Source organism: Arthrobacter sp. 135MFCol5.1 (assembly GCF_000374865.1).
Lineage (GTDB): Bacteria > Actinomycetota > Actinomycetes > Actinomycetales > Micrococcaceae > Arthrobacter.
On record NZ_KB895453.1, the window covers coordinates 493499 to 550518 of the forward strand.

The 57020-nt window shown below is 67.5% G+C and carries 52 protein-coding genes, 7 tRNA genes and 1 riboswitch (1 of these 60 cut by a window edge); of the genes, 38 read left to right on the forward strand and 21 right to left on the reverse strand.

Annotated features, from left to right (window positions below; translation table 11 throughout):
- The 7 genes from C563_RS0105870 to C563_RS0105900 all read left to right on the forward strand — a co-directional run.
- Nucleotides 1–258: the end of a DUF402 domain-containing protein gene (locus C563_RS0105870; RefSeq protein WP_018761114.1), read on the forward strand. 360 nt of this gene lie to the left of the window's left edge; the window shows 258 of its 618 coding nt (coding positions 361–618); its start codon lies off the left edge, out of view; it ends in the stop codon at nt 256–258.
- On the forward strand, nt 255–815 hold the full coding sequence (locus tag C563_RS0105875) for a hypothetical protein (protein ID WP_018761115.1): 561 nt from the start codon (nt 255–257) through the stop codon (nt 813–815). Before C563_RS0105870 ends, C563_RS0105875 begins: the two co-directional genes overlap by 4 nt.
- Before the next feature lie 9 nt (nt 816–824).
- Nucleotides 825–1802 carry an aldo/keto reductase gene (locus C563_RS0105880; protein WP_018761116.1) on the forward strand — a complete coding sequence of 326 codons (978 nt, stop codon included), beginning with the start codon at nt 825–827 and terminating at the stop codon, nt 1800–1802.
- 34 nt (nt 1803–1836) lie between these two features.
- Entirely contained in the window at nt 1837–2874 is a 1038-nt protein-coding gene (locus C563_RS0105885; RefSeq protein ID WP_018761117.1) for a nucleoside hydrolase, read from the forward strand.
- 194 nt (nt 2875–3068) lie between these two features.
- The gene (locus C563_RS0105890; RefSeq protein WP_018761118.1) at nt 3069–3920 is read left to right on the forward strand and encodes a hypothetical protein; all 852 of its coding nucleotides are present in this window, start codon (nt 3069–3071) and stop codon (nt 3918–3920) included.
- A 10-nt stretch (nt 3921–3930) separates the two neighbouring features.
- The gene (locus C563_RS0105895) at nt 3931–4719 is read left to right on the forward strand and encodes an energy-coupling factor transporter transmembrane component T (RefSeq protein WP_018761119.1); all 789 of its coding nucleotides are present in this window, start codon (nt 3931–3933) and stop codon (nt 4717–4719) included.
- Nucleotides 4712–6283 carry an ABC transporter ATP-binding protein gene (locus C563_RS0105900; protein WP_018761120.1) on the forward strand — a complete coding sequence of 524 codons (1572 nt, stop codon included), beginning with the start codon at nt 4712–4714 and terminating at the stop codon, nt 6281–6283. Before C563_RS0105895 ends, C563_RS0105900 begins: the two co-directional genes overlap by 8 nt.
- Before the next feature lie 51 nt (nt 6284–6334).
- Here C563_RS0105900 and C563_RS0105905 read toward each other — a convergent pair whose 3' ends face one another.
- From C563_RS0105905 to C563_RS0105945, 9 genes are all read right to left on the reverse strand, one after another.
- Nucleotides 6335–8494: a 3-hydroxyacyl-CoA dehydrogenase NAD-binding domain-containing protein gene (locus C563_RS0105905; protein ID WP_018761121.1), complete on the reverse strand. Its 2160-nt coding sequence runs from the start codon at nt 8492–8494 to the stop codon at nt 6335–6337.
- Complete coding sequence (locus C563_RS0105910) at nt 8491–9771, reverse strand: thiolase family protein (RefSeq protein ID WP_018761122.1); 1281 nt, start codon at nt 9769–9771, stop codon at nt 8491–8493. Before C563_RS0105910 ends, C563_RS0105905 begins: the two co-directional genes overlap by 4 nt.
- Before the next feature lie 118 nt (nt 9772–9889).
- The gene (locus C563_RS0105915; protein ID WP_018761123.1) at nt 9890–11224 is read right to left on the reverse strand and encodes an HRDC domain-containing protein; all 1335 of its coding nucleotides are present in this window, start codon (nt 11222–11224) and stop codon (nt 9890–9892) included.
- Between the two features lie 39 nt (nt 11225–11263).
- On the reverse strand, nt 11264–11920 hold the full coding sequence (locus C563_RS0105920) for a DUF3000 domain-containing protein (RefSeq protein WP_018761124.1): 657 nt from the start codon (nt 11918–11920) through the stop codon (nt 11264–11266).
- Nucleotides 11921–11986: 66 nt separating this feature from the next.
- Nucleotides 11987–13084 carry a threonine aldolase family protein gene (locus C563_RS0105925; protein ID WP_018761125.1) on the reverse strand — a complete coding sequence of 366 codons (1098 nt, stop codon included), beginning with the start codon at nt 13082–13084 and terminating at the stop codon, nt 11987–11989.
- Between the two features lie 40 nt (nt 13085–13124).
- Nucleotides 13125–13853, reverse strand: coding sequence for an SDR family NAD(P)-dependent oxidoreductase (locus C563_RS0105930; RefSeq protein ID WP_018761126.1), 729 nt, complete (start codon nt 13851–13853; stop codon nt 13125–13127).
- Nucleotides 13850–15217: a DUF6421 family protein gene (locus C563_RS0105935; RefSeq protein ID WP_018761127.1), complete on the reverse strand. Its 1368-nt coding sequence runs from the start codon at nt 15215–15217 to the stop codon at nt 13850–13852. Before C563_RS0105935 ends, C563_RS0105930 begins: the two co-directional genes overlap by 4 nt.
- A gap of 165 nt (nt 15218–15382) precedes the next feature.
- On the reverse strand, nt 15383–15856 hold the full coding sequence (gene msrB, locus C563_RS0105940; RefSeq protein ID WP_018761128.1) for a peptide-methionine (R)-S-oxide reductase MsrB: 474 nt from the start codon (nt 15854–15856) through the stop codon (nt 15383–15385).
- A 59-nt stretch (nt 15857–15915) separates the two neighbouring features.
- A complete protein-coding gene (locus tag C563_RS0105945; protein WP_026264401.1) occupies nt 15916–16407 on the reverse strand; it encodes a hypothetical protein in 492 nt (163 codons plus the stop codon).
- Between the two features lie 157 nt (nt 16408–16564).
- Between C563_RS0105945 and C563_RS0105950 the strand changes: the two genes are divergently transcribed.
- The 4 genes from C563_RS0105950 to C563_RS0105970 are packed head-to-tail and all read left to right on the forward strand — an operon-like array spanning nt 16565 to nt 22147.
- Entirely contained in the window at nt 16565–17818 is a 1254-nt protein-coding gene (locus C563_RS0105950) for an alpha/beta hydrolase family protein (RefSeq protein WP_018761130.1), read from the forward strand.
- A gap of 1 nt (nt 17819) precedes the next feature.
- Entirely contained in the window at nt 17820–19391 is a 1572-nt protein-coding gene (locus C563_RS0105955; protein WP_018761131.1) for a succinic semialdehyde dehydrogenase, read from the forward strand.
- A 38-nt stretch (nt 19392–19429) separates the two neighbouring features.
- The gene (locus C563_RS20910) at nt 19430–20308 is read left to right on the forward strand and encodes an SDR family NAD(P)-dependent oxidoreductase (protein WP_018761132.1); all 879 of its coding nucleotides are present in this window, start codon (nt 19430–19432) and stop codon (nt 20306–20308) included.
- 60 nt (nt 20309–20368) lie between these two features.
- On the forward strand, nt 20369–22147 hold the full coding sequence (locus C563_RS0105970; RefSeq protein WP_018761133.1) for a multicopper oxidase family protein: 1779 nt from the start codon (nt 20369–20371) through the stop codon (nt 22145–22147).
- A 25-nt stretch (nt 22148–22172) separates the two neighbouring features.
- Here the strand turns inward: C563_RS0105970 and ybaK are convergent, their stop codons facing one another.
- Genes ybaK through C563_RS0105985 form a run of 3 tightly spaced genes read right to left on the reverse strand, consistent with a single transcriptional unit; the run spans nt 22173 to nt 24114 of the window.
- On the reverse strand, nt 22173–22685 hold the full coding sequence (gene ybaK, locus C563_RS0105975) for a Cys-tRNA(Pro) deacylase (RefSeq protein ID WP_018761134.1): 513 nt from the start codon (nt 22683–22685) through the stop codon (nt 22173–22175).
- A gap of 13 nt (nt 22686–22698) precedes the next feature.
- Entirely contained in the window at nt 22699–23160 is a 462-nt protein-coding gene (locus C563_RS0105980) for a SufE family protein (RefSeq protein WP_043423786.1), read from the reverse strand.
- A gap of 30 nt (nt 23161–23190) precedes the next feature.
- Nucleotides 23191–24114, reverse strand: a complete 924-nt coding sequence (locus C563_RS0105985) for a sulfurtransferase (RefSeq protein ID WP_018761136.1) — start codon at nt 24112–24114, stop codon at nt 23191–23193.
- A 215-nt stretch (nt 24115–24329) separates the two neighbouring features.
- Here C563_RS0105985 and zapE point away from each other — a divergent pair, with 215 nt between their 5' ends.
- Nucleotides 24330–25367, forward strand: a complete 1038-nt coding sequence (gene zapE, locus C563_RS0105990) for a cell division protein ZapE (RefSeq protein ID WP_018761137.1) — start codon at nt 24330–24332, stop codon at nt 25365–25367.
- Here the strand turns inward: zapE and C563_RS0105995 are convergent.
- From C563_RS0105995 to C563_RS0106025, 7 genes are all read right to left on the reverse strand, one after another.
- Nucleotides 25364–26596, reverse strand: a complete 1233-nt coding sequence (locus C563_RS0105995; protein ID WP_043423789.1) for a benzoate/H(+) symporter BenE family transporter — start codon at nt 26594–26596, stop codon at nt 25364–25366. The genes zapE and C563_RS0105995 overlap by 4 nt on opposite strands.
- A gap of 161 nt (nt 26597–26757) precedes the next feature.
- Entirely contained in the window at nt 26758–27021 is a 264-nt protein-coding gene (locus tag C563_RS0106000) for an antitoxin (protein WP_026264404.1), read from the reverse strand.
- A 147-nt stretch (nt 27022–27168) separates the two neighbouring features.
- Nucleotides 27169–27240: transfer RNA gene (locus C563_RS0106005), tRNA-Val, on the reverse strand.
- Nucleotides 27241–27271: 31 nt separating this feature from the next.
- Nucleotides 27272–27344: transfer RNA gene (locus C563_RS0106010), tRNA-Gly, on the reverse strand.
- 57 nt (nt 27345–27401) lie between these two features.
- Nucleotides 27402–27473 (reverse strand) — tRNA-Val (locus C563_RS0106015).
- 38 nt (nt 27474–27511) lie between these two features.
- Nucleotides 27512–27582, reverse strand: a tRNA-Cys gene (locus C563_RS0106020).
- Between the two features lie 47 nt (nt 27583–27629).
- A tRNA-Gly gene (locus C563_RS0106025) sits at nt 27630–27702 on the reverse strand.
- 395 nt (nt 27703–28097) lie between these two features.
- Here C563_RS0106025 and C563_RS0106030 point away from each other — a divergent pair.
- The 14 genes from C563_RS0106030 (at nt 28098) to hisF (ending at nt 39364) form a co-directional block, all read left to right on the forward strand.
- Nucleotides 28098–28169: transfer RNA gene (locus tag C563_RS0106030), tRNA-Val, on the forward strand.
- Nucleotides 28170–28273: 104 nt separating this feature from the next.
- Nucleotides 28274–29137: a hypothetical protein gene (locus tag C563_RS0106035; protein ID WP_026264406.1), complete on the forward strand. Its 864-nt coding sequence runs from the start codon at nt 28274–28276 to the stop codon at nt 29135–29137.
- Nucleotides 29138–29214: 77 nt separating this feature from the next.
- Entirely contained in the window at nt 29215–29805 is a 591-nt protein-coding gene (def, locus tag C563_RS0106040; protein ID WP_018761141.1) for a peptide deformylase, read from the forward strand.
- Nucleotides 29802–30722 carry a methionyl-tRNA formyltransferase gene (gene fmt / locus C563_RS0106045; protein WP_018761142.1) on the forward strand — a complete coding sequence of 307 codons (921 nt, stop codon included), beginning with the start codon at nt 29802–29804 and terminating at the stop codon, nt 30720–30722. The genes def and fmt overlap by 4 nt, the downstream gene beginning before the upstream one ends.
- Nucleotides 30719–32344, forward strand: a complete 1626-nt coding sequence (locus tag C563_RS0106050) for an RsmB/NOP family class I SAM-dependent RNA methyltransferase (RefSeq protein ID WP_018761143.1) — start codon at nt 30719–30721, stop codon at nt 32342–32344. The genes fmt and C563_RS0106050 overlap by 4 nt, the downstream gene beginning before the upstream one ends.
- A gap of 70 nt (nt 32345–32414) precedes the next feature.
- On the forward strand, nt 32415–33092 hold the full coding sequence (gene rpe / locus C563_RS0106055; protein ID WP_018761144.1) for a ribulose-phosphate 3-epimerase: 678 nt from the start codon (nt 32415–32417) through the stop codon (nt 33090–33092).
- A 39-nt stretch (nt 33093–33131) separates the two neighbouring features.
- Nucleotides 33132–33280, forward strand: a riboswitch (FMN riboswitch).
- A gap of 170 nt (nt 33281–33450) precedes the next feature.
- Nucleotides 33451–34590 carry a bifunctional diaminohydroxyphosphoribosylaminopyrimidine deaminase/5-amino-6-(5-phosphoribosylamino)uracil reductase RibD gene (ribD, locus tag C563_RS0106060; RefSeq protein WP_043423858.1) on the forward strand — a complete coding sequence of 380 codons (1140 nt, stop codon included), beginning with the start codon at nt 33451–33453 and terminating at the stop codon, nt 34588–34590.
- Nucleotides 34590–35252 carry a riboflavin synthase gene (locus C563_RS0106065; protein WP_018761146.1) on the forward strand — a complete coding sequence of 221 codons (663 nt, stop codon included), beginning with the start codon at nt 34590–34592 and terminating at the stop codon, nt 35250–35252. The genes ribD and C563_RS0106065 overlap by 1 nt, the downstream gene beginning before the upstream one ends.
- On the forward strand, nt 35249–35995 hold the full coding sequence (gene ribB / locus C563_RS20915; protein ID WP_018761147.1) for a 3,4-dihydroxy-2-butanone-4-phosphate synthase: 747 nt from the start codon (nt 35249–35251) through the stop codon (nt 35993–35995). The genes C563_RS0106065 and ribB overlap by 4 nt, the downstream gene beginning before the upstream one ends.
- Nucleotides 35992–36726: a GTP cyclohydrolase II gene (gene ribA / locus C563_RS0106075; RefSeq protein ID WP_018761148.1), complete on the forward strand. Its 735-nt coding sequence runs from the start codon at nt 35992–35994 to the stop codon at nt 36724–36726. Before ribB ends, ribA begins: the two co-directional genes overlap by 4 nt.
- A gap of 18 nt (nt 36727–36744) precedes the next feature.
- The gene (gene ribH, locus C563_RS0106080) at nt 36745–37230 is read left to right on the forward strand and encodes a 6,7-dimethyl-8-ribityllumazine synthase (protein ID WP_018761149.1); all 486 of its coding nucleotides are present in this window, start codon (nt 36745–36747) and stop codon (nt 37228–37230) included.
- A gap of 105 nt (nt 37231–37335) precedes the next feature.
- Entirely contained in the window at nt 37336–37599 is a 264-nt protein-coding gene (locus C563_RS0106085; protein ID WP_009358176.1) for a phosphoribosyl-ATP diphosphatase, read from the forward strand.
- Nucleotides 37600–37684: 85 nt separating this feature from the next.
- Entirely contained in the window at nt 37685–38545 is an 861-nt protein-coding gene (gene hisG / locus C563_RS0106090; protein WP_018761150.1) for an ATP phosphoribosyltransferase, read from the forward strand.
- A 42-nt stretch (nt 38546–38587) separates the two neighbouring features.
- Nucleotides 38588–39364 (forward strand): imidazole glycerol phosphate synthase subunit HisF, encoded by a 777-nt coding sequence (gene hisF, locus C563_RS0106095; protein ID WP_018761151.1) that lies wholly within the window; start codon nt 38588–38590, stop codon nt 39362–39364.
- 67 nt (nt 39365–39431) lie between these two features.
- Here hisF and C563_RS0106100 read toward each other — a convergent pair whose 3' ends face one another.
- Complete coding sequence (locus tag C563_RS0106100) at nt 39432–40076, reverse strand: TIGR03085 family metal-binding protein (protein ID WP_026264411.1); 645 nt, start codon at nt 40074–40076, stop codon at nt 39432–39434.
- A gap of 111 nt (nt 40077–40187) precedes the next feature.
- On the opposite strand from C563_RS0106100, the gene hisI reads away from it, so the two are divergent.
- From hisI to pyk, 11 genes are all read left to right on the forward strand, one after another.
- On the forward strand, nt 40188–40640 hold the full coding sequence (gene hisI / locus C563_RS0106105; RefSeq protein WP_018761153.1) for a phosphoribosyl-AMP cyclohydrolase: 453 nt from the start codon (nt 40188–40190) through the stop codon (nt 40638–40640).
- Nucleotides 40641–40754: 114 nt separating this feature from the next.
- Nucleotides 40755–42317 carry an anthranilate synthase component I gene (locus C563_RS0106110; protein ID WP_018761154.1) on the forward strand — a complete coding sequence of 521 codons (1563 nt, stop codon included), beginning with the start codon at nt 40755–40757 and terminating at the stop codon, nt 42315–42317.
- Nucleotides 42317–42988 carry a Trp biosynthesis-associated membrane protein gene (locus tag C563_RS0106115; RefSeq protein ID WP_018761155.1) on the forward strand — a complete coding sequence of 224 codons (672 nt, stop codon included), beginning with the start codon at nt 42317–42319 and terminating at the stop codon, nt 42986–42988. Before C563_RS0106110 ends, C563_RS0106115 begins: the two co-directional genes overlap by 1 nt.
- Nucleotides 42989–43116: 128 nt before the next feature.
- Nucleotides 43117–43404, forward strand: a complete 288-nt coding sequence (locus C563_RS0106120) for an HGxxPAAW family protein (protein ID WP_018761156.1) — start codon at nt 43117–43119, stop codon at nt 43402–43404.
- Nucleotides 43404–44222 carry an indole-3-glycerol phosphate synthase TrpC gene (gene trpC / locus C563_RS0106125; RefSeq protein ID WP_018761157.1) on the forward strand — a complete coding sequence of 273 codons (819 nt, stop codon included), beginning with the start codon at nt 43404–43406 and terminating at the stop codon, nt 44220–44222. Before C563_RS0106120 ends, trpC begins: the two co-directional genes overlap by 1 nt.
- Before the next feature lie 127 nt (nt 44223–44349).
- A complete protein-coding gene (gene trpB, locus C563_RS0106130) occupies nt 44350–45669 on the forward strand; it encodes a tryptophan synthase subunit beta (RefSeq protein WP_018761158.1) in 1320 nt (439 codons plus the stop codon).
- A gap of 11 nt (nt 45670–45680) precedes the next feature.
- Nucleotides 45681–46493 (forward strand): tryptophan synthase subunit alpha, encoded by an 813-nt coding sequence (trpA, locus tag C563_RS0106135; RefSeq protein WP_043423861.1) that lies wholly within the window; start codon nt 45681–45683, stop codon nt 46491–46493.
- A 3-nt stretch (nt 46494–46496) separates the two neighbouring features.
- Entirely contained in the window at nt 46497–47678 is a 1182-nt protein-coding gene (gene lgt / locus C563_RS0106140) for a prolipoprotein diacylglyceryl transferase (RefSeq protein ID WP_018761160.1), read from the forward strand.
- 260 nt (nt 47679–47938) lie between these two features.
- Nucleotides 47939–52552, forward strand: a complete 4614-nt coding sequence (gene gltB, locus C563_RS0106145) for a glutamate synthase large subunit (RefSeq protein ID WP_018761161.1) — start codon at nt 47939–47941, stop codon at nt 52550–52552.
- Nucleotides 52545–54002, forward strand: coding sequence for a glutamate synthase subunit beta (locus C563_RS0106150; protein ID WP_018761162.1), 1458 nt, complete (start codon nt 52545–52547; stop codon nt 54000–54002). Before gltB ends, C563_RS0106150 begins: the two co-directional genes overlap by 8 nt.
- A gap of 64 nt (nt 54003–54066) precedes the next feature.
- Nucleotides 54067–55557 (forward strand): pyruvate kinase, encoded by a 1491-nt coding sequence (pyk, locus tag C563_RS0106155; RefSeq protein ID WP_043423794.1) that lies wholly within the window; start codon nt 54067–54069, stop codon nt 55555–55557.
- A gap of 132 nt (nt 55558–55689) precedes the next feature.
- Here pyk and C563_RS0106160 read toward each other — a convergent pair whose 3' ends face one another.
- Nucleotides 55690–56295 (reverse strand): ANTAR domain-containing response regulator, encoded by a 606-nt coding sequence (locus C563_RS0106160; protein WP_009358190.1) that lies wholly within the window; start codon nt 56293–56295, stop codon nt 55690–55692.
- A gap of 203 nt (nt 56296–56498) precedes the next feature.
- On the opposite strand from C563_RS0106160, the gene C563_RS0106165 reads away from it, so the two are divergent.
- Nucleotides 56499–56580 (forward strand) — tRNA-Leu (locus C563_RS0106165).
- Nucleotides 56581–57020: the final 440 nt, after the last annotated feature.

A 57020-nucleotide genomic window follows, 5' to 3' on the forward strand; every position in this document is an offset into this window, starting at 1 on the left:
GAATGGACGGACATCCGGCCCGCCGTCACGGAGTTCCATGTGATCGACATGGACCTGGACGTGATCCGCACCGAATCTCGCGGCGTCTTCATCGACGACCAGGACGAATTCGCCGAGCACAGCGTGTCCATGCGCTACCCCCAACGGCTGGTCGAGGACATCCAGGCGGCCGCGGATGAGCTTTTCCATGCCGTGAAGGCGCAGCAGGCGCCTTTCGACGGTACCGACGTTGAATGGTTTACAAAGGGACGCATATGAGCGGCATAGTCAGGGTCTACAAGCGCGACGACGAGGGCACCCTCCACTTCCGGGAAGCCTGGTTCGATGAGGAGTACTCCCAGTTCGTCATGAATTTCGGCGTCGTGGGGCACCAGAGCAAGACCGAGGAAACCGACGTCAGCGACGCCGAGGGTGCCGAGAGCCTGCTGGATGCCTTCGCAGCCCAGTGCCAGGAGGACGGCTACGCCGAAATCCCCAACGAGGAGCAGTCCTGGGTGGTGGCCCAGTTCGCCCTCAAGACCAGGGAGGGCACGGAGCGGGACCGCTACCTGGAGCAGAAGGCCAAAGATGCCCTCATCAGCCACCTTGCCTGGCGGGGCCTTGGAACGGTGGAACGGTCTGAGTTCACGGATTACAAACTCAACATTTTCTGCCTCTGCCCGGAGGTGAACAAGGCCGTGAATGCCATCAAGGTGTGCGCCCGCGGCGAGGACCTTGACTTCACCAAGCTCAGCATTGGTGCCGCCCCCTATACCGAACCCGGGCAGTTCAAACTCAAGCACTCAGCCAAGCCCGCCAACAGCTTCAGCCTCTAGGAGTCGTCCGTGACCAGTTACCGCCGCGTTGGAAAATCAGGCCTCACCGTCTCCACGGTGGGCCTCGGATGCAACAACCTGGGCCGCGCCAACACCGCCACTGAGTCGCAGGAAGGCACGGACGCCGTCGTCTCCGCAGCCCTGGAGACCGGGATCACGCTGTTCGACGTCGCGGACAACTACGGCCGGGAACCGGGACTGAGCGAGACCATGCTGGGAAAGGCGCTGGGAAACCGGCGGGACCAGGCTGTGGTGGCCACCAAGTTCGGGATGGACGCCAAGGGCGCGAACGGCCCCGACTTCGGTGACCGGGGCTCGCGCCGCTACATCATCCAGTCCGTCGAAGCGTCACTGCGGCGGCTCGGCACCGACTGGATCGACCTCTACCAGTTCCATACCCCGGACCCGCTGACGCCCATCGACGAGACCCTCGCCGCTCTCGACGACCTCGTCCGCAGCGGCAAGGTACGGTACATCGGCCACTCCAACCGGGCCGGATGGCAGATCGCCCAGGCCGAGTACGTGGCCCGGGAACTCGGCGGCGCACGCTTCGTTTCCACCCAGAACCACTACAACCTCCTGGACCGCCGGGCAGAGCAGGAAGTCACCCCCGCCGCCGAAGCCCTTGGCCTGGGCGTCCTGCCCTATTTCCCGCTGGCCAACGGCCTGCTCACGGGCAAGTACGCGCCCGGCCACGCGCCCGACGGTTCCCGCCTCAGCCACACGCGCACCAACATGGTGGAGGACGCCGACTGGGACCAGCTGGGCCGGTTCAGCCTGTTTGCCAAGGAACGCGGCCTGACCGAGGTGGAGGTGGCCTTCTCCTGGCTGGCTGCACAGCCGTCCGTGGCCAGCGTGATCGCGGGTGCCACCAAACCGGAGCAGGTCCGCCAGAACGCCTCGGCCGCCGACTGGCAGCCCACGGCCGAAGACCTCGCAGAGCTGGATGCGATTTTCCCCACCGTTCCCAAGGTTGCCCTCTTCTAGGACACAGGAGACCCACACGCCCCGTACCGCGACTGTGACCTCATATCTGCTCGACGTCGATACCGGCATCGACGACGCCCTCGCCCTGGCCTACCTCGCCGCGCTGCCGGAGACGGAATTCGTATCCGTCACTGCGACACCGGGAAACGTGGACGCCGACCAGGTGGCCCGGAATACTCTCGCACTGCTGGAGCTGTGCGGCAGGCCGGGCGTCGAGGTGGCCATCGGGGCGCGCGGGCCGCTGTCCATTCCGCTGACCACCACCCCCGAAACGCATGGGCCGCAGGGGATCGGATACGCGGTGCTGCCCGAGCCCGCCGGACAGGTCTCGGCGCGGAACGCCGTCGACCTGTGGATCGAACACGCCCGCGCCAGGCCGGGGGAGCTCACCGCCCTGATCACGGCGCCGCTGACCAACTTCGCCTTGGCACTCCGCCGGGAGCCCGGCCTGCCGGACCTCCTGGCCGGCGTGGTGATCATGGGCGGGAGCTTCTACCACCAGGGGAACACCACCCCGACGGCCGAGTGGAACACGCATGTGGACCCGCACGCGGCCAAGGAGGTGTTCGCGGCGTACCGCGGCAAGCCGCTGGCCAAGTTGCCGATCGTCTGTTCGCTGGACACCACCGAGCGGATGGAGCTGCGCCCGGAACACGTCCGGCAACTCGCCGAGTCCGCCGGTGCAGCCGTGCCGGAACTGGTCCTGCCGGACCAGCCTGAGGGCCTGCGCAGCACATCCGGCAACACCCTCATCCGCCATCTGTCCGACGCACTGCGGTTCTACTTCGAGTTCCACCGGCTGTACGACCAGGGCTATGTGGCACACGTCCATGATTTCTTCGCCGCCGGAGTTGCCGCCGGCACGCTCGAGTACGACGTCCGCCCGGCCACGGTGGACGTCGAAACCAGGTCGCCGTTGCTGATGGGAACCACGGTGGCCGATTTCCGCGGACTATGGGGCGCTCCGCCGAACGCCAGGATTGTTTCCGGCAACAACCCGGAGCAGGCCTTCCGCGAGCTGGTGTCCGCCGTCGGCGGCCTGGCCCGGCGGCTGGGACTGCCGCTGGCCTGACTGCCGGCCTGACTGCCCACCAGGCGGCGAAGGATTACCGGACCGCGGCCGGCTTCCACCCCCGAAATGCCCGGTAGAATGGGCCACGGACCGGCCCGGCGCAGTTGCCGCCGGCTGCTGCCGAGGTGACATAGGCAGCCCCACCCCAGCCCGGTTCTGCCGGGCCACTGCCCGCACCCGAAGGAACATTTCCCATGTCATCGCCCTCCCTGACGCTTCCGTCCCAGGAACGCCCGGCGGCCCGCCGCCGCCGGCTGCTGGAGATCCTCGGCGCCCTGGCCATCGCCGCAACCTACGTCTACCTGGTCCTGAACCAGCCCGCGGACATCACCGGAGGCCCCGGCAGTGCCTCGGCCCTGATCGCACTCTCCGGCTTCCTGGCCGGGGCGGTCCTGCTCATCGCGGCCGTCCTGCCCACGCTTCCCGCATCCACCTTGGTGCTGATCCCGGTGGCGTTGGTCCTGAACATCGTGCTGGGCCAGTTCGTCGGCAGCACCCTGGTGCCCTTCTACCTTGACGCCATCGGTACCGTGCTGATCGCCGTCCTGGCCGGTCCCGCCGCGGGCGCTGCCACGGGCGCCCTCAGCAGCATCGTCTGGTCGTTCTTCAACCCCACCGTGCTGCCTTTCGCGGCAGGCGCCGCACTCATCGGCTGCCTGGCCGGGCTCGCCGCCCGCTACGGCCTCTTCCGCCGTTTCTACCTCGCCCCGGTGGCCGGCTTCGTCACCGGCATCATCGCCGGTGTGGTGTCTGCCCCCGTGGCCGCGTTTGTCTTCGGCGGAACCTCGGGCGTGGCCACCGGCGCGATCGTGAGCGCCTTCCGTGCCATGGGTGACACCCTCCTGGCGGCCATCACCAAGCAGGCACTGATCTCCGACCCCATGGACAAGGCGATCGTGTTCACCATCGTGGCCATCCTCGTCTATGCTTTGCCGCGCAGGGCCCGGCAGCAGTTCCCGTTCCTGCGCCGCCACCGTGTCCTGGCAGGCAAGGCCCCGGCCGGGACCACCGAGGCGCCGGCACAGGGCGCTGCCCGGGACCACTGACCGCACCGCCGTGACCGCATCCCCTGAACGCAGTGCCGCCGGGCCGGCCAGGCCGGTGCGCCTGAATCCGCTGACCTTGCTGGCTGCTGCCGGGAGTACAGCGGTCATCACGACGGCGGCCGGCAGTTGGCCGCTGTCGCTCACCGTGATTGGCGCCTCCCTGGGTCTTTCGGCGGCAGGCGGGACCGCCCGCCGCGTCCTGGCTGCCGCCGCGGCAATCCTGGTTCCCCTGGGCCTGTCACTGTTGATGCTGCACGGGCTGTTCTTCCCCGAGGGGACCACCGTCCTGGCCGCATGGGGGCCTGCCCGGGTCACGGTGGAAGGACTCGGGTTCGCCGGCCAGCGGATCCTCCAGCTGGGCGCCGTGGTCCTGGCATTGCTGGTCTTCTCCTTCAACGTCAGCCTCCCGGACCTCGTGGCGGCTTTGTCCGCCCGCGGCGTGCAGGGCCGGTTTGCGTTCGTCCTGGCCTCCACCCTGACCCTGCTGCCGGCCATCAGCGCCCGGGAGCGGCGGATCCGCCAGGCCCAGGAGTCGCGGGGGCTGGTAGTGACACGGAACCTCCTGTCCAGGCTTGCCGCGTTCCGGCTCCAGGCTGTCCCCTTGGTCCTGTCCCTGGTGGAGGATGCCGGCACCCGGTCCGCGGCCCTGGAAGCACGGGGACTCAGCAACACCGGACCCCGCACCAGCTACCGGGAAGTGCCCGACTCGCGGCTGCAGCGCACGGCACGGGCCGTCCTGGTGCTGGCGGCCGCGGCGGCGCTGGTGCTGCGGCTGGTACAGGCAGGTGCCAGTGCCTGAGCGCCTGAGGGACGCCGACACCGCCGTTCACGGCAACCTCCCGGTCCTGGCGGCCGGCATCCGGTCCTTCACATTCCACGACGACGAAACAGCGGCCCTGCGCGACGTCACGGTTTCCTTCACGGCAGGTTCCTTCACGGCGATCCTGGGTGCCTCCGGCAGCGGCAAGTCAACCTTGGGCCGCCTGCTCGCTGCGTGGCTGCCGCCGGGTGGCCACGGAGCGCTGGCCGGCTTCCTGGAGCTGTCCGGTTCCCGGCTCGAGTTCGACGGCGGCCCCGACGACCCTCGGATCGATCCCGCCCAGTGGGGCCGGCACGTGGGTTTCGTTCCACAGGATGCAGCCACGGTCCTGTCCACCGTCCGGTCCACCGTGGCCGAGGAACTCGCGTTCGGCCTGGAGAACTCCGGGATGGAACGTACCGCCATGCAAGCCGCGGTGGGGCGCACCGCAGCGTTGTTGGGCCTGCACGATCAATTGGAACAGGACCCGGCCCGGCTCTCGGGCGGCCAGCTCCGCCGGCTGGCAATCGGCTGCGCCATCATTACCGGGCCGCCGGTGCTGGTCATGGACGAGCCGTTCGCCTCCCTTGACGCGGCCGGCGCCGACGGGCTCGCCGCTGTGGTGCGGGACCTCCTGGCCCGGGGGACCGCCGTCGTCATCCTTAGCCAGTCCATCGATCCGTTGCTCCTGGAGGCCGGGACGTGGGTGGTGCTGTCCGGGGGGACCGTCACCGCGAGCGGTCCGCCCGCCGCCATGGGGGCCTGCTCCGGGGTGGTGCCGCCGGCCATCCGCCGCCCCGCCGCCGCGGCGGCAGCGGTTGCCGGACCCCGTCCCGTGGTGCCGCAGACGGGTACCCCCGCGTTGGAGCTGCGGGGTGTCGACTTCGCGTACCCGGGCGGGCCGGGGGCCGGCAGGTGGCGGCGAAGAATTGTTCAAGCGGGGCATCCGAATGGCGTTGCACCCGTGCTGCGGGGAGTCGAGCTTGCCGTCCATCCGGGGGAGATCGTCGCGGTGACCGGACCCAACGGGGCGGGAAAATCCACCCTCCTGCGGCATTTCAACGGACTGCTTCGCCCCAGCGCGGGGTCGGTGCAGGTGCGGGGTGCCAACATCTCCGGCGCACCCGTGGGGCGGACGGCGGCCTCGGTGGGCTTGCTGTTCCAGCAGCCCCGCGACCAACTGTTCGAACGGTCCGCCGTGCGGGAGGTCGGTTTTGGCCTTGACCGCCTGGTGGGTCCGGCCCAGGCAGCCCGCCGTGCTGCGGCGGCGCTGGAGTCAGTCGGGCTGGCAGGCGCTGCGCGCGAACACCCCGCCGAACTGCCGGCGTCAGCCCAGCGCCTCCTGGCCCTGGCCACCGTCCTGGCGCGCAAGCCGGCCGTCCTGGCACTGGATGAACCCACTGTGGCGCTGGACGGCGACGGGCTGGCCCTGCTGGATGCAGCCGTCCGCCGGGCAGCCGCGGAAGGCGCCGCCGTCGTGCTGGTTACCCATGACCTGGGCTACGCACGTTCGGCGGCCCACCGCCTTCTGGCGCTCGACGGCGGCCGCCTGGTTCCTGCCTGACCATCCCCGCCCGCAGCGCCTGGTGGGGATGGCCAGGTTGGACCGAAGCGCCTAGGCGGGGCGGGACGCCACGCCGGGGGCCAGGAAACGCCGTCCGTTCACACGCTCCGACGCTCCCACCCGGTCCAGGTAAGGCGTGATGCCACCGAGGAACAGGGGCCAGCCGGCGCCAAGGATCATGCACAGGTCCACGTCCTCAGGTCCTGCCACGACGCCCTCGTCCACCATCAGGCCAATCTCCTCGGCCAGTGCATCCTGGACGCGCCGCAGCACCTGCTCCCCGGTGGAGGGGCTGGAGCCGAAGGACAGCAGTTCAAGGGTGGAGGCGGGGATAGCCCGGGTGCCGTCAGGTGCAGTTTCCCAGAGCGCCTTGACGTTGTTGTCGATGAGCGCAGCCAGGTTGGCGGAGACCGGGAAGCGGTCGCCGAATGCTGCGTGCAGTGACTCCTGGACGTGCTGTGCCACGGGGAGGCCCACCATGGCCAGGAGCGTGAAGGGGGTCATGGGAAGTCCCATGGGCCGCAAGGCGTTGTCGGCCACCTCGGCCGGGGTTCCCTCATCGAATACCGCGGTGACCTCTCCCATCAGCCGCAGGAGGATGCGGTTGACCACGAACGCGGCCGCATCCTTGACCAGCACGGCGCTCTTCTTCAAGGCCTTCGCCAGTTCAAATGCAGTGGCCAGCACGGCGTCGTCTGTCCGCGGGGCGCGGACAACCTCCAGCAGCGGCATCACGGCCACGGGGTTGAAGAAGTGGAACCCCACCAGGCGTTCCGGGTGCTCCAGGTCCTCGGCCATCGCCGTCACGGACAGGGATGACGTGTTGGTGGCCAGGATGCATTCCGGCGAGACAATCGCCTCAACCTCCTTGAACACCTGCTTCTTGACGCTGAGTTCTTCGAAGACCGCCTCGATCACGAAGTCCGCATCCGCAAAGGCGTCCTTGGATACCGAGCCGGTCACCAGCGCCTTGGTGCGGTTGGCAGCGTCCTGGCTGAGGCGTTTCTTGCCCAGCAGCTTGTCCACTTCTGCATGGACGTAGGCCACGCCCTTGTCAACGCGGGCCTGGTCGATGTCCGTCAGCACAACGGGCACCTTGAGCTGGCGTGCGAAGAGCAGCGCCAGTTGGCCGGCCATGAGTCCGGCGCCCACCACGCCCACCTTGGTGACGGGGCGGGCCAGTTTGCGGTCGGGCGCCCCGGCGGGCCGCTTGGCGCGCTTCTGCACCAGGTCCAGGAACGCGTACACGGTGCAGCGGAACTCATCGGTCTGCATCAACTCGGCCAGCGTCTCGCACTCAACGGCGGCGGATTCCGCCGCCGTCATGGTGCGGTTGGCCTCGAGGAGGTCAAGGACCTTGCCCGGCGCCGGCGACGCGCCCGACGTCTTGGCCTCCACGAACTTGCGGCCGGCCGCAACTGCGGCCTGCCAGCGGGCTTCCACCCCGGTGGCGGAAGGGTCGACGGCGTTGGCGCGTTCCGGAACGACGTCGCCGGAGATGACGTCCGCGGCCCATGCCAGCGACTGTTCCAGGAAATCCGCGGGTTCGAAGAGGGCGTCGGCGATGCCCAGCGCGAACGCCTGCGGGCCGGACAGAGTCCGGTTGTTGCTGAGCGGGTTTTCGATCATGACCTTGACGGCGTTCTCCGGGCCCACCAGGCGGGGGAGGATGTAGACGCCGCCCCACCCGGGAACGAGCCCAAGGAATGCCTCCGGCAGGGCCAGGGCCCCGGCACCGGTGGACACGGTGCGGTACGTGGACTGCAGGGCGATTTCCAGGCCACCGCCCAGCGCTGCCCCGTTGATGAAGGCAAAGCTGGGGACGCCAAGGTTGGCCAGGGTGGCGTAGACGTCGTGGCCCAACTGTGCCATCCACAGGCCGTGCTCACGCTTTTCCAGCGATTTCACCGCGGAGAGGTCCGCACCGGCCACCAGGTAGTGCGGTTTTCCGGTGACGCCGACGCCCACGATCTCGCCGCGAACAGCACGTTCGCGCAGGCCCTCCAGGGCCGTACCGAGTTCCACCAGCGTGTTGGGGCCCAGGGTGGTGGGTTTGGTGTGGTCGAGATCGTTATCGAGGGTGATGAGGGCGAATGTGCCAGGTCCCGGCTTGCCGTCCGTGCCCGGAAGGACGATGTCCTGCACGTAGGAGTGGGTGACAGTTTCGTTGGGGAAAAGATCCGCCAACTTGCGGTAATCTGCGGCGCTCATGCGGTGGCTCCTTCGGAAACGGTGGTGGCGGCGGTCTGCCCCGAGGGGGCTCCGCTGTAGTCGGGGTGGTGCGGGTTCTCCCAAATCACTGTGCCACCCATTCCCAGTCCCACGCACATGGTGGTGATGCCGTAGCGCACCGAGGGGTCCTCCTCGAACTGTCGGGCCAGCTGGATCATCAGCCGGACTCCTGATGATGCCAGCGGATGGCCCACGGCGATCGCCCCGCCGTAGCGGTTGACCCGGGGGTCGTCGTCGGCAATGCCGTAGTGGTCCAGGAAGCTTAGGACCTGCACGGCGAAAGCTTCATTGATCTCGAACAGGCCGATGTCGTCGATGGTCAGGCCGGCGTTCTTGAGGGCCTTCTCGGTGGCCGGTACCGGTCCGATGCCCATGACCTCGGGTTCCACGCCGGCGTACGCGTAGCTGACCAGCCGCATCTTTACGGGCAGCCCCAGTTCGGCGGCGGCCTCGGAGGACGCCAGGACAGCGGCTGTCGCGCCGTCGTTCAGCCCGGCGGCGTTTCCGGCGGTGACCCTGCCGTGCGCGCGGAAGGGCGTGCGAAGGGATTCGAGGTCCGCCATCGTGGTGCCGGGGCGGGGTGGTTCATCTTTGCTGTGGACGGTCCAGCCCTGGCCCGGCTTCCGGGCGGCCACCGGAACCAGGTCCGGCTGGATCCTGCCTTCCTGGTAGGCGGCGGCAAGCTTGTCCTGAGAGGCCACCGCGTAGGCATCGGTACGCTGCTTGGTGATCGCCGGGAACCGGTCGTGCAGGTTTTCGGCGGTGTTGCCCATGTTCAGGGCCGCCGGGTCCACCAGGCGCTCGGACATGAACCGCGGGTTGGGGTCTGCGCCGGAGCCCATGGGATGGTGGCCCATGTGCTCCACTCCGCCGGCGATCACCACGTCGTAGGCGCCAAAACCGATGCTGCCTGCCGTCGTGGTCACGGCGGTCATGGCGCCGGCGCACATCCGGTCGATGGCAAAGCCCGGGACTGTGCGCGGAAGCCCCGCCAGCAGCGCGGCGGTCCGGCCGAGGGTGAGCCCCTGGTCCCCGGTCTGGGTGGTGGCGGCGACAGCTACTTCATCGATCCGCTCCGCCGGAAGGGACGGATTGCGGCGCAGCAGGCCGCGGATGCATTTGACGATCAGGTCATCGGCCCGGGTCCCGGCGTAGATTCCTTTCTCGCCGGCCCTGCCGAAGGGTGTGCGGATGCCGTCCACAAAGACGACGTCGCGGACAGTGCGCGGGGATGCGCCGCTTCCGTGCTGGCTCACGTGTAACTCCTCATCGAGACGTAGCGCCGGATGCATGCCGGAGGACGGCAGCAGCATGGCGTCGGTTCCACCGATGTTACTCGTGAGTAACTTAGGCCGCAAGGGCCGGAGGCCTTGGTTACTGGTCGTCCGCGGCGGCAGCGGATTTGGGCTCCCTGGGCGGCAGCGGCTGCGGGTTCAGGAAAGCCGCCGCGATCAGCGGTGCCGCCAGTTCCACTTGCCACCGGCGGGCACCGAGCGTCTGCAGTTCGGCGGAAATGGTTTCCTCCGTGACCTCGGCAGGCGGGCGCCAGGCCACGCGCCGCAGGAAGTCCGGCGTCAGCAGGTTCTCCAGGGGCAACTTCAGTTCCTCGGCCTTCTCCTGGAGCAGCGGCCGCGCGGTGGCCAGCCGGGCGGCGGCCTCCGGATCCCGGTCTGCCCAGACCCGCGGCGGTGGTGGGGCGTTGGTGGCCAGGTGCAGGGGAGGCAGGTCCTCGAGGTCCCGCGCGGCGGCAATGCACCGGAGCCAGCGCGGTGCCTCGCGCTGCGCCGCCCGGCCGTGGAAGCCCTTGGTTCCCAGCAACTGGGGCACCGTGGCGGGCATGGCCTTGGCCGCTGCCACCAGGGCGGAGTCCGGAATGAGACGGCCAGGCGCGACGTCGCGCTTTTGCGCGAGGGAGTCGCGTTCAAGCCAGAGCTCCCGGACCGCGGCAAGCTGCCGGCGGTCCCGGATCTGGTGCAGGCCTGAGGTCTTCCGCCAAGGATCCACCCGCGGGGGAGCGATCCCGGCAGCAAGAATGGCGGCGAACTCCTGCTCCGCGTACTCCAGCTTCCCGTCAGCCTGCAGCAGTTCAATGAGTTCCTCGCGCAGCTCCGTGAGGACCTCGACGTCGAGGGCGGCATAACGCAGCCAGGGTTCGGGAAGCGGGCGGGTGGACCAGTCGGCCGCGGAGTGCTCCTTGGCCAGCCCGAACCCCAGCAGCTGCTCGATGACGGCGGCAAGGCCCACCCGGGGCAGCCCGGCCAGGCGTGCGGCGAGCTCGGTGTCGAAGAGCTTGTCCGGCCACATGCCAAGTTCCGAAAGGCAGGGCAGGTCCTGGCTGGCGGCATGCAGGATCCACTCCACACCGCGCAGGGCGTCATTGATGATGCCCAGGTTCCCGAAGGGTTCGGGATCAATCAGCCAGGTCCCGGCGCCTTCGCGACGGATCTGGACCAGGAACGCCCGCTGGCCGTAGCGGAATCCGGAAGCGCGCTCGGCGTCCACCCCCGCCGGTCCGGTGCCGGCGGCGATGGCGGCGGCGCAGCGTTCCAGCCCGGACTGCGTTTCGATGACCAGGGGAACGCCGTCGCGGGGCGAGTCAAGGTCGATGATTTCGGGGATGGGGCTGTCGAAGCCCTCCACGGTGATATGGGGTGCGGCAGCAGCAGCCGGGACGCCGGCTGTGGTGTTTTCCGGAATGTTTGGGGTCATGGTTTCCCCAGTTTACCGGGCAGGTCCGTCAAAGCCCGGTCAGTTTCGGCGCCGGTGCGGGAGGGCGGTGACGCCGTCGGGGAGCGGCGGCAGCCCGGCGAAGGTGCACACCATGTCCGACCACGCCTCCAGGTGGGCCTGGACGTCGGAGGAATCCGGTGTCCAGGAGGCCCGGAGTTCGATGTCGATGGAGCCCGGGCGGCCGGCCAGGGTACCGAAACTTTCGGAGAGGACACGCGTGGCGGTGCCGCCGGCCGCCCGGTAGGCCGCCTTGTGGTTTTCGAGCGCCTCCACCAGCCAGGTCCAGGCCACGGTCCCCAGCATCTGGTCGTTGCCCATGTCCGGTTCGAGTTCAGCGCGGATATAGGTGACGATGCGGAACTCGCCGTCCCAGACGGCCGAGCCGTCGGGGTCGTGGAGCAGGATGAAACGCCCCGTGGCGAGTTCCGTTTCGTCCTCGTCCCCCGAGGCCGGGGCCGGGGCCGAGGCGAAGGCCATGGCTGCCGGGCCGTGCACCGGAGTTGCGGGGGCGCCGGCGCCGGGCGCCATGACTTCGGCGCCCAGAGCGACGGCGAAGGGTGCCAGGCGGGCGGGTGCCGGGATCTCGGCGAGGCGCAGTTCACTGCGGCACTGTGCCTTCCTGAGGGTTCCCAAGGCATGGACGAAAGCCGGGGGAACCTGGTCAAGTGCGTTCACCTTGGCAGATTACGGGGCCGGACGCGGCACCGCGGGAAGGCTCGCCGTCGCGGGCCGGTCACCCGGTCACCCGGTCCGGCCGTCCCGGTAGTCCCGGAGTTCGTGCCGGATCGCGGCGGCAAAGGCATCAACGTCCTCCTCCGTGGTGTCGAAGGAGCACATCCACCGGACTTCGCCGGCTGCCTCATCCCAGTCGTAGAAACGGAAGGAGCCGCGGAGCCGGTCGGCCACGCCGGGGGGAAGGACGGCAAATACGCCGTTCGACTCCGTCTCCTGGGTGGGCCGGACGCCGTCGATGGTGTCGACGGCGGCGCGGAGCCGGGTGGCCATGGCGTTGGCGTGCGAGGCCGAACGCAGCCACAGGTCGCCTTCGAGCAAGGCGATGAACTGGGCGGACAGGAATCGCATCTTCGAGGCAAGCTGCATGTCCATTTTGCGCAGGTACACCAGGCCGTGGGCCGCCTCCGGGTTCAGGGCCACCACCACCTCCCCGTAGAGCAGCCCGTTCTTGGTGCCGCCGAAGGATAGGATGTCGACGCCCGCATCGCTGGTGAAGGCCCGCAGCGGGACGCCCAGGTGGGCGGCCGCATTGGCCAGCCGCGCCCCGTCCATGTGCAGTTTCATGCCCTTCGCGTGGGCATGGTCGGCAATGGCCCGAACCTCCTCCGGGGTGTAGCAGGTGCCCAGTTCCGTGGTCTGGGTGATCGAGACTGCCAGTGGCTGGGCGCGGTGCTCGTCACCCCAGCCCCAGGCCTCCCGGTCGATGAGTTCCGGCGTCAGCTTGCCGTCGGGGGTGGGGACGTGGAGCAGCTTCAGGCCGCCGATGCGTTCCGGTGCGCCGTTCTCGTCCATGTTGATGTGGGCCGTGGAGGCGCATACCACGGCGCCCCAGCGGGGGAGCAGCGACTGCAGCGACACCACGTTGGCGCCGGTGCCGTTGAAGACCGGAAAGCATTCGATGCCCGGGCCAAAGTGGTCAACCATCAGTTCGTGCAGCCGCGCGGTGTAGTCGTCTTCGCCGTAGGAGACCTGGTGCCCTTCGTTGGCGGCGGCCAGGGCTGCCAGGATCTCGGGGTGGACCCCCGAGTAGTTGTCGGAGGCAAACCCGCGCACGCCGGGGTCGTGCAGCCGCTGCGGGGCGCGTGTTTCTGCTGTTGTCGTCATTGGATTGCTCACGCTTTCAGTGTAGGGACAGTCGCGGCGGTCAGTCCGCCAGCCGGAGCCGGGCACCGTTCAGTTCGGCGGCCGGGGTGCCGAGCAGCCGGACGACGGCGGCAGCGAGGTCAGCCACGTCCGTCGCCCCCGGGAAGGACCGCTCCGGATGCTTGCGGCGCAGTCCGTCGTCCACCAGGGCCTTCACTGCCAGGACCACAGCGGCTGCCTGCCCGCCCCCGTCCTTCGAAGCCTTTCGGAAGCCGTCCGCCATGGCCATGGTCCAGGCTTCGGCGGCTGCCTTCGCGGCCACGTAGCTGGCCACCGCTGCGGTGGGCTTATCGAGTGAGGTGGAGGACACCATCGCGAAGCGGCCGTGCGTGGAGGCGGCGATGTCGTCGAAGAAGACGCGGGAGACGTTGCGCAGGGTGGTGATGGCGCTCCGTTCCAGGAACTCCCAGTCGTCGTCGGACTGGTCGGCGATGCCCGTGGCGCCCCGCCAGCCGCCCACCAGGTGGATCACCGCGTCGACCGTCCCCAAGGCGTCCCCGACGTCATCGCGCAGCCGGCGGACCCCGGCCATCTCGGCGAGGTCGCACGTGAAGGGCGTGACGCCGTCGCCCGCCTCCCCTGCGGCCGCCTTGATGCGGGTTGCATCAGAACCCACCGTGGCTACCCGGTGCCCGGCGGCGGCCAGGGCCCGGGCAACGGCAATTCCGGACGCACCGCTGCCGCCGGCGACCAGGACGGTCAATGCCGTGCCGTCCGGCAACTGGCTCACAGTGCTGACCGGCCGGTGATTCCCGCGGTCGAATCGATGACCGGGCGCATCTTCTTCTCCAATGCTTCGTAGAACATGGACAGCGGGAATTCGTCGTCCAGCACCTGGTCCGTCAGTCCGCGCGGGGTTCCAGTCAACGGCAGGGCGTCAGGTCCCTTGGCCCAGACGGAGGCCGGGTTGGGGGTGACGGTAGCCGACACCAGCTGGTACGCGGCCAGCCAGTGTGCTGTCTTGGGCCGGTCGATCGAGCGCCAGTAGAGTTCGTCGATGCTTTCGCCCAGGGCGATCACGGCGTCTGCGACCTCGTCCCAGTCGATGGTCAGGCGGGTGTCCGTCCAGTGCAGCACATGCTGCTGGTGGAGCCAGGCGAAGAGGAGCTGGCCGCCCAGGCCGTCATAGTTCCTGACCCGGCTGCCGGTGATGGCGAAGCGGAAGATCCGGTCGAAGATGATGGCGTACTGCACCAGCTTCGCATGGCGCCGGGCTTGCGGGTCGGCGTCGTCGTCCTTCTCAATCCGGACAGATTCGCGGAAGGCCGTGAGGTCGCAGCGAAGTTCTTCGAGGGAGTACAGGAAGTAGGGCATCCGCTGCTTGATCATGAACGGATCGAAGGGCAGGTCGCCGCGCATGTGGGTCCGGTCGTGGATAAGGTCCCACATGACGAAGGTGGCTTCGGTCAGGTCCTGGTCGGCCAGCAGCTCGGCGGCGCCTGGCGGCAGTTCCAGCGAGGTGATGTCCGCCGCGGCCTTGAGGACGCGGCGGAACCTCGCTGCTTCGCGGTCTGCGAAGATGGCGCCCCAGGTGAAGGTGGGAGTTTGGCTGACCGCCACGGTCTCGGGAAAGAGCACGGCGGAGTTGGTGTCGTAGCCGGGAGTGAAGTCCAGGAAACGGATGGGGACGAACAGCTTGTTCGAATAATCCCCGGCCTCCAGCCCGGCAATGAATTCGGGCCAGATGACCTCGATGAGCACGGCCTCCACCAGCCGGTGGCTGCTGCCGTTCTGGGTATACATGGGGAAGACCACCAGGTGCTGGAGGCCATCCTGGCGCTGCTGCTGGGGCTGGAACGCCAGCAGTGAGGCCAGGAAGTCAGGCACGGCGAACCCGCCGGCAGCCCACACGGAGAAGTCCTGGCGAAGGGCGTCCAGGTAGGCCGCGTCGTGGGGGAACGCGGGAGCGAGGGCCTCGATGGCGTCGACGATGGCGGACACCTGCCGGGAGGCCTCGGGGTGGTTTCCGGCCTCGGGAACCGAGCCGTCCTGGGCCTGGAGGGCCTGCAGGGCGGTCGCGGCACCCTTGAGCCGGAGCCAGTCTTCGTTCCGGGCGGAAATTCCCGCCACAGCGGTGGTCAGGGCCTCTGTCATCGTCGGCTGCCTTTCTGGTTGCTTGCTTCTCTGGCGAGCGTAACAAGCAACCAGAATGACTTATGCCTGGCAGTGCTGAGCGTAAGAAACTGTTGGTCTCCATGTGCTTTCACGACCGTCGAGGCCTGCATGGAACTGGTTGATCGGTGGCCTCAGGGGAGTCCTTCAGTTCCCGGACGGAACGTCGTCCGCGTTTTCCTTCTGCACGAGCCGCAGGGACACGGAATTGATGCAGTACCGCTGGTCGGTGGGAGTGCCATAGCCTTCCCCCTCAAACACGTGGCCCAGGTGGGAGTCGCACGCGGCGCAGCGGACCTCCACGCGGTCCATGCCCAAGGTCCGGTCGTGGATGTACCGCACGGTTCCCTCGGCCAGGGGTGCCCAGAAGGAAGGCCAGCCGCAATGGGAATCGAACTTCTCACTGCTGGTGAACAGTTCAGTCCCGCAGGCGCGGCACTGGTAGACCCCAGCCGTATGTGTGTCCCAGTATTCGCCGGTGTAGGGACGTTCCGTGCCGGCCTGGCGGAGGACCCGGTACTCCTCCGGCGTCAGTTCTTCCCGCCATTGGGCATCGCTTTTCTGCACGGGCGATTCAGTCGCGCTTGCCGTGGTGTCCGCTTGCCCGCCAACATCCACCATGCCCGTTGCCTTATGACCGAAAATGCTGTTTCCAAAGATGCTCATGGCAATACCAACGCTCAGGAGTCGCCGATAAATCCCGAACCCGCGTACAGGTGCAGGACGGGAACGCCGAGCTGGTCCTGGGCCTTGTTGGCCCAGTCGGTGTGGAACGTATCCGCCACGGCATGCGGCCGCGTGATCACCACCGCCTGCGAGGCACCGGTTGCCTTGACCTTGGCGACGAGGCTGTCCACCGCCTTGCCGGCCACCACCTGTCCGGTGACCCCTGAGCCCAGCCCCGCCAGTGCTGCGAGGGAGGCTGCGAGCGTCTCATCCGCATGAGCCCGCTCGGTGGCGTCATCCGGAGTGCCGCCCGCAAGCTCCCGGAACGCCTTCGCCACGTCCAGCATGGAGAGGTTTTCCAGGAAGTCCACCAGCAGGTGCCGCTCGGTGTTGGCCGGCACCAGGACCACCAGGCTGCTGTCGGACCCGTCCACGAGCTGTTCGATGTTCAGGCGGTCGTCCGCGCCCAGGGGTTCTTCTGTCAGGATGATGATTGGATCACTCATGGCCATAGCCTAGTCGGGCCCGTGCACGCCTGCACCGCGCCCCGCGGACACCGGCGGATTGCCGCAGGGCATGCCGCGGCCGGCAGGGAATGCGGGTATCTGACTCAACGCCGGTAAGAATAGAGCCATGGCACCTTTCCGGCGAGCGCGCCCTGCAATGACTGCACCCACCCGGGATTCCGGCGGGATGTCGCCGGGAGCGAAGTGGGCAGTGGGCGGCGCGATTGCCGGCGGATCACTGGCCGGCATCCTGGGAGCCGGTTCCTCCGCCCTGGCCGTTTACTTCGCGCGCAGGGTAATTACTCCGGCGCGGCAGCGCACGGCGGACAAGGAAGTCCTGGCCGTCATCCGTGACGGCCACAAACAACAGGTGATCCTGGCAGCCAACGACGACACCACCGTTGACGGTGTGTACGGCTTCTTTTTCGACGGCGGCAAGGGCCACGCCCGGATCGGCCGGATCGTGTCCTACTCGCCCGCGGAGCGGACAGTCCTGCGCGAGGTGGAAGCCGTCTACAGCGGGGACCTCGCATCGGCCCGCTGGGGATGGTGGAGCGGCGCCACCTATCCCGACCCGGCCGCGGCCGGGATTCCGTTCGAGGATGTGCCCATCCCCGTGGAGCGCGGGGAGGCGCCCGCCTGGCTGGTGCGGGCCAAGGGGGCTGCGCGGACGTGGGCCATCATGGTCCACGGCCGCGGCGCAACCCGGCAGGAAGCCCTGCGCGCGGTGGGCCCGGCCCTGGAACTGGGCCTGACCAGCCTGCTGGTGTCGTACCGGAACGACGGCCTGGCGCCATCGGCCGATGACGGGCGCTATGGCCTGGGCTCAACGGAATGGCAGGACATCGAAGCCGCCATCGAGTACGCCCTGGCCAACGGCGCAGAGGAAGTGGTCCTGTTCGGCTGGTCCATGGGCGGGGCCATCTGCCTGCAGACTGCGGACCTGTCCCGCTACCGGCACCTGATCCGGGCCATGGTGCTTGATGCGCCGGTCATCGACTGGGTGACGGTGCTGGCCCACCACGCCCAGCTGAACCGGATCCCCTCGCTGGTGGGCCGGTACGGGCAACTGATGCTGGGCCATCCGCTGGGACGCCGGCTCACCGGCCTCTCGGCTCCCGTTGACCTGAAAATCATGGACTGGGTGTCCCGTGCAGTCGAGCTGCGGACCCCCACGCTCGTGATCCACAGCGTGGATGACGAGTACGTGCCCTATGGACCTTCAGCCATGCTGGCCGAGCGCAACCCCGAAATGGTGACGTTCGAGACGTTCAACCACGCGCGACACACCAAGGAATGGAATGTTGACCCGGACCGCTGGGAGCGCCTGGTCAAAGCGTGGCTCCGGCAACAACTCGCACCCCGGCTCAATCCGGGATCGGTTGGCCGGGTCACCCCGGCCGGAGCCTGAGTTGGGCGCGCCGGACGGCGTCGCCGCCTTGACGGCCCGCGGCCGGGACCTGGCTGCCGGACTCCAAGGGTTGGTGTCCGCGGCTCCGGGCCGCCCGCGGCACGCCACGAATGCACCGTTCGACGGCTCGCCGGTAGGGGACGTCCCGGTATGCAGCACCGCCGACGTCGAAACCGCCGTCGGCACGGCCCGCGAGGCACAGCTTAGCTGGGCGGCCATGCCGGTTGCCGAACGCCGGGCAGTCATCCGGCGGTTCCGGGAGCTCCTGCTGGACCGGGAGCGGGACGTCCTGGACCTGGTCCAGGCCGAAAGCGGAAAATCGCGGTTGAGCGCCTTCGAAGAGTTTGCGGACGTCGTGATGACGGCGGACTACTACCAACGCAACGTGGAAAGGTACCTCCGGCCGCGCCGCCGGAAGGGAGCATTGCCGGTCCTGACCCGCACCACCGAGTATCTGTTGCCCAAGGGCGTGGTGGGCGTCATCAGCCCGTGGAACTATCCGTTGACGCTCGCGGTCTCGGACGCCATTCCTGCGCTGCTGGCCGGAAACAGCGTCGTCTTGAAACCGGATTCGCAGACGCCATTCACGGCGCTCCTGATGCTCAGGCTGCTCCGGGATGCCGGACTTCCGGCAGCCCTGTTCCAGGTGGTGACGGGGCCCGGCACGGAGATTGGCCCCGCGATGATCGGGCAGGTCGATTTCCTGATGTTTACCGGATCGTCGGAAACCGGCAAGAACGTCGCCCGGCAGTGCAGCGCCCGGCTCATCGGCTTCTCCGCCGAACTCGGCGGCAAGAATCCCATGCTCGTGCTCTCAGATGCAGACGTTGGCCGGGCGGCCGCGGGTGCGGTGCACGCCTGCTTTTCAAACTCCGGCCAACTGTGCGTCAGCATTGAACGGATCTATGTGCACGCGGCAGTCCACGCCCCCTTCGTGGCCGCCTTTACCGCCCGGGTGAAGGCCATCCGCCTGGGGCCGGGCCCCGACTGGGGCATCGGCATGGGCTCGCTTATCAGCCAGGCACAGATCGATCGGGTGGACCGCCACGTCCAGGACGCGCTCGCAAAGGGCGCTGAACTTCTCGCCGGTGGACGCCGGCGGCCTGACCTGGGACCGCTCTTCTACGAACCCACCGTCCTGGCAGGCGTGACCGACGACATGCTTATGGCCCGCGAAGAAACCTTCGGTCCGGTGGTTGCCATCTACCGGGCTGCCGACGACGACGAAGCAGTCGCCCTGGCCAACGACTCCGACTTCGGCCTGAACGCCAGCGTCTGGTCCGCCCGCCACGGCGAAGAGGTTGGCCGCCGGCTGATGACGGGCACGGTCAACGTCAACGAAGGCTATGCCGCCACCTGGGCCTCCCATGACGCACCGATCGGCGGCATGAAGGATTCCGGGGCGGGGCGCCGCCACGGCCGGGAAGGCATGCTGAAGTACACCGAGCCGCAGACCATTGCGGTGCAGCGGCTGCTGCGGGTGGCTCCGGCCGCCGGCATGTCGAACAAGGCATACGCCCGCATCATGAAACGGGCCATCACCCTGATGGGCCGACTTCCCAGAGGCCGCTAGGACAGTGTCCGTGGCGCCGACATCCCAGGAGGAATGACATGGCCAAAGGAACCCGGCTTTCCGGTGCAACGCTGCTGGTCACGGGAGGCGGACGCGGGCTGGGCCGGCGCCTGGCGCTTGGCGCCGCCGCACGCGGGAGCCGGGTGGTGATCTGGGACGTCGACGCCGAACGGGGTGCAGCAGTCCGCGACGAAATACGCGCCGCCGGCGGCGCCGCCGATTCACAGGCCGTGGATGTCACCGACAACCAGTCCGTCAAGGCTGCCGCAGAACTGGCAGGGCCCGTGGACATTGTGGTCAACAACGCCGGCGTGGTCAGCGGCAGGAGGCTCCTGGAGGCCGCGGAGCAGGACATCGAACGGACCATGCAGGTCAACGTCCTGTCCCTGTACTGGGTCACGCGCGCGTTCCTTGGCGGCATGGTGAGCCGGCGCCGTGGAACCGTGGTGACCATCGCCAGCGCTGCGGCCCTGGTGGGAGTCGCCCGGCAGACGGACTACTCTGCCAGCAAGTTCGCCGCGTTCGGCTTCGACGAGTCCCTCCGCGCCGAGCTCCGGGCCGCGCACACGCCGGTCAACACCCTGGTGGTCTGCCCCTATTACATTGACACCGGGATGTTCGACGGCGTCCGGACCCGGTGGCCGCGGCTCCTGCCCATCCTGCATGAAGAGCAGGTGGCAAGCCGCGTCCTTGACGCCGTCGAGGCCGGCCGCCGCAAGCTGCTCCTGCCGCCGGTCGTCAACCTGCTGCCCGTGCTGCGGATCCTTCCGGTTGGCGTCTTCGACCGGGTCATGGACGTGTTGGGGGTCAACCAAACCATGGACCATTTCACCGGCCGGGCCGCGGGGCGGACTGGAGGGAATACCGGGGTGGCCCACCCCCTTACAGAGGGGACCCGGGACCCTATGACGGACTAAAGCACAAGTTTATCCTGCTGCCCAAGGGGGGATACCGCTGCGAAGAAATGGGGCCCCAAAATGCGCATCACACGACGACAACTGCTGCAGGCCGGCGCTGTAGCCGGTGCAGGTGTTCTGACCCAGGCTTATGGATCCGGGGCCAGCCCGGGACTGGCGGCCCCTGGTTCCCCGTCCGGCACCTTTACGGAGCAGCTTCCCACGCTCTCCGACCTGGGGGTTATCGACATGCGGTCCGGCGGCAACCTTGAGTTGTGGGCCCGCAACTCCCGCCACCGCTTCCAGGCCGAAATGGGCCTGACCGACACGCTGACGTACCAGGACGCTGCATCATCCAGGAGTTACCTCGGGCCGGTCATCATTGCCCGGAAGGGTACGCCCCTGAGCCTCACCGTCCACAACGATATTGGGCGGCATCCCCTTGCCTTCGCCATCGACCCCGAGCTGGTCCCGCCCGGCAGCAACGACGCCCGATCTCCCAGGACGGCTGTCCACCTCCACGGCGGCAACACTGCACCAACGTCCGACGGCGGCCCTGGACAGACTTTCCGGCCCGGCGCCTCGTACACCTACCACTATGGCAACACCCAGGATGCGGCCGGCCTCTGGTACCACGACCACGCGCTGGGCCTCACCCGCCTGAATGTCTACGCCGGGCTGGCTGGTGGCTACCTGCTCCGGGACACCCGCAGCACGGGCATCGACACCGGCGACGGGACACATCTTCCACCGCCGCCATATGAATTGCCGCTGGTCATCCAGGACCGCATGTTCAACCAGGACGGCTCGTTTGCCTACCCGCCCAACCCTGACCTGGTGGGCGCAGACGGCACGGCCCGGCCCTGGGCCCCTGAGTTCTTCGGCGACGTTGCCACGGTCAACGGAAGATGCCGGCCCAACCTGGACGTGGCCCGCGGCAAGTACCGCTTCCGGATGTTCAACGGCTCCAACGCGCGGTTCTACGACTTCACATTCATCGCGGACGGCAGCGCGGCCATTTTCCACCAGATAGGGTCCGACGGCGGCCTGCTGGACGCCCCGGTCAGGCTCAACAGGCTGGTGATGGGACCCGGTGAGCGGGCAGACATTGTGGTGGACTTCGCCGGGCTGAAGCCAGGTTCGAAGGTGGTCCTGGCCAACAGCGCCCGGGTGCCCTTCCCGAACGGGCCGGAATCTGTCCAGCGCGGCGCCATCCCGCTCCCACAGATCATGCAGTTCACCGTGCTGGCGCAGTCCGGCTACACGGTGCCGCTGCCGGCCCAGCTGCGGTCCGAGCCTCTCACCCGGCTCGTGGAACTGCCCACCGTAGCCACCAGGTCCATGGCATTGGTGGAAGTGGCGAACGCGGATGACGTTCCCATCATGGCGCTGCTGAACAACAGGATGTTCGACAGCCCCGACATCACGGTAGTGAAGCAAGACACACTTGAGCAGTGGGAGCTCATCAACACCACCGTGGACGCCCACCCGATCCACCTTCACTTCACCCAGTTCCAGGTGCTCAACCGGCAAAAGTTTGATGCCGACTCCTACCTTGAGGCCTCAGACTTCGTGGACCCCAAAACCGGACTCGTCACTCCCGGAAGGGGGTGCGCTGTACCGGTCAAGCCCTTCCTGATCGGCCGTCCCAAGGCCGCGCCGGCCAATGAACAGGGATGGAAGGACACCGTGGTGGCGATGCCTGGCGAAGTAACGCGGATCCGCGTGCCCTTCGGTGCGGCCGCGGCAGGAGGAGCCCCATTGGCCATGGGCACCTCCTTCACGGGTGAATACGTCTGGCACTGCCACATCCTGGAGCACGAGGACAACGACATGATGCAGCGGTACCTGATCGAGTAGCCGGGGGCTCCCAGCCCCTGCACTGCTAGGGACGGGAGCTGCCCGCAGCCGGCGAACCAATGGGCGCCGAAACAGCGTCCGTGAGCCGGATCAGGTCCGCTGGCGCCAGTTCGATGTCCAGTCCGCGCCTGCCCCCGGAGACCAGCAGGGTCTCCAGCCGCAACGCGGAGGAATCCAGGACCGTGGGGGAGGGCAGGCGCTGGCCGAGGGGCGAGATGCCGCCCACGACATAGCCGGTGCGCCGCTGGGCGACAGCGGGATCAGCCATGGACGCTTTCTTTGCCCCGAGCGCCGCGGCCATTGCCTTGAGGTCAAGGGTGCCGCTGACCGGCACGATGCCGACAGCAAGCCTCCCCTCCACGTCCAGCATCAGGGTCTTGAAAACCTTGGACGGATCGATTCCCAAGGCAGCGGCTGCCTCAGCGCCGTAGCTGCCCGCGCCCGGGTCATGGATGTACGGGTGCAGCACGAAAGGAACCCCGGCCGCGGTCAATGCCGCCGTGGCCGGGGTTCCCTGGAAAGCATTCTTGCGCGCCATCGGGTGGACGCTCTCAGCTGTGGACGCGTGAAGCGGCGGCCACCTTGCGCTTGATCCGGCCCAGCATGGCCGTCATGCCCCGCATGCGGAGCGGGGTAATGGCCCGGGTGAGGCCCAGCAGTTCCGGCATGTCATCGGGGACGGACAGGATTTCCCCGGCGGACAAGCCATCCAGGCCCTCGTGCAGCACACCGGCGAAACCCCGCGTGGTGGGAGCCTCGGCCGGGGCCTTGAAGTAGAGGTGCACCACGCCGGCCGGGCCGTCGTCGTTCTTCTCCGTCTCGATGGTGAGGAACAGCGGTGACTGGCACTCCACCACCTGCTCAAGGAGTTCAGGGTGGTCCTTGAGGCGGTCGGGCAGTTCCGGCAACCCCTCCGAGAACTCCAGCAACAGCTGGAGCCGCTCGGGTTCGGACAGGGCCTGGAAATCGTCCACGATCGCCGCCAGGGCGGTGGGCAACGCTTGAGTACTCATCGTTCCAAGTCTACGCGGGCACGCCGGGCGTCAGGCCCCGACGCCGACCGGAACGGAACCGCGCTCGGCGCCCTTGACGATCGGCACGCGGACGGCGTTGCCCCATTCCGTCCAGGAACCGTCGTAGTTGCGGACGGTCTCGAAGCCCAGGAGGTACTTCAGGGCGAACCAGGTGTGGCTGGACCGCTCGCCGATCCGGCAGTACGCCACCACGTCGTCGCCCTCCGTCAGTCCGGCCTCGCCAAGGTAGATGGCTTCGAGTTCCTCGCGGCTGCGGAACGTCCCGTCCTCGGCGGCCGCACGGGCCCACGGGATGGATGCGGCAGTGGGGATGTGGCCGCCGCGCAGGGCGCCCTCCTCCGGGTAGGCCGGCATGTGCGTGCGCTGGCCGGTGTATTCCTCGGGGGAGCGGACATCGATCAGGGGCTTGCCCAAGTGCGCCAGGACGTCGTCCTTGAACGCGCGAATGGGCGCATCCTCGCGCTCAACCACCGGGTAGCTGCCGGGTGCGGGGGAGGGCTTGTCCCTGGTCAGTTCGCGGCCTTCGGCAATCCACTTGTCCCGGCCGCCGTCGAGCAGCCGGACGTCCTGGTGGCCGAACAGCGTGAACACCCACAGGGCGTACGCGGCCCACCAGTTGGACTTGTCGCCGTAGATCACCACGGTGCTGTCCCGGGAAATCCCCTTCGATGCCGCGAGCTCGGCGAAAGCTGCGCCGTTGACGTAGTCGCGGGAGACGTCGTCGTTCAGGTCCGTGTGCCAGTCGATCTTCACGGCACCGGGGATATGCCCGGTTTCGTAAAGGAGCACGTCCTCGTCAGATTCGACCACGATGAGCTCGCCGTTGGCTACCGCGCCGCTTTCGATGGCGGCGGCCAGCCACTCCGTGGATACAAGCCGTTCGGGGTGGGCGTAGGCTGCGAACTTCTCATTCTGTTCAACCGGGTAGGGCATGGCGTTGGCCTTTCACTAAGGGCACGGGAAACCGTGGGACCGGCATTGGAACCTGTTCCCACCCTAGCCAGCGCCCCCGGCGTTGTCCGTATTCCGTTAACAGGACGAAATGTTGGCTTGGTCACGCGGGCGTGCCGGAGATACCGCCAACCCCGGGTGCGGTCCCGGTTGCCGGTATCCTTTCTGGGGACCAACCACGAGCAGAACGGACCACCTTGGTACAGATCGAACAGCTTGCCGCCCGTACGCCGGCAGTTTCGGTGGACGAGCTCCTCAAAGGCTTCTACCCATCGCCGCGGTTCGGGGAGGTTTCCTTTTCGAGCTACCGTCCGGACCCCAAGCAGCCAAGCCAGGCCGCAGCAGTGCGCGCCCTTGAGGAATTTGCCGGCGGCGTGGGAGCGGGCAATGGGGGCGGGCTGTTCAAGAAGCTGTTCGGCAAGAAGGGCGAATCCAGGGCAGGCATCTACCTCGACGGCGGATTCGGCGTGGGCAAGACGCACCTGCTCGCATCGCTCTGGCACGCTGCGCCCGGTCCCAAGGCCTTCGGTACCTTCGTGGAGTACACCAACCTGGTGGGCGCCCTGTCGTTCCGCAAGACCGTGGAAGCGCTGAGCAGCTACAAGCTGGTCTGCATCGACGAATTCGAACTTGACGATCCGGGCGACACCGTCCTGATGTCCCGGCTCATGCGGGAACTGGCCGACGCCGGCGTCAAGCTCGCTGCCACGTCCAACACCCTCCCCGGTTCCCTGGGCGACGGCCGTTTCGCGGCGGTCGACTTCCAGCGCGAGATCCAGGTGCTTGCGGACCAGTTCGAGGTCATCCGCATCGACGGTGAGGACTTCCGGCACCGCGGCCTTCCCGCTGCCCCGGCACCGCTGAAGAACAGCGAACTGAACACGCACATGAAAGCGGAGTTCGACGGCAAGACCGTGGCGCAGGACGAGTTCGCCACCCTGATCCACCACCTGGCGGGCGTGCATCCCAGCCGCTACCGGCAACTTATCGACGGCATCGACGGCGTGGTGTGGCGGAACGTGGAAACCATCAGCGAGCAGGCCGTGGCGCTGCGGTTCGTCGTCCTGGCGGACCGGCTCTACGACAAGGACGTTCCCATCCTGGCCAGCGGTGTCCCGTTCGACAAGCTGTTCACCGAGGAAATGATGACCGGCGGATACATGAAGAAGTACTTCCGCGCTGTTTCCCGCCTCACCGCGCTGGCCCGTGAAGGCCAGAACCACGAACCCTCCTAGTTCCCGGCCCTCTCCGGGGCGGCGCGCCGTCGTGGAACCAGCAGCGCCCGCACCGCCAGGCCGGCGAGGAGCGCCCAGAACGCGGACCCGATTCCGGCGAAGGCCAGGCCGGACGCCGCCATCAGGAACGTGACCGCAGGAGCTATCCTGTCTTCCGGGTCCGCCAGCGCGGCCGACACCGCCGAGGCGAGGGTCCCCAGCAGCGCGAGCCCGGCCACTGCTTCCAGCATCCCCGCCGGTGCCGCACCCACCACGGCCACGAGGGCAGCGGAAAACGCTGCCAACAGCAGGTACGCGGGGCCCGACACGAAACCGGCGATCCACCGCCTGCTCCGGTCCGCGCCTGCCTCCTCGCCGGCGGCAAGAGCCGCGCTGAGCGCTGCAAGGTTGATGGCATGGCCGCCGAACGGTGCCCCCAGGACGGTCCCCGCACCCGTCACCAGCATGGCCGGCCGCCACGGGGTTTCATATCCGAACGACCGCAGGACTGCCACCCCGGGGACGTTCTGGGATGCCATGGTCACCACGAACAACGGGACCGCGATGCCCATCAACGCCTGCAGGGTGAAGGCGGGTGTGGTCCACACCACGGTGGGCATGAGGGTCGCGGCGCCGAGGGCAGTCCCGCCGGCCGCGACATGGATCCCGATCACCAGCAGGGCGACCAGCAGCGCGGCCGGCACGGCCCACCGTGGAGCGAACCTCATCATCACCAGCCAGCACAGGATCACGGGGGCTACGAACCATGGAACCGTGCCCAAGGACTTGAAGGGCGCCAGGCACAACTGAAGCAGGACACCTGCCAGCATCGCCTGCGCAAGCGTGGGCGGGATGGCTGTCAGCAGCCTGCCGAGCGCGGGCACCAGGCCGATCAGTGCCAGCAGTACCCCCGCCACGAGGAAGGCCCCGACGGCGGCCGGCCAGCCGCCGTCGGGCATTCCCGAAGCTGCCAGCAAAGCGGCGCCCGGCGTTGACCATGCCAGCGTCACCGGAACTTTGGAGCGCCAGGCAAGCAGCAGCACACCAAGCCCGACGGCGAGCGTGACCGCCAGCAGACCGGAGGCAGCCTGGGCAGGATCGGCACCCACCGCCCTCAGGCCGGCGAGGACCACAGCAAAGGACGACGTAAAGCCCACCAGCGCCGTGACGATTCCGGCGACCACGGGCCGGGAATCCTGCCGGGACCGCCCACCGGAGGCTGTTGTGGGAGATGCTGCGGACTTTGGCATACCGGCAGGTTACCGGCGCGGCTTGGCGAACCGGCAATTGGGTGCTCCGCTGGTTGGTCGCAGCGAGGGCCTGCCGTTAAACGACAAAGGTGCAGGTGCCGCCTCCCGGCGGGACCTGCACCTCCTTGACGTGCCGGGGCAAGGGCCCCTGGCCAAATCCTCTACGGCGTCCTGTCAACCGGCGGAACCGGGGTTTCAGGAGCAACCGGCGGAACCTGCCCGGCGGCAGGTGCCTGGCCGGGAGTTCCGTTCTTGTCAACGAGCTTCGAAGCGCCATCCTGGATTTTGTCGACGTGGCCCGCGTACTTGCCGCCGGTCTTGGTGTCGACGAAATCGCCGGCCTTGGTGATGCCGTCCTTGATGGCCTGCTCGTTGCCTTGGATCAGACCCTGAGCCTTGCCCTTTAGATCGTCAAGTAAACCCACGAGCACCTCCCTTCGATCGCGGAGCCAGGTCGCTCCTCGCGCAATCGATCCTAGCCGCGGAGGGAAGGCATGCCAAGGAAATCCCGTTCGCCCGCAGCGTATACCAGGGCAACAAAAAAGCAGCTCCGGAGAGCTGCTGCATAAGTGTGGGCGATACTGGGATCGAACCAGTGACCTCTTCCGTGTCAGGGAAGCGCGCTACCGCTGCGCCAATCGCCCGGAACCGGAAGACCGGTATGGGATAAAAGAGAGCGGACGACGAGATTCGAACTCGCGACATCCACCTTGGCAAGGTGGTGCTCTACCAGCTGAGCTACGTCCGCATTTTGCAGCTTGTCCCGGATATTCCGGTGGTACTGCCGGCAAGTTTCCTTGCCGAGTGGGCGATACTGGGATCGAACCAGTGACCTCTTCCGTGTCAGGGAAGCGCGCTACCGCTGCGCCAATCGCCCATTGCCTCCGAAAGATCCGGAAACCATGGTTTTCACCGAGGTGGGTACGGGATTCGAACCCGTGTATACGGCTTTGCAGGCCGCTGCCTCGCCTCTCGGCCAACCCACCGTGTTAGCGTCAATTCCGAAGAATATTTGCTGTGACAGTGTCCTGCGAGCGGACGACGAGATTCGAACTCGCGACATCCACCTTGGCAAGGTGGTGCTCTACCAGCTGAGCTACGTCCGCATTTTGGAGGCTTGATTCCCTGCCGTTTCCGGCATTTCCTCGCGTTCCAACGAGTAAAAACAATATAGGAGGTTCCGGGATTCTCCAAATTGCCTCCGGCCGGCAATGGTCATGCGGCTCCACTTCGGCGTCATGACGCGGATTTTTTGACTTACAAGCGTGTAATTCGATCGTGGCCGGGATCCGGCGGAAGCGGCCGCGGGGGCTCACCCTGGTGCCTCCACCATGGTGCGTTTGCCGCGCATAGGTTCCGCGGGCCCACCGTCCACCTCGACCCGGGCCTCTCTCGAAGGTGAGGGAAGCAGTGCCCATCCCCCGACCCACGGGCATGCGTCCTGCCTCGAGAAGCCGATTTTTGAAATGGCCGGAAGGTCGGCTAGCATTCAAATGCATCGGGGCGATTGGCGCAGTGGTAGCGCGCTTCGTTCACACCGAAGAGGTCACTGGTTCGAACCCAGTATCGCCCACCGCAAAGGTCCGTTTCCGCTCATACGCAGCGGAGACGGACCTTTTTTGTGTTCGGATCCAGCGTCCGGAGATTTTGTCGGCCCCCTGTGAAAGAGTCTTTTGTATGACTGATCCGCTTCTTGCCCACGCTACTGAATACGGCCGGATGTACGCACGGTCCACGTCTGAACAGTTTTCCGTGCCGTCCATCACCACCGTCATCAGCCAGCAGCCGCACGGCCTGGACGGCTGGTTCGGATACATGGGTGCCAGCAGCCTGGCGAACGACCCCCTGCTCGCGGACTGCCTGGGGAGTCCGGCGAAAATCAAGCAGGCCGTCAACCGCGCGGCGAAGGCAGCCGAGACCTACCGGGACGACGCCGCCAGGCGGGGGGACCGGGTCCACAACTACTGCGAGCAGGTGGCGCTCCGCGCGCTGGGTCGCCCGCACACCATGAAGGAAGCCCGCGGGGCCCTGGCCGCAAACGGGGAAGAAGCCTTCGCCGTCCGCTTTGACGAGTGGTGGGAGCTCTTCCGGGTGGAACCCATCGCCCCCGAGATCACGGTCTGGAACAACACGGTGGGCTATGCAGGCACCCTTGACCTGGTGGCCCGGATCAACGGACGAGTCTGCCTGATCGACTACAAAACCAAGGGCACCACCCGCGACGGACTGGTCAAACCGCTCGATGACAAGGTGGTCATGCAGCTGGTTGCCGGCATGAAGGCGGAGGAAAGCCTGGTGGATGCGGAGGCCGGAACCTGGGAGCCCTGGAAATACGGCGACAACCCGGTCCTGCTGGCTGTCGCCATCGGTGAAACCGAGGTGCGTCCGGTCCGTGCCAATCCCGAAGTCCTCAAGCACCACTGGTGGAAGTTCTGCGCCTTGCGCCGGGTGTGGGAACTGTCCGCGGACACCCTCAGCGCCGGCACGGCGCTGCTGCCCATCGCGCCGCCGCCGCTGGCACAGGCCGCCCGTACCGCCTAGGACCGAGCCGAGCGGCGGGGGACTGCACCTAAACTGGACAGGTTCCCTTTGCCGCCAACCGTGAGGAATAACTGCGCATGGCTATCCTGAATATCCGCATCATCGGCGATCCCGTGCTCCGCACCGTGGCCGATCCCGTGACGGAATTCGGACCCGAGCTTGCCAAACTGGTCGCCGACATGACCGAGACCATGGAGGACGTGGAAGGCGCCGGCCTGGCCGCGCCGCAGGTCGGCGTCAGCAAGCGTGTCTTCACCTACCGCATTGACGGCGTGGAGGGCCACATCATCAACCCGGTGTTGGAGAACAGCGAGGACTACCAACCGGATCAGGTGGAGGGTTGCCTGTCCATCCCCGGCCTCGGCTTCCCGGTCCGCCGTTTCCGCACCACCCGGGTCACCGGCGTCGACATGCACGGCAATCCGGTGACGGTCGACGGCGAGGGTCTGCTGGCGCGGTGCTTCCAGCATGAAAACGACCACTTGGACGGCATCCTCTACACCGACCGGCTGGAGGGTGAAGACCGGAAGGCAGCGCTGCGCTCCATCCGCAATGCCAATTACGACGCCGTCGCCGAACGCACCACGGCCAAGCGCGCCAAGAGCGTCGGGTCCAGCTTCGGCGGCACAAGTTTTGGTGCCCCCGGCAGCTTTGGCAACGCCGAATGAGGGTCCTCTTTGCCGGTACTCCGGCAGTCGCCGTTCCCTCGCTCGATGCCCTGGTCAACGCCGGCTTTGAGGTCGTCGCAGTCCTGACCCGCCCCGATGCGCCGCTGGGGCGCAAGCGCGTGCTGACGCCCTCCCCGGTTGCCCGGCGCGCGGCTGAGCTGGGCATCGATATCATCCACGCGGCCAAGGTGGACGCCGCCACCACCGCACGCATCTCGGCTGCCGCGCCTGACGTGGCAGCCATCGTTGCCTACGGCGGCCTGGTCCCGCCGGCCGCGTTGGCCGTGCCCCGCCACGGCTGGGTCAACCTGCATTTCTCCCTGCTGCCGGCGTGGCGTGGAGCAGCGCCGGTGCAGCGGGCCGTGATGGCCGGAGACGACCTCACCGGTGCCGTCACCTTCCGGCTTGAAGAGGGGCTCGATACCGGTCCCGTCTTCGGGACGCTGACCGAGCCGGTGGGCGCCGACGACACCGCGGGCGACCTGCTCGAGCGGCTGTCGCGCAGCGGAGCGGTCCTGCTGGCCCAGACACTGTCCGCCATCGACGCCGGACAAGCGGTGCCGCAGCCGCAAACGGGCGATGTCACCCTCGCCCCGAAGCTGACCTTGGACGACGGCCGACTCACCTGGGCCCACCCGGCGCTTGCCATCAGCAGGCAGGCGCGCGGCGTCACCCCCGAGCCGGGAGCCTGGACCATGCTGGATGGCCAGCGGATCAAGCTTGAGCCGGTCCGGCTCCGGCCGGATGTTGCCGGCCTGGCGCCGGGGTCGGTGTCCGTCCAGGGAAAGAGCGTCATGGTGGGAACGGGATCGCACGCGGTGGAACTCACCCGGATCCAGCCCGCCGGCAAGAAAATGATGGCTGCCGCCGACTGGGCGCGCGGGATGGCTTCTATGGAGGGCGTGGTGTTCGAATGAGCGGTTCCGGAGAAAACCCGGGCGGCCAGGGCAGGCCCGGAGGGCGGGGGAACGCCGGGCGGAACGGCCAAGGCGGCAGCGGCGTTTCCGGCGGCCGCGGTCGAGGCAGCGGTGGTTCCGGCGATGCCAGCCGGCGGAACGCCAAGGGACGGGAACGCAACCGCGGGCCGCAACGGAGCTTCACCGAGCAGGCGCCGTCGCAGCGGACCCGGCGCGCCGACCCCGCACGGCTGGTGGCCTTCGAGGTTTTGCGCGCCGTCGCACAGGAGGATGCCTACGCCAACCTGGTGCTGCCCGCACGGATCCGGCACCACCACCTGGACAAGCGGGACGCCGGCTTCGCCACCGAGTTGAGCTACGGTGCGCTGCGCAGCCAAGGCACCTACGACGCCATCCTGGCCCGGTGCGTGGACAGGCCGCTTGACCAGCTTGATCCGGCCGTCCTCGACGCCCTCCGGATCGGCGTCCACCAGCTGCTGGCCATGAGGGTCCCGGCCCATGCGGCATTGGACCAAACGGTTGGACTGGCCCGCGCCGTCATCGGTGCAGGCCCTTCGGCACTGATCAATGCAGTCCTGCGCAAGGTCACGGCCCGCACCCTTGATGAATGGCTGGACCTTCTGGTGGCGGGCGAAACCGACGACACGAAGATCGCGTCGCTGCGGTACGCCCACCCGGAATGGATTGTCCGGGCCATGCGGCAATCGCTGGTGGCGCACGGCCGCCCCGCCACCGAGATCAACGCGCTGCTCGAAGCTGACAATGCGGCACCCGTGGTCAACCTGGTGGCGCTGCCCGGGCTCGGGAGCCTGGAGGAAGCCCTGGAAACCGGTGCCAGGCCCGGTGAACTGGTGGAGGGATCCGCGCTGTCCAGCGGCGGGGACCTGGGCCGCCTGGCCTCTGTCCGGGCCGGAACCACCCGCGTGCAGGACGTCGGTTCCCAATTGGTGGCCAGGGCGCTTGCCGCCGTCGACCTCGGCCCGGCGGCGGATGCCGCTGGCGGGCCAACTGCGGCCGTTTCCCCGGAGGCGCGGCTTGATCTTTGTGCGGGGCCTGGCGGGAAGGCGGCATTGCTGGGGGCCCTGGCCCACCAGCGCGGCGCCACGCTCCTGGCGAACGAACCGGCGCCGCACCGGGCAAAGCTCGTGGGCCAGGCCCTGGCCGCGGTGCCGCACGAGAGCTGGCAGGTCCGCACCGGAGACGGCCGCGATGTCGGAACGGAGCAGCCCGGCGGTTTCGACCGCGTCCTCGTGGACGTCCCGTGCACGGGCCTGGGAGCGCTGCGCCGCCGTCCGGAGTCCCGGTGGCGGCGCTCACCCAAGGACATCGCGGACCTCGGCCCGCTGCAGCGTGAGCTGCTGGCATCCGCGCTGGCAGCGGTCCGTCCCGGGGGAGTCGTTGCCTACGTGACCTGTTCGCCGCATCCGGCGGAAACCAGCGCCGTCGTGGCTGACGCACTCCGGAAACGCGACGACCTTGAGCTCCTTGATGCCGGCGCCGCCCTGGACGCGGTCAGCCTCACCGGCAACCTTGGCGCCGGACATGAGTTGACCGCCCAGCTTTGGCCCCATGTCCACCACACCGACGCCATGTTCCTGGCCCTCATCAAAAAGACATCCTGACCCGGAGTGTCCCTGCCAGGGCAGGGACACTCCCGGCAACACCCCCACACCTTCAGCGAAAGGCACTTCCGTGGCGCAATGCTGCATCAACCCGAGCATCCTCTCCGCCGACTTCGTCAACCTTGAGGCCGAACTCCAGCGGATCAGCAACGCCGACGCCGTGCACGTGGACGTGATGGACAACCACTTCGTCCCCAACCTCACCCTTGGGCTGCCGGTCGTGCAGCGGATCCAGGTGGTCAGCCCCGTTCCGCTGGATGCGCACCTGATGATTGCCGATGCCGACCGCTGGGCGCCCGGGTTCGCCGACGCCGGGCTCGCCTCGGTCACCTTCCACGCCGAGGCCTCCATCGCCCCCATCAAGCTCGCGCGGGAACTGCGAAGCAGGGGCGCCAAGGCCGGGATGGCCTTGCGGCCGGCCACGGCGGTTGAACCGTACCTGGACATGCTGCCGGAACTGGACATGCTGCTGATCATGACCGTGGAGCCGGGCTTCGGCGGCCAGGCTTTCCTGGATATCACGCTGCCCAAGATCCGCAGGGCCCGGGAAGCGGTGGACGGTTCGGGACTGGGAGTGGCCATCCAGGTGGACGGCGGTATTTCGGAGGACACCATCGCCCGCGCCGCCGAAGCCGGCGCCAACGTCTTCGTCGCCGGCTCCGCGGTCTACGGTGCGGAGGATCCGGCCGCAGCCATCGAGCTGCTCCGTGCAAAGGCCAGCCGGACGTTACGTGCGGCGACGGAATAACCGGCTGCCCCTGCCGGTTGTGGCACAATAACAACACACATACGTGCTCCGGGGTCGGTGTAAGTCCGAACCGGCGGTGACAGTCCGCGACCCGCGAGCCGGTGCCCTTTCCACAGGGACCCGGCAGACGGTTGAACCGGTGGAATTCCGGTACCGACAGTTAAAGTCTGGATGAGAGAAGCACGTACAGCTGTATCTGCGGGCCTTTGGGCTCCGCAGCGTTCTGCTGTCGTATATCCCCGGAGCCATCGCGGTTCGAGAGGGAAGGAACGACACGAATGAACCCCCAGCGATGGCTCTTCAACGCCACAAGTCCTGCTGCTTCCACGGCAGGCACCAACTCCCCGACGGCCGCCGCATGAGCGGTGCAGTTGAACTGAAACCAGCCTCCGGAGTAGTCACAGCCTTCAGCGCGGATGAAATCCGGGCCATGGAGGAAGCCCTCGAGGCAGCCCTGCGCGGTCCGCGCGGCGCCAATCCCTTGGTGGGTGCCGTCGTCATCGGCCCTGACGGCCGCCACCTGGTCACCGGCCACCACCGCGGTGCCGGCACCGCCCACGCCGAAGCCGACGCCATAGCCCAGGCTGCCGCCGTCGGCATGGACCTCTCCGGCTGCACCATGGTGGTCACGCTCGAACCATGCAACCACGTGGGGCGCACCGGGCCGTGCACGGAAGCGATCATCGCGGCGGGGATCACCGACGTGGTCTACGCCATCGACGACCCCCATGACCCTGCCGCCGGGGGAGCAGCCACCCTCCGCGCCGCCGGGATAAGTGTCCGCAGCGGCCTCGGCGCCGAGGAAGCGCTGGACCTGAACCGGCAATGGTTTGAGGCCGTCGCGGCCAAGCGGCCCTTCGTCACGCTGCACATCGCACAAACCCTGGACGCCAGGATCGCCGCCGAAGACGGCACCAGCCAGTGGATCTCCAGCCCGGAATCGCTGGCGGACAACCACGGGATCCGCGGACGCATCGATGCCATCCTGGTGGGCACGCAGACCGTGCTGGTGGACAACCCGCGCCTGACCGCCCGAAACCCCTCCGGTGGGCTGGCCGCCAAACAGCCCGTACGGGCCGTCATGGGGCTCCGGGACATTCCCGACGACGCAGCAATCCGCGGCGGTGACGGCCTGGCCGTCCACCTGCCCACCCGCGACCCCGCCGAAGCCCTGTCGATGCTGTACGACGCAGGCGCCCGCCACATCATGGTGGAGGGAGGATCACGGATCCTCAGCTCATTCCTCTCGGCCGGGCTCGTGGATGAACTGATCATGTACCTCGCCCCCACTTTGCTGGGCTCGGGCACCCCAGCCCTGGACGGGCTGGGCATCACCACCCTTGCCGACGCCCAGCAATGGGAATGGGACCAGTCCGACGGCGGCGCCGTGCGGACGCTCGGCCGGGACCTGAGACTTCACCTAAGACCGCAACGCAGAGTTGCACTGGACCACCAACCAACCCGCGGTACCGCGGAGCAAGCCCAGGGAGGCCGCTGATGTTCACCGGAATTATCGCCGAGCAGGGGCAGGTGCTGTCCGTTGAGCGCGACGGCGACACCAGCGCCACCGTCCGGCTCCACGCACCCGGGTCCACGGAGGGCCTGGCACTTGGCGGTTCGATCGCCGTCAACGGGGTCTGCCTCACGGCCACCGCCATTGACGGCAAGGAGTTCAGCGTCGACGTCATGGGCGAAACACTGCTCCGGAGCACCATCGGCGAACTCGCTGCCGGCGACTCCGTCAACCTTGAACGCTGCGTCCCCGCCGGCGGCCGATTGGACGGGCATGTGGTGCAAGGCCATGTGGACGGCGTAGGTGTCCTGCTGGAAAGGGAAGCCCAAGGCAACTGGGAGCGGCTGCGCTTCGGCGTTCCCGCCAACCTGGCCCGCTACATTGCAGAAAAAGGCTCCATCGCCATCGACGGCGTTTCCCTCACCGTTACTGCCGTCAGCCCCGCGTCCGAGCAGGAACCCTGGTTTGAGGTAGGCCTCATTCCCACGACGCTGGCTGAGACCGGCCTGGGCACCAAGCACACCGGCAGCCGGGTGAACCTGGAAGTCGACGTGCTGGCCAAGTACACCGAACGGCTGCTGGCCTTCCGCGAACCGGCCTCCGCGGCCGGTGCCGGCGAGGCTGCCACCGCTGGAGGTGCACGGTGAACGCCGCGGTACACCTGGACACGCCCGTCGCCGGAGACCCGGCCACCGGCCAGCCGGTGGCCCAGGCGCCGGGCAAAGGCCTGGACCCGATCGAGGACGCCGTGCGCGCCATGGCCGCCGGCCGGCCGGTGCTGGTGGTCGACAATGAGGACCGCGAGAACGAAGGCGACATCATCTTCGCGGCCCAGCACGCCACACCGGCGCTGATGGGCTGGACCATCCGCTACAGCTCGGGCGTAATCTGCGTGCCGCTGACGGGTGCCCGGGCCGATGCCCTGGAGCTGCCCCCGATGACGGCCGTCAACCAGGACGCGAAGGGCACCGCCTACACGGTCTCCTGCGACGCGGCCACCGGCGTGAGCACGGGAATTTCCGCGACGGACCGTGCCTTGACGGCCCGCATCCTGGCGGACCCGCACGCGGTTCCTGCCTCTGTGACCCGGCCGGGGCATATTTTCCCGCTTCGTGCGGTTGAGGGAGGTGTGCGGGAACGCCAGGGCCACACCGAGGCCGCGGTGGACTTGTGCCGCCTTGCCGGCCTGGAGCCTGTCGGGGTGATCGCGGAAGTAGTGTATGACGACGGTGAAATGATGCGCCTGGACGGCCTCAGGACTTTTGCGGCCGACCATGGGTGCCCGCTGATCTCGATCGAGGACCTGGTGGCGTATCTTGAAGCCGGGGCCGGGGGAACCCAGCGCGAGAAGGTCCGGGTCACGCCGGGCGAAGAGAAGGAGAAGCCATGACGGCATCGGCAGCCAGAGACGACAGCCACCAGGACGGCCACAGGGACCACCACTCGGTACCCGGTGCCGGGACCTACCCCGTCAGCGGAGGTCCCATTGTGCAACTGCCCACCGCCTTCGGCGACTTTGTGGCCCAGGCCTGGACCGACGTCCTCACCGGTGTGGAGCACCTGGCCGTGAGCTCGCCCAACGCGCCCACTGACGGCAAGGCACCGCTGGTACGGCTGCACTCCGAGTGCCTCACCGGCGACGTCTTCGGTTCCTACCGGTGCGACTGCGGGGAACAGCTTGCCTTCGCGCTGGAACTGATCCGCGACAACGGCGGCACCCTGCTCTACCTGCGCGGGCAGGAAGGCCGGGGCATCGGTCTCGCCAACAAGATCAAGGCCTACGCGCTGCAGGAAGCGGGCTTCGACACCGTGGAAGCCAACGAACAGCTGGGCCTGCCGGTTGACGCGCGGTGCTACAAGGCCGCGGCCCAGATCCTCGCCGAAATGGGCCTGCACGAGGTCCGGCTGCTGAGCAACAACCCGGACAAGCAGAACAGGCTGGCCCAGGCCGGCGTCAAGGTGGTGGAAATGGTCCCCACCGAGGTCCCCTCCCGCGAACAGAACATCCGGTACCTGCGCACCAAGAAGGACCGGATGGAGCACCGGCTCCTGCTGGACACCAGCGTGGCACCGGTGCCCGTACCGGCCCCCGAATCCCCTTACGACCACGAACAAGACTGAACGGAACACGACACACCCATGAGCGGACACGGCGCCCCCGACATCGACCTCAGCACCCTCAACCCGGCCGAGACTTCGCAGCTGAAGCTCGCCATCGTGGCAGCCAGCTGGCACACGCAGATCATGGACGGCCTCCTGGACGGCGCCCTGCGGGCCGCGAAGGACGCAGGCATCAGCGAACCCACCGTCCTGCGCGTTCCCGGCAGTTTCGAGCTGCCGGTGGCCGCCGCACGCCTGGCCCCGCATTTCGACGCCGTGGTGGCCCTCGGCGTCGTGATCCGCGGAGGAACGCCGCACTTTGACTACGTCTGCCGGGCCGCGACGTCGGGCCTCACCGACGTCAGCGTTTCCACCGGGGTGCCGGTGGGCTTCGGCGTGCTCACCTGCGACAACGAGCAGCAGGGCCTGGACCGCGCAGGACTTCCCGGCTCCAAGGAAGACAAGGGGCATGAGGCAGTCACCGCTGCCCTGGCCACGGCCGTGGTCCTGAAACAGTACGCATAACTCCGATGTCCACGTGGCGGGCGCGGTGTGTATTCGCTCACATCGCGCCCGTCATGCAACGGCCCGGGAAGCGCCCGTGCGGCCGCAGCAAGTAGGCTGGAGGGCGTGAAGAATTTCGAGACGCTGTTCGCTGAGCTCAGCGAGAAGGCAGCCACCCGTCCGGAAGGCTCCCGCACCGTCGCAGAATTGGAGTCCGGTGTTCACGGCATCGGCAAGAAAGTCGTTGAGGAAGCAGCCGAAGTATGGATGGCTGCCGAATATGAATCCGATGAAGCCGCGGCAGAGGAAATTTCCCAGCTTTTGTACCACCTGCAGGTTCTGATGCTCGCCAAAGGCCTGACCCTGGAAGACGTCTACAAGCATCTGTAGCCACCGGTCCGGCGCCTGCCGCCGGCCCCGCTGTGGCCTTCATTTGCCTGAAAATCCAGACCTTCCACCCCAGAAAGAATTTCCCATGCTGCGAGTAGCCGTCCCCAATAAGGGCTCCCTGTCAGAAGCCGCCTCCGCCATGCTCTCCGAAGCCGGATACCGCCAACGCCGCGACAGCCGCGAACTGGTCATGGTGGACCCGGACAACGACATCGAGTTCTTCTTCCTCCGCCCCCGCGACATCGCGGTCTACGTCGGCCAGGGAACGCTCGACGTCGGCATCACGGGCCGCGACCTCCTTCTGGACGCCGAGGTGGAAGCCGAGGAGTTGCTGCCGCTTGGATTCGCCGCCTCCACCTTCCGCTTTGCCGGTCCGGTGGGCGACTTCAGCTCTGCCGCAGAGCTCGAAGGCAAGCGACTGGCCACCAGCTACGACGGACTCCTGCGCAACTACCTCGCCGAACGGGGCATCAACGCCAAGGTGGTCAGGCTCGACGGCGCCGTTGAGTCTTCCGTCCGGCTTGGCGTCGCGGATGCCATAGCCGACGTCGTGGAGACCGGGAACACCCTCAAGGCCGCCGGCATGGAAATTTTCGGCGAGCCCATCCTGAAGTCCGAAGCCGTCCTGATCCGACGCACCGGCAATGGCGGCGCGGCGAACGGCACCGCCAAGGAAATCGAGGTGCTCATCCGGCGCCTCCAGGGTGTCTTGGTGGCCCGCCAATACGTGCTGATGGACTACGACATCCGCAAGGAACTCGTGGAGAAGGCCGCCGGCCTGACCCCCGGCCTGGAATCGCCCACGGTCTCGCCGCTCCGGGACTCGGACTGGGTCGCCGTACGGTCCATGGTTCCCAAGAAGGAAACCAACCGGATCATGGATGAACTGTACGACCTCGGCGCCCGCGCCATCCTGGTCAGCAGCATCCACGCCTGCCGCATCTGATCACCGGCGACCCTCAGCAGCACTGAAAATCCAGGAGTTCCCATGGCAGTAGCAGTACGCGTCATTCCCTGCCTCGACGTCGACGCCGGACGCGTCGTCAAGGGCGTCAACTTCGAGGGCCTCCGCGACGCCGGGGACCCCGTGGAACTGGCCCACCGGTATGACAATGCCGGCGCCGACGAACTGACCTTCCTCGATGTCACGGCCTCCTCCGGAAACCGCGAGACCACCTTCGACGTGGTCCGCCGCACCGCCGAGGAAGTCTTCATCCCGCTCACCGTCGGCGGCGGCGTCCGGGGCGTCGCCGAGGTGGACAAACTCCTCCGGTACGGCGCCGACAAGGCCTCCATCAACACCGCTGCCGTGGCGCGGCCGGACGTCATCGACGAAATCACCCGCCACTTCGGATCCCAGGTGCTCGTTCTGTCCGTCGACGCCCGCCGCACCCGCCCGGGGTCCCGGCCCACGCCGTCGGGATTCGAAGTGACCACCCATGGCGGCCGCACCGGGACCGGGATTGACGCCATCGCGTGGGCGAAGGAAGCCGCCGACCGCGGCGTGGGGGAGATCCTCCTCAACTCCATCGACACCGACGGCACCAAGGACGGCTTCGACCTCGAACTCATCAAGCTGGTCCGGGCCGCCGTCAGGGTGCCGATCATCGCCTCCGGCGGCGCAGGGGAGCCCGCACACTTCCCGCCGGCGGTGGCTGCCGGCGCGGATGCCGTGCTGGCGGCGTCAATTTTCCACTGGGGCCCGGATGACATGATGTCCCAGGTCAAGGACGCCATCCGGGACGCCGGCTTCGAAGTCCGTTAACCCGACTGGCTCGCAGCTGTTGTCGTTATGAACGCTCTTAACGGCAACAACTGCGAGCCAGTTTCGGTCAGAGGCCTACTTCGGCTGACTGCAGGAGGGCGACGGCGTCCGGCTGGCCTTCGAAGGTGACCAGGGCGTGGCGCGTGCGGCCGTGGGCGTGCATCAGCAGTTCGCCCGGCTCGCCCACGATGGCCACGGAGACAGGCGCCCGCTTGGCGACGTGGCGGGGACCGGACGGACGGACCAGCACGATGCCGAGGTCCACGCCGCGGTACAGGATGGCGGCACGCTTGACCAGTTCGTCCCAGAGCGCATCAGAGTACGCCTCGTCCAGGGCCCGCGGCGCCCACCGGTCCACTGCCCGGCGGACGTCCTCGGTGTGCACGAAGTACTCGATCAGGTTGGCGCTTTCGTCCAGGGCTTTGATGCTCATCGGCGAAAGGGCCGGCGGCCCGGCACGGAAGGTGTTGACCAGCCGGGCGTAGTCCTCGGTGGTGGTCAGCTTGGCCGCAAGCTTGGCAGTGGCCTGGTCGGAGGCCTTGGCCAGTCGCTTGATGATCAAACCGAGCCCGACGGCGGCCTTGCGCTCCCGCAGGTAGAGGTGCGCGGCAAGGTCCCTGGTGCGCCAGCCCTTGCACAGCGTGGGCGCATCAGGGCCGGCCGCAAGCAGGGTCTCGGCCAGGACTTCTCGGGACGGTTCGACGAAATGCATCACTTGTGAAACTAGCACGAGAGCCGCGAAGTTGGGCAGCATCCCACCGCCCGGTGGCGTGCCGTTATTCACATCGGGAGGGCGGCCGCCAAAGGCACTAGACTTGACCCGATGTCTGAGCAGCCAACCCCCGCCCCAACCGCCGGATCCAACGGATCCCAGGTACCGTCGTCGTCCGCTGAATCCGACCCGGCAACACCCGGCTCCGGACCGCTTCCCGAGGACGTGGCAGCCGCGCTCAAGCGCGACGCCGCCGGCCTGGTGGCAGCGGTGGTCCAGCAGTTCGACACGAACGAAGTCCTGATGCTCGGTTGGATGGATGACGAGGCACTGCACCGGACCATGACCACCGGACGCGTCACGTTCTACTCGCGGTCCCGCCAGGAGTACTGGCGCAAGGGCGACACTTCCGGCCACGTCCAATGGGTCAAGTCGGTTGCCCTGGACTGCGACGGCGACGCACTCCTGGTGCGCGTCGACCAGGTCGGTGCCGCCTGCCACACCGGCACCCGCACCTGCTTCGACGGCAGGGACCTCACCGTCGTCACAGGCCACGCACGCTAGGCCGGACCGGCTGCCGGGCCACGGCGTCCCAGCCGGCCGCGGCCAACCCAGCAAGCACACTCAAGGAGTCCGGCGCGGCCGGCCCTTCAGAAGAACAGGCGGACAAGCATAGCCATGCAGGACCTTGGAACCATCAGCCCAAGCCTTGAGGAATTCCGGGAACTCGCCGGCCACAGCCGGGTCATCCCCGTCAGGCTCAAGGTGCTGGCCGACGCCGAAACACCCATCGGCCTGTACCGCAAGCTGGCGCAGGGCCAGCCCGGAACGTTCCTGATGGAATCCGCGGCCGTTGGCGGCGCCTGGTCCCGCTACTCCTTCATCGGTGCCCGGTCCCGCGCCACCTTGACCACCAAGGACGGACAGGCGCACTGGCTGGGCGAGCCGCCCGCCGGCGTCCCCGTCAGCGGCAGCCCCGTCGACGCCGTCCGCGACACCATCGACGCGTTGCGCACCGACCGCTTCGAGGGGCTCCCGCCTTTCACTTCCGGCCTGGTGGGGTTCCTGGGCTGGGAAACCGTCCGGCACTGGGAGCGGCTGGTCAGCCCGCCCGAGGACGACCTGCAGCTGCCGGAGATGGCCTTGAACCTGGTCACCGACATGGCCGTGCACGACAACGTTGACGGCACGGTCCTGCTCATTGCCAACGCCATCAACTTCGACAACAGCTCCGAGCGCGTGGACGAGGCCTGGCACGACGCCGTCGCGCGGGTAAAGGAACTCCTGGCCAAGATCAGCGCCCCCGTCCCGCAGCCGGTCTCCGTTCTGGAACCGGCGGCACTGGATTTTGCGTCCAGCGTCCAGGAACGCTGGGATGAGGCCGAGTACCTGGCCGCCTTGGACCGCGGCAAGGAAGCCATCGTGGACGGCGAGGTCTTCCAAGTGGTGATTTCGCGACGGTTCGAGATGGAATGCCACGCGTCCGCCCTGGACGTCTACCGGGTCCTGCGCAACACCAATCCCAGCCCCTACATGTACATCTTCAGCCTGGCCGACGCCGAGGGCCGCGAATACTCCATCGTCGGATCCTCGCCCGAAGCCCTGGTCACGGTCACCGGCGAGGAAGTCATCACCCACCCGATCGCCGGATCCCGTCCCCGCGGGAAGACAGTAGAAGCGGACAAGGCCCTCGCCGAGGAACTGCTCGCCGACCAGAAGGAACGTGCCGAACACCTGATGCTGGTGGACCTCTCCCGCAACGACCTCTCCAAGGTCTGCGTGGCCGGCACCGTGGACGTCACCCAGTTCATGGAGGTGGAGCGCTTCAGCCACATCATGCACCTGGTGTCCACCGTGGTGGGCAGGCTGGCACCGCAGGCCAAGGCCTACGACGTCCTGAAAGCGACGTTCCCGGCCGGTACCCTCTCCGGCGCGCCCAAGCCCCGGGCGCTGCGCCTGCTGGACGCACTCGAACCGCACCGCCGCGGCATCTACGGCGGGGTGGTGGGCTACCTCGATTTCGCCGGCGACATGGACATGGCCATCGCCATCAGGTCCGCCCTGATCCGCGAAGGCCGGGCCTACGTCCAGGCCGGCGGCGGCATCGTGGCCGACTCCGTGAACCCCACGGAGGCCCTCGAAACCGTCAACAAGGCCGCCGCCCCGCTGCGCGCGGTCCACACCGCCGGCTCCCTGCACAACATCTCTGCGGAATCCCTTCCCGGCCGGACGGAGTCCTGATGGCTGACTCCGGAGTGGCTGCCGGCAGCGCGGGAACAGCGGACAATGCAGGAAAAGCAGGCAAAGCGGGCAAAGCCAAGGCAGGCCGGACCACACCCGCGTGGGCGCGCAAGTCCACGCTGGTCCTGCTGATCACCCTCCTGGCCCTGGCCGCGTTCGGCACCACCACCCAGACGTGGATGACCGCCACCTTGGACCCGAACCAGGCAGGCGCCGCGCAAAGCGTCCTGCCCGTGCAGGGGAGCAAAGCGGCCACCACCGTCACGGCCCTGGCCCTGGTGGCCTTGGCCGGCGGGCTGGCAGCGTCCATTGCCGGCAGGATCGCCCGGTGGGTCATCACCGCCATCATCGTCCTTGCCTCGGCCGGCATCGTGACTGCCGCCGCCACCGTCCTTGCGGACCCGCTGGCAGCGGCGCAGGGAACGATTGCCACCGCCACCGGCGTCTCCGGCAGCCAGGCGCACGTTGAACTCACCGCTTTCCCGGCAGTGGCCGTCGTCGCCGGCTGCCTGCTGGCCCTGGGCGCCCTGCTGATCATTCCCGCATCCCGGCACTGGAAGGCGCGCACCAAATATGACGCGCCCGTCGGAGCCGGGCAGGCGGCGCCGGCCGGACCCGTGGACGAGATCGACAGCTGGGACCGGCTGTCGCGCGGCGACGACCCCACCTGAGCGGCGCCGCCGCCGGCGCCGCCGCCGGCGCCGCCGCCGGCGCCGGAACCGGCGGGACGCCTGACGGTACGCGGGCGGCAACCAAAAAATGGCAGAATGTAAGCAGTATCCATCCTGAGGAGATTTCCATGAGCAAAGCACCTGCGTCCGCTTCCACGTCCGGCACCCGCACGGTGGCCCCCGGCGTCATTGACCACAGCCAGGAACTTGGCCACGGCAACAGCCCGGCCGCCTGGACCTGCGTCATCGTCATGCTCGTCGGCGCGCTCATCGCAGCCATCGCGTTCGTCATCGCCAGCACCCCCATCTTCATCGGCGGAGCCGTGGTCATGGTGATCGGGCTGATCCTCGGTTACGTCATGCGCAAGGCAGGCTACGGCGTCGAAGGCAGCAAGCTGAAGAACTCCGGCCACTGATGGCAACTGTTCTCGACGACATCAACGCCGGTGTCCGGGAGGACATGGAGGCCAGGAAGCGTCTCGTTTCGCTGGCTGAGCTGAAGGACCGGGCCCAGGCCGCCGCGCCCGCACGCGACGCCTGGGCGGCCCTCGGCGGCACCTCCGCAACCCGGGAACAGCTGAAAGTCATCGCGGAAATCAAGCGCCGCAGCCCCTCCAAGGGCGACCTCGCCAGCATCGGGGATCCAGCGTCGCTGGCCAGGCAGTACGCCGACGGCGGCGCGTCCGTCATCAGTGTCCTCACCGAACAGCGCCGCTTCAACGGATCCCTCGCCGACCTTGACGCCGTGCGCGCCGCCGTCGACGTCCCACTGCTCCGCAAGGACTTCACGCTTGACGAGTACCAGGTCTGGGAGGCCCGTGCCCACGGCGCCGACCTCATCCTGCTGATCGTTGCCGCACTCTCCGACGCCCAACTCGCCGAGTTCAGCGCCCTCAGCGCCGAACTGGGCATGAACGTGCTCGTGGAGACCCACACCGAAGAGGAAATCGAGCGCGCCGTGGCGGCCAACGCCCGGATCATCGGCGTCAACGTGCGCAATCTGAAGACGCTCGACGTCGACCGTTCAGTCTTCGCCTCCTTGGCGGGCCTGATCCCGGGCGACGCAGTGGTGGTCGCCGAATCGGGCGTCCGCGACGCCGAGGACGTCACGCATTACGCCGCAAACGGCGCCAACGCCATACTGGTGGGCGAGGCCCTGGTGAGCCATGCGACTCCCCGGGAACGAATCGCCCAATTCGCTGCCGCGGGTGCCGCCGCGATCGCCGCGCGCTGACGGCACCCCGGCGCACCCTGCATTGCGGTGCCGGCCCGTGCCGGCCCCGCAGTGCCTGCAACCACCGATCCGGCCCAGGCCGGAACAGCACACTTTTGACCGATCAACTTGGAACAGGACGGGACTGATGGCCGACGCACCCTCAGGGCACGCTGAGAACAACACCGCGGAAGCATTCCTGCAGGGCGGATCCCTCCGCCACGCGCCGGGACCGTACTTTGGCGGCTACGGTGGCAGGTGGATGCCCGAGTCCCTGATCGCCGCCCTGGACGAACTTGAGGAAACCTTCAACAAGGCCAAGGACGACCCCGACTTCCGGGCCCAGATTGCCGACCTGAACAAGAACTACTCCGGCCGGCCGTCGCTGCTGACCGAAGCCAAGCGGTTCTCCCAGCATGCCGGGGGAGTGCGGGTGTTCCTCAAGAGGGAGGACCTCAACCACACGGGTTCGCACAAGATCAACAACGTCCTGGGCCAGGCGCTGCTCGCCAAGCGGATGGGCAAAACCCGGATCATCGCCGAAACCGGCGCCGGCCAGCACGGCGTGGCCAGCGCCACCGCCGCTGCCCTGCTTGGGCTGGACTGCGTGGTGTACATGGGCGCCGAAGACTGCCGCCGGCAGGCGCTGAACGTTGCCCGGATGGAGCTCCTGGGTGCCAAGGTCATCCCGGTCACCAGCGGATCACAGACCCTCAAGGACGCCATCAACGACGCCCTCCGGGACTGGGTGGCCAACGTCGCCAACACCCACTACCTGCTCGGGACAGCGGCCGGAGCCCACCCGTTCCCCGCCATGGTCCGCTACTTCCACGAGGTCATCGGGGAGGAAGCCCGCGCCCAGATCCTGGAGCAGGAGGGCCGGCTCCCCGACGCCGTCTGCGCCTGCATCGGCGGCGGCTCCAACGCCATCGGCATCTTCCACGGCTTCCTGGATGACCCGTCCGTGAAGATCTACGGCTTCGAGGCCGGCGGCGACGGCGTGGAGACCGGCCGGCACGCCGCCACCATTTCGCTGGGCAAGCCCGGCGTCCTGCACGGCGCCCGCTCCTACCTGATGCAGGACGACGACGGGCAGACCATCGAATCACACTCCATCTCCGCCGGCCTGGACTACCCCGGGGTCGGCCCGGAACACTCCTACCTCTCGGACATCGGACGGGTCAGCTATGAACCCATCACCGACACCGAAGCCATGGAAGCCTTCCGCCTTTTGTGCCGCACCGAGGGCATCATTCCCGCCATCGAATCCGCGCACGCGCTGGCCGGTGCCATCAAGGTGGGCCAACGGCTCGCCGCCGAAGACCCCGCCAACGCGGCGGAGAAGATCATCATCGTGAACCTCTCCGGCCGCGGCGACAAGGACGTGGCCACCGCCGCCGAATGGTTTGATCTGCTTGACAAGGATTCCGCCGAATCGGAAATCGGCAAAGAGGGGGAGCAGCTGTGAACAGCGCAGAGATGACCAGCAAGTCGGCAGCCGCCATTGACCGCGCCCGCGCCCAGGGCCGCTCGGCACTGATCGGGTACCTCCCCGCCGGCTACCCCAGCGTCGAGGACACCATCGCCGCCGGCATTGCCCTGGCGGAGAACGGCGCGGACCTGATCGAGATCGGGATCCCCTATTCCGACCCCGTCATGGATGGCCAGGTCATCCAGGCTGCCACCACCGAGGCGCTGGCCAAGGGCTTCCACGTCAAGCAGGTCTTCGACGTCGTCGCCGGCATCACCAGCAAGACCGACGCCGCCGTCCTGGTCATGACCTACTGGAACCCCGTGGTCCGCATGGGCGTGGACGAATTCTCCCGCCGCCTTGCCGAGGCCGGGGGAGCCGGGCTCATCACGCCGGACCTGATCCCGGACGAGGCCGCCGAGTGGATGGCAGCGTCGGACAAGTACGGCCTTGACCGGGTGTTCCTGGTTGCCCCGTCCTCCACCGCCGAGCGCATGCAGCGGACCGTGGATGCAAGCCGCGGGTTCGTCTACGCCGTTTCCATCATGGGCGTCACCGGTGCCCGCACGTCCGTCAGCACCGCCGCCAAAGACGTGGTTGCCGCCGCGCACGACGCCGGAGCGGAACGCGTCTGCGTAGGCCTCGGAGTTTCCACCGCGGACCAGGTCCGCGAGATTGCCGCCTACGCTGAAGGCGTCATTGTGGGCACCGCCCTGGTTGCGGCCCTCCGCGACGGGGGAGTGGACGCCGTCGAGGCCCTCACCAAGGACCTCAGCACCGGCCTGGCGCCGGAAGCCGGCCACACCACGGACGGGGCATAACCCATGCAGGCACTGATCCAGGCAGCCGCCCTGGCACCCGCACTGGTACCGGGCAGCATCCCCAGCCCCAGCTGGTCCGGGTTCGACATCCCCCTGCCGTGGGGCAGCCTGCGGATCCACGCCTACGCGCTGTGCATCCTGGCCGGCATCGTGGTTGGCCTGTGGCTGACCTCCGTCCGCTGGGCCAAGCGCGGGGCCCCCGAAGGCAGCGTCTGGGACATCGTCATCTGGGCCATTCCCTTCGGCATCATTGGCGGGCGCCTGTACCACGTGGTGTCGTCCCCCGATGCCTACTTCGGCCCCGGCTTCGATGGCACCGGCGACCTCTCGCTGATTCCGCAGATCCAGCGTGGAGGGCTCGGAATCTGGGGCGCCGTCGTCCTGGGCGCCGTCGGTGCCTGGATCGGTTGCCGCCGCAGCGGCGTCAAGCTCAGCGCCTTCGTCGACGCCGCCGCACCCGGCCTGCTCCTGGCCCAGGCCCTGGGACGCTGGGGCAACTACTTCAACCAGGAACTCTTCGGCGGCCCCACCACGCTGCCGTGGGGGCTGCAGATCGACGCCAACAACCCGAACTTCCCGGCCGGCCTGCCGGCGGATACCCTGTTCCACCCGACCTTCCTCTACGAATCGCTCTGGAATGTGGCAGGGGTACTCATCCTGCTCGCCCTGGACAGGCGCTTCAACTTCCGCCGGAGCAGGCTCTTCTGGCTCTACGCCATGTACTACACCCTGGGCCGTGTCTGGATCGAACTGCTGCGCATCGACGACGCCGAACAGATCAACATCCTCGGCATCACCACCAGGCTCAACGTGTGGACCAGCATCTTCGTGTTCCTGGCCGCCCTGCTTGCTTTCCTCCTGCTGGGGCTCAAGGGCCGGCCGGAGCCGGACACCGTGTACCTGCCCGGCCGTGAACCGGCCGAAGCAGCCGCGGCCGAAGCAGCCCTGCCCGGGGCAGCCGCCGAGGACGCACAGGAGGTCCGTGATCCGGACACTGTTGTCTCAGATAGTGATTCGCGTGGTAATCTCCCTGATAACCAAAGCGGTTCCCGGCATGCTTCCGATTCCACGGAAGAACCCGCGGCGGCTCCGGCAGGCTCCAAGCCTGGCACGGATGCCACGGCTTCCGGAACATCCGGCAGCACAGCCACAGGACCCGCATCGGAGGCCGGCGCCGGTAAATAGGAAGCCGGCCAGGCAGGGCAGCAGAGCCACCGCTCGAAGGGCCCGAAACCACAATGTCGTGGCATGGGGCCACTCCTGGCAGCAAAGAGATGCTGACGGATGAAGCTCCGGGCAGGTGCCTGCGTAACCGTTAGTTCAGCAGGCTGCGCTGACCTACAATTTCCAGTAATCAACACTTTGTTGTGCCCTTGCAACGGCGCCGACGAGTGGGGCCAACGGTGTCCCTTCCATACGCACGATCAGGAGGAAGGACGTCTCCCATGACCCAAACTCTTAACACTCCCAGCTGGTCCGAACCGGACCAGCCTGAGACTGCACTGTCGCCGTTCAAGCGCTTCGCCGCCATGCCGGAAGCTGCCGGGCTCTACAACCCGGAGCAGGAAAAGGACGCGTGCGGCCTCGCCATCATCGCGACCCTGCGCGGCGAGCCCGGATATGACATCGTCGATGCCGCCCTGACGGCCCTGCGCAACCTTGAACACCGCGGTGCCGTGGGTGCCGACGAGGGCACGGGCGACGGCGCGGGCCTGCTCATGCAGATCCCCGACGAGTTCTTCCGGGCGGTGACCGAGTTCGAGTTGCCTGCCCCCGGCCAGTACGTGGCGGGCACGGCATTCCTGCCTGCCGAGCAGCGTGAGGCCAACGCAGCCAAGGCCGGCATCGAGGGCCTCGCCGCCGACGAAGGCCTGAAGGTCCTCGGCTGGCGTGAGGTACCTGTTGTCGCCGACCTCGTGGGCGCCATGGCCCGCGCCTGCATGCCCTACTTCTCCCAGCCCTTCCTGGCCTCGGCCAATGGTGAGGAACTGGACCGCAACGAACTGGACTCCCGCGCCTGGCGGATCCGCAAGCGCGCCCAGAACAAGTTCGGCGTCTACTTCCCCTCGCTGTCCTCCCGGACCATCGTCTACAAGGGCATGCTGACCACCGCGCAGCTGGAGCCGTTCTACACGGACCTCTCGGACAAGCGGTTCAAGACCAAGCTGGCAATCGTCCACTCACGCTTCTCCACCAACACCTTTCCGTCCTGGCCCCTGGCGCAGCCGTTCCGGACCATCGCCCACAACGGTGAGATCAACACCGTCAAGGGCAACCGGAACTGGATGCGTGCCCGCCAGTCACAGTTGGCCAACCCGCTGCTGGGCGACTCTCCCGAAGAGCTGTACCCCATCTGCACCCCGGGTGCATCCGACTCGGCGTCCTTCGACGAGGTCGCCGAGCTGCTCTGGCTCTCCGGCCGCCCCATCACGCACTCGATCATGATGATGATCCCCGAGGCGTGGGAAAACCACGCCACCATGGATCCGGCACGGCGCGCGTTCTACGAGTACCACTCACTGCTGATGGAACCGTGGGACGGCCCTGCCGCCGTCTCCTTCACCGACGGCAACCTGGTGGGTGCCACCCTTGACCGCAACGGCCTGCGCCCCGGCCGGTTCTGGATCACCGAAGACGGCCTGATCGTCTTCGCCTCCGAGGTGGGCGTGATCGACGTCGAGCCCTCCAAGGTGGTCAAGAAGGGCCGCGTCTCCCCGGGCAAGATGTTCCTGGTGGACACCGAGGCCGGCCGCATTATCGACGACGAAGAGGTCAAGGCCGAAGTCGCCGCGGCCAACCCGTGGGCCGAGTGGGTCAAGGACAACCTGATCGACCTCAACGAGCTGCCCGAGCGCGAGCACGTGGTCCACACCGCCGCGTCGGTGAACATCCGCCAGCGCACCTTCGGGTACACCACCGAGGAACTGAAGATCCTGCTGGGCCCGATGGCCCGCACCGGCGCCGAGCCCCTCGGCGCCATGGGCTCCGACACCCCGGTGGCGGTCCTGTCCAAGCGCCCCCGCCTGCTCTTTGACTACTTCGTGCAGTCCTTCGCGCAGGTGACCAACCCGCCGCTGGACGCCATCCGCGAGGAACTGGTCACCTCCTTGACATGCGCCATCGGCCCCAACGGCAACCTGCTGGACACCAAGCAGGTGCGCCAGCCGCAGGTCCAGCTGCCGTTCCCGGTGATCAACAACGACCAGCTCGCCAAGATCGCCAACATCGAGGACGCCGACGGCAACCGCGTGGCCATGAAGGTCCGCGGCCTGTACCGCCCGGAGGGTGGCGAGAACGCACTGCGCGCCCGGCTGACCGAGATCTGCGAGCAGGTTTCCGGCGCCATCAACCGCGGAGTCCAGTACATCGTGCTCTCCGACCGTGACTCGAACGCCCAGTGGGCCCCGATCCCGTCCCTGCTGCTGGTCAGCGCCGTGCACCACCACCTGCTGCGCAGCGCCAACCGCACCAAGACCGCCCTGGTGGTGGAGGCCGGCGACGTCCGCGAGACGCACCACGTGGCCGTCCTGATCGGCTACGGCGCGTCCGCCGTCAACCCCTACCTGGCCATGGAATCCGTGGAACAGCTCATTGCCGCAGGCGACGTCACCGGGGTTACCCCGCAGGACGGCGTTTACAACCTGATCAAGGGCCTCGGCAAGGGCGTCCTGAAGATCATGTCCAAGATGGGCATCTCCACTGTTGCGTCCTACACCGGCGCCCAGACGTTCGAGGCACTGGGCCTGGGCCAGGAACTGGTGGACGAATTCTTCGCCGGCACGCACTCCCAGCTCGGCGGCGTTGGCCTGGACGTTATCGCTGCCGAAGTTTCCGCACGCCACCAGATGGCATACCCGGAAGGCGGCATCGAACAGCCGCACCGGCCCCTGCTGGGCGGTGGCGAGTACCAGTGGCGCCGCGACGGCGAACCGCACCTGTTCAACCCGGAGACCGTCTTCCGGCTGCAGCACGCCACGCGTGAGCGCCGGTACGACATCTTCAAGGCCTACACCAAGGGCGTGGACGACCAATCCACCAACCTGATGACCCTGCGCGGGCTGCTCAAGTTCAAGAACGAGCGCCCCTCCGTTCCGCTCGAAGAAGTGGAACCGGTCTCCAGCATCGTCAAGCGGTTCTCCACCGGAGCCATGAGCTACGGCTCCATCTCCCAGGAAGCCCACGAGACGCTGGCCATCGCCATGAACCAGCTGGGCGGCAAGTCCAACACCGGTGAAGGCGGCGAGGACGTGGACCGCCTGCTGGACCCCAAGCGGCGCTCCGCGGTCAAGCAGATCGCCTCCGGCCGTTTCGGCGTCACCAGCCTCTACCTGACCAACGCCGACGACATCCAGATCAAGATGGCCCAGGGCGCCAAGCCCGGCGAAGGCGGCCAGTTGATGGCGCAGAAGGTCTACCCGTGGGTGGCCCGGACCCGCCACTCGACTCCCGGCGTCGGACTCATTTCCCCGCCCCCGCACCACGACATCTACTCGATCGAGGACCTGGCGCAGCTGATCTACGATGCCAAGCGCGCCAACCCGTCCGCACGGGTGCACGTGAAGCTCGTCTCCGAAGTGGGGATCGGCACCGTGGCCTCCGGCGTGACCAAGGCCAAGGCCGACGTCGTCCTGGTTTCCGGGCACGACGGCGGAACCGGCGCCTCGCCGCTGAACTCGCTCAAGCACGCCGGTGTCCCCTGGGAGCTTGGCCTGGCCGAGACCCAGCAGACGCTGATGCTCAACGGCCTGCGCGACCGCGTGGTGGTCCAGGTCGACGGCCAGCTCAAGACCGGCCGCGACGTCGTCATTGCCGCCCTGCTGGGCGGCGAGGAATTCGGCTTCGCCACCGCCCCGCTCGTGGTGGAAGGCTGCATCATGATGCGCGTCTGCCACCTGGACACCTGCCCGGTGGGCGTTGCCACCCAGAACCCGGAGCTTCGTGCCCGCTTCAGCGGCAAGCCGGAATTCGTGGTCAACTTCTTCGAGTTCCTGGCTGAGGAAGTCCGTGAAATCCTTGCCGAGCTTGGCTTCCGAAGCCTCGAAGAGGCCATCGGCCACGCGGAAGTCCTGGATGCCCGCGACGCGGTCAACCACTGGAAGGCCGACGGCCTGGACCTGGACCCGATCCTGCACGGCCTGGAGTTCGACGACGACGCGCCGCTGCGGAACATGACCGGCCAGAACCACGAGCTGGACAAGCACTTCGACCAGCGGCTGATTACCATGGCCACCGAGGCGCTGACGGACCGCAGCCCCGTGAAGATTAACGTGGACGTCATCAATACCGACCGTTCCGTGGGCACCATGCTGGGCCACGTCGTCACCAAGACCTACGGCACCGACGTGCTGGCCACGGACACGATCGACATCACGCTGAACGGCACTGCCGGCCAGTCGCTCGGCGCCTTCCTGCCGGCGGGCATCACCCTGCGGCTGTTCGGCGACTCGAACGACTACGTGGGCAAGGGGCTGTCCGGTGGCCGCATCATCGTCCGGCCGGACCGTACCAACGTCTTCAAGGCAGAGACCAACGTCATCGCCGGCAACGTCATCGGCTACGGCGCCACCAGCGGCGAGATGTTCCTGCGCGGCCAGGTGGGCGAACGCTTCCTGGTCCGCAACTCCGGTGCCACGGCCGTCGTCGAAGGCATCGGGGACCACGGCTGCGAGTACATGACCGGCGGCCAGACGCTGATCCTGGGACGCACCGGGCGCAACTTCGGCGCCGGCATGTCCGGCGGCACCGCCTACGTGCTGGACCTGCGGACCACCCGCGTCAACAAGCAGGCCCTCGAGTCCGGCGAGCTGCAGCTGCGCGAGCTCGACGCCGAGGACCGCGACATTGTCCATGGACTGCTGGTGAAGCACATCGAAGAAACCGAATCCCAGCTGGCGGCGCGGCTCCTCGAAAACTTTGACGACACCGCTGCCCGCATTACCAAGGTGCTGCCGCGCGACTACGCGGCCGTGCTGCAAACCCGTCTTGACGCCATCGAAGAGGGCCTTGACCCCGACGGCGAAGAAGTATGGTCTCGAATCCTGGAGGTGACCGGTGGCTGATCCACGCGGATTTCTGAAAGTACGCCAGCGTGAAACCCAGCCGCGCCGTCCCGTTCCCGTGCGCATCATGGACTGGAAGGAAGTCTACGAAGCGCAGGAGAAAGGCGTCCTGAAGGCGCAGGCCGGCCGCTGCATGGACTGCGGCGTTCCGTTCTGCCACCAAGGCTGCCCCCTGGGGAACCTCATTCCCGAGTGGAACGACCTCATGTGGCGGGACAAGGGCGAGGAAGCGATTGAGCGGCTGCACGCCACCAACAACTTCCCCGAGTTCACCGGCCGGCTGTGCCCCGCCCCCTGCGAAGCCTCCTGCGTGCTGGGGATCAACCAGCCCGCCGTCACCATCAAGCAGGTCGAAGTTTCCATCATCGACGAGGCGTTCGAGAACGGCTGGGTCAACCCGCTGCCGCCGACGCGCCTGACCGGCAAGACCGTCGCCGTGGTGGGTTCCGGGCCGGCGGGCCTGGCCGTCGCCCAGCAGCTGACCCGCGTGGGCCACACCGTCGCTGTCTACGAACGGGACGACAAGATCGGCGGCCTGCTGCGCTACGGCATCCCCGACTTCAAGATGGAAAAAGAGCAGGTGGACCGCCGCGTCGAGCAGATGAAGGCCGAAGGCACCCGCTTCCGGACCGGCGTGGCCGTTGGGACCGACGTGACGTGGGAGCAGCTGCGCAGGCGCTACGACGCCGTCGTGGTGTGCACCGGCGCCACCGTCCCGCGGGACCTGCCCATCCCGGGCCGGGACCTGGAAGGCGTGCACTTCGCCATGGACTACCTGGTACCCGCCAACCGCGTGGTGGCCGGGGAAGCCATCGAAAACCAGATCCACGCCAACGGCAAGCACGTGGTCATCCTCGGTGGCGGTGACACCGGGGCCGACTGCCTCGGCACCGCCCACCGGCACGGCGCAGCGTCCGTCACCACCTTGGCGATCGGCAAGCAGCCGCCGGCCGAACGTGCCAGCCACCAGCCGTGGCCCACGTTCCCCAACCTCTTCGAAGTGGCCAGCGCCCACGAGGAAGGCGGCGAACGCACCTACCTCGCGTCCACCGTGGAATTCGTTGGCGAAAACGGCAAGCTCACCGGCGTCAAGGTGGCCGAAACCGAATTCGTCGACGGCAAGCGACTCCCCAAGGCGGGCACCGAGCGGATCATCCCCGCAGACCTGGTGTTCCTGTCCCTGGGGTTCACCGGAGCCGAACCGGCCGGCATCACCGAACAGGTGCACGCGGACTTCGACGGCCGCGGCAACGTGGCCCGCGACGGCTACTACATGACCAACACCGACGGTGTCTTCGTTGCCGGTGACGCCGGCCGCGGGCAGTCCCTGATCGTGTGGGCCATCGCCGAGGGCCGCGCCGCCGCAGCAGCCGTGGACAAGTACCTGATGGGAAGCACTATCCTTCCCGCTCCCGTCGCGCCGACGGACCGCGCCATCGCCGTCCTCTAGGGGTGCATCGAGGGTTCACCTCGCCGACAACTTAACCAATGCAAGAGACCAATAGGGTAGGTATATGAGACGCGCAAAAATTGTGGCTACGTTTGGCCCGGCAATTGCCAGCTACGAGAACACCCTGGCTGTGCTGGAGGCCGGCGTTGACGTCGCCCGCATGAACATGAGCCACGGCGATTACACCGTGCACGACAACACCTACGAAAACGTCCGCAAGGCGGCAGCGGACCTGGGCAAGGCCGTGGCCATCATGGCCGACCTGCAGGGCCCCAAGATCCGCCTGGGCCGATTCGTGGATGGCCCGCACGCACTCGCGGTAGGTGACATCTTCACGATCACCACCGAGGACGTCCCCGGCACCCAGGAGATCTGCTCCACCACCCTGAAGAGCCTCACCGAGGACGTCAAGGTGGGAGACGCACTGCTGATCGACGACGGCAAGGTGGCCCTCCGCGCCATTGAGGTCGACGACGTCAAGGTGGTTGCCGAGGTGACCGTCGGCGGCATGGTGTCCAACAACAAGGGAATCAACCTGCCCGGCGTGGCAGTCAACGTTCCCGCGCTGAGCGAAAAAGATGAGGACGACCTCCGCTGGGCAATGCGCCGGGGCGTGGACCTGGTGGCCCTGTCCTTCGTCCGGGATGCGTCCGACATCACCCGCGTGCACGAGATCATGGACGAAGAAGGCCGCCGCGTGCCGGTCATCGCCAAGATCGAGAAGCCGCAGGCTGTCGAGCAGCTGCCGGAGATCATCGACGCGTTCGACGCGATCATGGTGGCCCGCGGCGACCTCGGTGTGGAGCTTCCCCTGGAGGAAGTGCCGATCGTGCAGAAGCGCGCCATCGAGCTCGCCCGGCGCTGGGCGAAGCCGGTCATCGTGGCCACCCAGGTGCTCGAGTCCATGATCGACAACCCGCGCCCGACCCGTGCAGAGGCCTCCGACTGCGCCAACGCCGTCCTCGACGGTGCCGACGCCGTCATGCTCTCCGGCGAGACCAGTGTGGGCAAGTACCCGATCGAAACGGTCAAGGTTATGGCCCGGATCATCGAATCCACCGAGGTCCACGGCCTGGAGCGCGTCCCCCCGCTGGGGACCAAGCCCAAGACCCGTGGCGGCGCCATCACCCGTGCCGCCGTCGAAATCGCCGACCAGCTGGACGCCAAGTACATCTGTGCGTTCACCCAGTCCGGCGACTCCGCCCGCCGCCTGTCCCGCCTGCGGCCCATCAAGCCGGTCTTCGCGTTCACCCCGGTGGAACAGGTCTGGAACCAGATGGCGCTCACCTGGGGCATCCAGCCGGTACTGGTGCAGATGGTGGACCACACAGACGCCATGACCGCCCAGGTGGACCGCAGCCTCGAGGAAATGGGCCTGGTGGAAGATGGTGACCTGGTAGTCATCGCCGCCGGTTCGCCTCCCGGAAAGGCCGGTTCCACCAACTCGCTGAAGGTGCACAAGGTAGGCGACCTGGCCGACTCCACCCGCGCCGGTGAAGTCAGCAGCAACAAGGAAAAGCTCGGCCCCTGGCCGGAAAAGAAGAAGAAGGCCTAGCCTGGTCTTCGGACAAAGCAAAGGACCCCTGCCGGTTGGCAGGGGTCCTTTGCTTTGGTGCTGTGCGCGTTAGGGGACTTTACGCGTGGGGGCCGGGCCGCCGTCGTAATTCTCTGGGCCCCGGCCGGAGCGCTAGTTGACCTGGTTGATGATGGTTTCGGCGACCTCGCGCATGCTGAGACGGCGGTCCATGGAGGTCTTCTGGATCCAGCGGAAGGCCTCCGGCTCGGTCAGGCCCATCTTGGTGGTCAGCAGGCTCTTGGCGCGCTCCACGAGCTTACGGGTGGCGAACTGCTCCTGGAGGTCGGAAACCTCGCTCTCGAGGGCCTTGATTTCCTCGTGGCGGGAAAGCGCGATCTCCAGGGCCGGGATGAGGTCGGCGGGCGTGAACGGCTTCACCACGTAGGCCATGGCGCCGGCGTCGCGGGCACGCTCCACCAGTTCCTTCTGGCTGAAGGCGGTCAGCAGCACCACGGGGGCGATGCGTGCCTTGACGATCTTCTCGGCCGCAGAAATGCCGTCCATGACGGGCATCTTGACGTCCATGAGGACCAGGTCCGGCTTCAGTTCCTCGGCGAGCTGGACGGCCTTCTCGCCGTTATCCGCCTCGCCCACAACGTCATACCCTTCGCCGCGCAGGATCTCGATGATGTCGAGGCGGATGAGGGTTTCATCCTCCGCCACAATAACGCGGCGCGCCGGCTGGGACGTGGGCTTGGACTCCGTCTGTTCAGTCACGGGATCTCCTTGAAAAGGTACGGCGGGACATCACTATCTTAGGTGCCACCGCGGCTGTACTTGGCTTGCAGGGTTTGTTTGCGGCGACGGCGGCGCGATTCTGGAATTCAGCCTATCTGCATGTAGAGTAATTCCGCGTACGTGAAGCGATCGCGTTGCTCACAGTCAGCTGTGGGCGTAGCGTTTCACTCCATGTATTCCGCGCCCGAGTGGCGGAATTGGCAGACGCGCCGCACTCAAAATGCGGTATCGAAAGGTGTGTGGGTTCGAGTCCCACCTCGGGCACAGCAGATCCCCTCGTCGGAGGGGTTTTTTGCTTTAACGTGATGACAAAGCTTGCGCTGATGCGCCTCTAACGCTGTGAGTGCGGGCTTTGGCCTGGCTGCCGCTGAGCCTGTTCAGGTGTGTGGTCCGGCGGGTTCAAGGCCGTGGTTAGTGGGCCTTCCGCCTGCTGAGAATGTTTTCTTGCGGTCGCTCGATCCCGTCTTTCGGGTGGGCCGTTGGTGGCCTACACCTACTCATGGGGACGGGGGGCTAGAACGACATGACCGGTGGAGGATGCCCCACAATGCGTAGCGGGAGGCGGCCCGAGGACGCCTCCCGCGGCGCGGGGCGCTGGTATTTGTCGTAGCAAAAAGGAGTGCGGATACTGTCCACACGTATGCCTGCTTTATTCGAGGATCCGACAGGCTGCAGTCCGACGGCAGGGTTGCGGCTAGAGACCA

What these genes read in the sequence shown, in the direction of transcription:
- C563_RS0105985 (WP_018761136.1), bottom strand. Translation starts at nt 24,114, where the DNA reads ATGCCCTACCCGGTTGAACAGAATGAGAAGTTCGCAGCCTACGCCCAC.
- C563_RS0105995 (WP_043423789.1), bottom strand. Translation starts at nt 26,596, where the DNA reads ATGCCAAAGTCCGCAGCATCTCCCACAACAGCCTCCGGTGGGCGGTCC.
- lgt (WP_018761160.1), top strand. Translation starts at nt 46,497, where the DNA reads ATGCAGGCACTGATCCAGGCAGCCGCCCTGGCACCCGCACTGGTACCG.
- ribH (WP_018761149.1), top strand. Translation starts at nt 36,745, where the DNA reads ATGAGCGGACACGGCGCCCCCGACATCGACCTCAGCACCCTCAACCCG.
- hisF (WP_018761151.1), top strand. Translation starts at nt 38,588, where the DNA reads ATGGCAGTAGCAGTACGCGTCATTCCCTGCCTCGACGTCGACGCCGGA.
- fmt (WP_018761142.1), top strand. Translation starts at nt 29,802, where the DNA reads ATGAGGGTCCTCTTTGCCGGTACTCCGGCAGTCGCCGTTCCCTCGCTC.
- trpA (WP_043423861.1), top strand. Translation starts at nt 45,681, where the DNA reads ATGACCAGCAAGTCGGCAGCCGCCATTGACCGCGCCCGCGCCCAGGGC.
- pyk (WP_043423794.1), top strand. Translation starts at nt 54,067, where the DNA reads ATGAGACGCGCAAAAATTGTGGCTACGTTTGGCCCGGCAATTGCCAGC.
- C563_RS0105875 (WP_018761115.1), top strand. Translation starts at nt 255, where the DNA reads ATGAGCGGCATAGTCAGGGTCTACAAGCGCGACGACGAGGGCACCCTC.
- C563_RS0105925 (WP_018761125.1), bottom strand. Translation starts at nt 13,084, where the DNA reads ATGACGACAACAGCAGAAACACGCGCCCCGCAGCGGCTGCACGACCCC.
- trpB (WP_018761158.1), top strand. Translation starts at nt 44,350, where the DNA reads ATGGCCGACGCACCCTCAGGGCACGCTGAGAACAACACCGCGGAAGCA.
- C563_RS0105945 (WP_026264401.1), bottom strand. Translation starts at nt 16,407, where the DNA reads ATGAGTGATCCAATCATCATCCTGACAGAAGAACCCCTGGGCGCGGAC.
- C563_RS0106035 (WP_026264406.1), top strand. Translation starts at nt 28,274, where the DNA reads ATGACTGATCCGCTTCTTGCCCACGCTACTGAATACGGCCGGATGTAC.
- C563_RS0105950 (WP_018761130.1), top strand. Translation starts at nt 16,565, where the DNA reads ATGACTGCACCCACCCGGGATTCCGGCGGGATGTCGCCGGGAGCGAAG.
- def (WP_018761141.1), top strand. Translation starts at nt 29,215, where the DNA reads ATGGCTATCCTGAATATCCGCATCATCGGCGATCCCGTGCTCCGCACC.
- ribA (WP_018761148.1), top strand. Translation starts at nt 35,992, where the DNA reads ATGACGGCATCGGCAGCCAGAGACGACAGCCACCAGGACGGCCACAGG.
- C563_RS0106120 (WP_018761156.1), top strand. Translation starts at nt 43,117, where the DNA reads ATGAGCAAAGCACCTGCGTCCGCTTCCACGTCCGGCACCCGCACGGTG.
- C563_RS0106050 (WP_018761143.1), top strand. Translation starts at nt 30,719, where the DNA reads ATGAGCGGTTCCGGAGAAAACCCGGGCGGCCAGGGCAGGCCCGGAGGG.
- trpC (WP_018761157.1), top strand. Translation starts at nt 43,404, where the DNA reads ATGGCAACTGTTCTCGACGACATCAACGCCGGTGTCCGGGAGGACATG.
- C563_RS0105915 (WP_018761123.1), bottom strand. Translation starts at nt 11,224, where the DNA reads ATGACCCCAAACATTCCGGAAAACACCACAGCCGGCGTCCCGGCTGCT.
- C563_RS20910 (WP_018761132.1), top strand. Translation starts at nt 19,430, where the DNA reads ATGGCCAAAGGAACCCGGCTTTCCGGTGCAACGCTGCTGGTCACGGGA.
- C563_RS0105935 (WP_018761127.1), bottom strand. Translation starts at nt 15,217, where the DNA reads ATGACAGAGGCCCTGACCACCGCTGTGGCGGGAATTTCCGCCCGGAAC.
- hisG (WP_018761150.1), top strand. Translation starts at nt 37,685, where the DNA reads ATGCTGCGAGTAGCCGTCCCCAATAAGGGCTCCCTGTCAGAAGCCGCC.
- C563_RS0106100 (WP_026264411.1), bottom strand. Translation starts at nt 40,076, where the DNA reads ATGCATTTCGTCGAACCGTCCCGAGAAGTCCTGGCCGAGACCCTGCTT.
- gltB (WP_018761161.1), top strand. Translation starts at nt 47,939, where the DNA reads ATGACCCAAACTCTTAACACTCCCAGCTGGTCCGAACCGGACCAGCCT.
- C563_RS0105890 (WP_018761118.1), top strand. Translation starts at nt 3,069, where the DNA reads ATGTCATCGCCCTCCCTGACGCTTCCGTCCCAGGAACGCCCGGCGGCC.
- hisI (WP_018761153.1), top strand. Translation starts at nt 40,188, where the DNA reads ATGTCTGAGCAGCCAACCCCCGCCCCAACCGCCGGATCCAACGGATCC.
- C563_RS0106115 (WP_018761155.1), top strand. Translation starts at nt 42,317, where the DNA reads ATGGCTGACTCCGGAGTGGCTGCCGGCAGCGCGGGAACAGCGGACAAT.
- C563_RS0105905 (WP_018761121.1), bottom strand. Translation starts at nt 8,494, where the DNA reads ATGAGCGCCGCAGATTACCGCAAGTTGGCGGATCTTTTCCCCAACGAA.
- C563_RS0106110 (WP_018761154.1), top strand. Translation starts at nt 40,755, where the DNA reads ATGCAGGACCTTGGAACCATCAGCCCAAGCCTTGAGGAATTCCGGGAA.
- C563_RS0105970 (WP_018761133.1), top strand. Translation starts at nt 20,369, where the DNA reads ATGCGCATCACACGACGACAACTGCTGCAGGCCGGCGCTGTAGCCGGT.
- C563_RS0106065 (WP_018761146.1), top strand. Translation starts at nt 34,590, where the DNA reads ATGTTCACCGGAATTATCGCCGAGCAGGGGCAGGTGCTGTCCGTTGAG.
- msrB (WP_018761128.1), bottom strand. Translation starts at nt 15,856, where the DNA reads ATGGTGGATGTTGGCGGGCAAGCGGACACCACGGCAAGCGCGACTGAA.
- ribD (WP_043423858.1), top strand. Translation starts at nt 33,451, where the DNA reads ATGAGCGGTGCAGTTGAACTGAAACCAGCCTCCGGAGTAGTCACAGCC.
- C563_RS0105980 (WP_043423786.1), bottom strand. Translation starts at nt 23,160, where the DNA reads ATGAGTACTCAAGCGTTGCCCACCGCCCTGGCGGCGATCGTGGACGAT.
- ybaK (WP_018761134.1), bottom strand. Translation starts at nt 22,685, where the DNA reads ATGGCGCGCAAGAATGCTTTCCAGGGAACCCCGGCCACGGCGGCATTG.